Annotated in this window: 49 protein-coding genes and 2 pseudogenes (1 of these 51 only partly in view); 19 read left to right on the top strand and 32 right to left on the bottom strand. The window is 70.9% G+C overall.

What is annotated here, in order from left to right; genetic code table 11:
* Both ACGFRB_RS13310 and ACGFRB_RS13305 read right to left on the bottom strand, forming a co-directional pair.
* A protein-coding gene (locus tag ACGFRB_RS13310) for an isochorismatase family protein (protein WP_393242682.1) crosses the window boundary here: on the bottom strand, positions 1–337 show its 5' portion. 287 nt of this gene lie to the left of the window's left edge; 337 of the gene's 624 nt are visible here — the first part of the coding sequence; its start codon is at positions 335–337; its stop codon lies beyond the left edge, outside the window.
* Complete coding sequence (locus tag ACGFRB_RS13305; protein WP_393242680.1) at positions 325–1533, bottom strand: 3-deoxy-7-phosphoheptulonate synthase; 1209 nt, start codon at positions 1531–1533, stop codon at positions 325–327. Before ACGFRB_RS13305 ends, ACGFRB_RS13310 begins: the two co-directional genes overlap by 13 nt.
* A 1396-nt stretch (positions 1534–2929) precedes the next feature.
* Here ACGFRB_RS13305 and ACGFRB_RS13300 point away from each other — a divergent pair.
* The 3 genes from ACGFRB_RS13300 (at position 2930) to ACGFRB_RS13290 (ending at position 5388) form a co-directional block, all read left to right on the top strand.
* The gene (locus tag ACGFRB_RS13300; protein ID WP_393242678.1) at positions 2930–3664 is read left to right on the top strand and encodes a PDZ domain-containing protein; all 735 of its coding nucleotides are present in this window, start codon (positions 2930–2932) and stop codon (positions 3662–3664) included.
* A 108-nt stretch (positions 3665–3772) separates the two neighbouring features.
* Entirely contained in the window at positions 3773–3964 is a 192-nt protein-coding gene (locus tag ACGFRB_RS13295; protein WP_393242676.1) for a hypothetical protein, read from the top strand.
* Positions 3965–4062: 98 nt separating this feature from the next.
* A complete protein-coding gene (locus ACGFRB_RS13290; RefSeq protein ID WP_393242674.1) occupies positions 4063–5388 on the top strand; it encodes a hypothetical protein in 1326 nt (441 codons plus the stop codon).
* A gap of 801 nt (positions 5389–6189) precedes the next feature.
* Here the strand turns inward: ACGFRB_RS13290 and ACGFRB_RS13285 are convergent.
* The 3 genes and pseudogenes from ACGFRB_RS13285 to ACGFRB_RS13275 form a co-directional block, all read right to left on the bottom strand.
* Positions 6190–6558: a hypothetical protein gene (locus ACGFRB_RS13285; RefSeq protein ID WP_393243111.1), complete on the bottom strand. Its 369-nt coding sequence runs from the start codon at positions 6556–6558 to the stop codon at positions 6190–6192.
* A 205-nt stretch (positions 6559–6763) separates the two neighbouring features.
* A pseudogene (locus ACGFRB_RS13280) lies at positions 6764–8485 on the bottom strand (Orn/Lys/Arg decarboxylase N-terminal domain-containing protein); the annotation flags it as partial.
* Positions 8486–8579: 94 nt separating this feature from the next.
* The gene (locus ACGFRB_RS13275; RefSeq protein WP_393242672.1) at positions 8580–9122 is read right to left on the bottom strand and encodes an EF-hand domain-containing protein; all 543 of its coding nucleotides are present in this window, start codon (positions 9120–9122) and stop codon (positions 8580–8582) included.
* 740 nt (positions 9123–9862) lie between these two features.
* Between ACGFRB_RS13275 and ACGFRB_RS13270 the strand changes: the two genes are divergently transcribed.
* Positions 9863–10372, top strand: coding sequence for a hypothetical protein (locus ACGFRB_RS13270; protein WP_393242671.1), 510 nt, complete (start codon positions 9863–9865; stop codon positions 10370–10372).
* A gap of 128 nt (positions 10373–10500) precedes the next feature.
* On the opposite strand, the gene ACGFRB_RS13265 is transcribed toward ACGFRB_RS13270, so the two are convergent.
* From ACGFRB_RS13265 to ACGFRB_RS13250, 4 genes are all read right to left on the bottom strand, one after another.
* Entirely contained in the window at positions 10501–14763 is a 4263-nt protein-coding gene (locus ACGFRB_RS13265) for a tetratricopeptide repeat protein (protein ID WP_393242669.1), read from the bottom strand.
* Between the two features lie 810 nt (positions 14764–15573).
* Positions 15574–16560, bottom strand: a complete 987-nt coding sequence (locus ACGFRB_RS13260) for a tyrosine-type recombinase/integrase (RefSeq protein ID WP_393242667.1) — start codon at positions 16558–16560, stop codon at positions 15574–15576.
* Between the two features lie 160 nt (positions 16561–16720).
* A complete protein-coding gene (locus ACGFRB_RS13255) occupies positions 16721–16927 on the bottom strand; it encodes a helix-turn-helix domain-containing protein (RefSeq protein ID WP_393242665.1) in 207 nt (68 codons plus the stop codon).
* A 272-nt stretch (positions 16928–17199) separates the two neighbouring features.
* Positions 17200–17514 carry a helix-turn-helix domain-containing protein gene (locus ACGFRB_RS13250; protein WP_393242663.1) on the bottom strand — a complete coding sequence of 105 codons (315 nt, stop codon included), beginning with the start codon at positions 17512–17514 and terminating at the stop codon, positions 17200–17202.
* A 280-nt stretch (positions 17515–17794) separates the two neighbouring features.
* On the opposite strand from ACGFRB_RS13250, the gene ACGFRB_RS13245 reads away from it, so the two are divergent.
* On the top strand, positions 17795–19003 hold the full coding sequence (locus ACGFRB_RS13245) for a DUF3631 domain-containing protein (protein WP_393242661.1): 1209 nt from the start codon (positions 17795–17797) through the stop codon (positions 19001–19003).
* 193 nt (positions 19004–19196) lie between these two features.
* Positions 19197–20024, top strand: a complete 828-nt coding sequence (locus ACGFRB_RS13240; RefSeq protein ID WP_393242659.1) for a DUF2637 domain-containing protein — start codon at positions 19197–19199, stop codon at positions 20022–20024.
* Between the two features lie 232 nt (positions 20025–20256).
* On the opposite strand, the gene ACGFRB_RS13235 is transcribed toward ACGFRB_RS13240, so the two are convergent.
* From ACGFRB_RS13235 to ACGFRB_RS13225, 3 genes are read right to left on the bottom strand one after another with little or no spacing between them, the layout of a single operon-like run.
* Complete coding sequence (locus ACGFRB_RS13235; protein ID WP_393242657.1) at positions 20257–20811, bottom strand: GNAT family N-acetyltransferase; 555 nt, start codon at positions 20809–20811, stop codon at positions 20257–20259.
* Positions 20808–21374, bottom strand: coding sequence for a peptide deformylase (locus tag ACGFRB_RS13230; RefSeq protein ID WP_393242655.1), 567 nt, complete (start codon positions 21372–21374; stop codon positions 20808–20810). The genes ACGFRB_RS13235 and ACGFRB_RS13230 overlap by 4 nt, the downstream gene beginning before the upstream one ends.
* Positions 21371–22321, bottom strand: a complete 951-nt coding sequence (locus tag ACGFRB_RS13225; RefSeq protein ID WP_393242653.1) for a multiprotein-bridging factor 1 family protein — start codon at positions 22319–22321, stop codon at positions 21371–21373. The genes ACGFRB_RS13230 and ACGFRB_RS13225 overlap by 4 nt, the downstream gene beginning before the upstream one ends.
* Positions 22322–22485: 164 nt before the next feature.
* Here ACGFRB_RS13225 and ACGFRB_RS13220 point away from each other — a divergent pair, with 164 nt between their 5' ends.
* The 4 genes from ACGFRB_RS13220 to ACGFRB_RS13205 are packed head-to-tail and all read left to right on the top strand — an operon-like array spanning position 22486 to position 26466.
* Positions 22486–23640 (top strand): glycosyltransferase family 1 protein, encoded by a 1155-nt coding sequence (locus ACGFRB_RS13220; protein WP_393242651.1) that lies wholly within the window; start codon positions 22486–22488, stop codon positions 23638–23640.
* Positions 23637–24338, top strand: a complete 702-nt coding sequence (locus tag ACGFRB_RS13215) for a hypothetical protein (RefSeq protein WP_393242649.1) — start codon at positions 23637–23639, stop codon at positions 24336–24338. The genes ACGFRB_RS13220 and ACGFRB_RS13215 overlap by 4 nt, the downstream gene beginning before the upstream one ends.
* The gene (locus ACGFRB_RS13210) at positions 24335–25576 is read left to right on the top strand and encodes a hypothetical protein (protein ID WP_393242647.1); all 1242 of its coding nucleotides are present in this window, start codon (positions 24335–24337) and stop codon (positions 25574–25576) included. The genes ACGFRB_RS13215 and ACGFRB_RS13210 overlap by 4 nt, the downstream gene beginning before the upstream one ends.
* The gene (locus tag ACGFRB_RS13205) at positions 25576–26466 is read left to right on the top strand and encodes a hypothetical protein (protein ID WP_393242645.1); all 891 of its coding nucleotides are present in this window, start codon (positions 25576–25578) and stop codon (positions 26464–26466) included. The genes ACGFRB_RS13210 and ACGFRB_RS13205 overlap by 1 nt, the downstream gene beginning before the upstream one ends.
* Here the strand turns inward: ACGFRB_RS13205 and ACGFRB_RS13200 are convergent.
* On the bottom strand, positions 26424–26927 hold the full coding sequence (locus ACGFRB_RS13200) for an AAA family ATPase (RefSeq protein WP_393242643.1): 504 nt from the start codon (positions 26925–26927) through the stop codon (positions 26424–26426). The two genes, ACGFRB_RS13205 and ACGFRB_RS13200, sit on opposite strands and share 43 nt — an antisense overlap.
* Before the next feature lie 100 nt (positions 26928–27027).
* On the opposite strand from ACGFRB_RS13200, the gene ACGFRB_RS13195 reads away from it, so the two are divergent.
* A complete protein-coding gene (locus tag ACGFRB_RS13195) occupies positions 27028–27945 on the top strand; it encodes an FkbM family methyltransferase (protein WP_393242641.1) in 918 nt (305 codons plus the stop codon).
* Between the two features lie 11 nt (positions 27946–27956).
* Here ACGFRB_RS13195 and ACGFRB_RS13190 read toward each other — a convergent pair whose 3' ends face one another.
* Complete coding sequence (locus ACGFRB_RS13190; protein WP_393243127.1) at positions 27957–28118, bottom strand: hypothetical protein; 162 nt, start codon at positions 28116–28118, stop codon at positions 27957–27959.
* Here ACGFRB_RS13190 and ACGFRB_RS13185 point away from each other — a divergent pair.
* Positions 28051–28523: pseudogene (locus tag ACGFRB_RS13185) on the top strand (NUDIX domain-containing protein). The gene ACGFRB_RS13190 and the pseudogene ACGFRB_RS13185 overlap by 68 nt on opposite strands.
* A gap of 374 nt (positions 28524–28897) precedes the next feature.
* Complete coding sequence (locus ACGFRB_RS13180; RefSeq protein WP_393242639.1) at positions 28898–31015, top strand: hypothetical protein; 2118 nt, start codon at positions 28898–28900, stop codon at positions 31013–31015.
* Between the two features lie 484 nt (positions 31016–31499).
* Here the strand turns inward: ACGFRB_RS13180 and ACGFRB_RS13175 are convergent, their stop codons facing one another.
* Positions 31500–32828 carry a TRAM domain-containing protein gene (locus tag ACGFRB_RS13175; RefSeq protein WP_363009563.1) on the bottom strand — a complete coding sequence of 443 codons (1329 nt, stop codon included), beginning with the start codon at positions 32826–32828 and terminating at the stop codon, positions 31500–31502.
* A 128-nt stretch (positions 32829–32956) separates the two neighbouring features.
* Complete coding sequence (locus ACGFRB_RS13170; RefSeq protein ID WP_361223868.1) at positions 32957–35008, bottom strand: APC family permease; 2052 nt, start codon at positions 35006–35008, stop codon at positions 32957–32959.
* Between the two features lie 236 nt (positions 35009–35244).
* Between ACGFRB_RS13170 and ACGFRB_RS13165 the strand changes: the two genes are divergently transcribed.
* Both ACGFRB_RS13165 and ACGFRB_RS13160 read left to right on the top strand, forming a co-directional pair.
* Positions 35245–35913: a TrkA family potassium uptake protein gene (locus tag ACGFRB_RS13165; RefSeq protein WP_361223865.1), complete on the top strand. Its 669-nt coding sequence runs from the start codon at positions 35245–35247 to the stop codon at positions 35911–35913.
* On the top strand, positions 35913–36590 hold the full coding sequence (locus ACGFRB_RS13160; RefSeq protein ID WP_361223862.1) for a TrkA family potassium uptake protein: 678 nt from the start codon (positions 35913–35915) through the stop codon (positions 36588–36590). The genes ACGFRB_RS13165 and ACGFRB_RS13160 overlap by 1 nt, the downstream gene beginning before the upstream one ends.
* Before the next feature lie 164 nt (positions 36591–36754).
* On the opposite strand, the gene ACGFRB_RS13155 is transcribed toward ACGFRB_RS13160, so the two are convergent.
* The 8 genes from ACGFRB_RS13155 to ACGFRB_RS13120 form a co-directional block, all read right to left on the bottom strand.
* On the bottom strand, positions 36755–37591 hold the full coding sequence (locus ACGFRB_RS13155; protein ID WP_393242636.1) for a DUF3159 domain-containing protein: 837 nt from the start codon (positions 37589–37591) through the stop codon (positions 36755–36757).
* Positions 37592–37594: 3 nt separating this feature from the next.
* Positions 37595–37993, bottom strand: a complete 399-nt coding sequence (locus ACGFRB_RS13150; RefSeq protein ID WP_363009568.1) for an OB-fold nucleic acid binding domain-containing protein — start codon at positions 37991–37993, stop codon at positions 37595–37597.
* Between the two features lie 46 nt (positions 37994–38039).
* Positions 38040–38726 carry a response regulator gene (locus tag ACGFRB_RS13145; protein ID WP_361223857.1) on the bottom strand — a complete coding sequence of 229 codons (687 nt, stop codon included), beginning with the start codon at positions 38724–38726 and terminating at the stop codon, positions 38040–38042.
* 150 nt (positions 38727–38876) lie between these two features.
* Entirely contained in the window at positions 38877–41651 is a 2775-nt protein-coding gene (locus tag ACGFRB_RS13140) for a DUF4118 domain-containing protein (protein WP_393242633.1), read from the bottom strand.
* 169 nt (positions 41652–41820) lie between these two features.
* Positions 41821–42513 (bottom strand): ABC transporter ATP-binding protein, encoded by a 693-nt coding sequence (locus ACGFRB_RS13135; protein WP_393243109.1) that lies wholly within the window; start codon positions 42511–42513, stop codon positions 41821–41823.
* Between the two features lie 415 nt (positions 42514–42928).
* Positions 42929–43693, bottom strand: coding sequence for a DUF3710 domain-containing protein (locus ACGFRB_RS13130; protein WP_361223852.1), 765 nt, complete (start codon positions 43691–43693; stop codon positions 42929–42931).
* 1 nt (position 43694) lies between these two features.
* Complete coding sequence (gene dut, locus ACGFRB_RS13125; RefSeq protein ID WP_361223849.1) at positions 43695–44207, bottom strand: dUTP diphosphatase; 513 nt, start codon at positions 44205–44207, stop codon at positions 43695–43697.
* Positions 44207–44791, bottom strand: a complete 585-nt coding sequence (locus ACGFRB_RS13120) for a PaaI family thioesterase (RefSeq protein WP_393242630.1) — start codon at positions 44789–44791, stop codon at positions 44207–44209. Before ACGFRB_RS13120 ends, dut begins: the two co-directional genes overlap by 1 nt.
* 58 nt (positions 44792–44849) lie before the next feature.
* Here ACGFRB_RS13120 and ACGFRB_RS13115 point away from each other — a divergent pair, with 58 nt between their 5' ends.
* Positions 44850–45380: a DUF3093 domain-containing protein gene (locus ACGFRB_RS13115; protein ID WP_363009575.1), complete on the top strand. Its 531-nt coding sequence runs from the start codon at positions 44850–44852 to the stop codon at positions 45378–45380.
* Positions 45381–45449: 69 nt separating this feature from the next.
* Here ACGFRB_RS13115 and ACGFRB_RS13110 read toward each other — a convergent pair whose 3' ends face one another.
* From ACGFRB_RS13110 to ACGFRB_RS13090, 5 genes are all read right to left on the bottom strand, one after another.
* On the bottom strand, positions 45450–46253 hold the full coding sequence (locus ACGFRB_RS13110) for a hypothetical protein (protein ID WP_393242628.1): 804 nt from the start codon (positions 46251–46253) through the stop codon (positions 45450–45452).
* Positions 46254–46517: 264 nt separating this feature from the next.
* The gene (locus ACGFRB_RS13105; protein WP_393242626.1) at positions 46518–47774 is read right to left on the bottom strand and encodes a hypothetical protein; all 1257 of its coding nucleotides are present in this window, start codon (positions 47772–47774) and stop codon (positions 46518–46520) included.
* Positions 47775–47785: 11 nt separating this feature from the next.
* Positions 47786–48082: a DUF4193 domain-containing protein gene (locus ACGFRB_RS13100; RefSeq protein ID WP_003955561.1), complete on the bottom strand. Its 297-nt coding sequence runs from the start codon at positions 48080–48082 to the stop codon at positions 47786–47788.
* A gap of 396 nt (positions 48083–48478) precedes the next feature.
* Entirely contained in the window at positions 48479–49714 is a 1236-nt protein-coding gene (locus tag ACGFRB_RS13095) for an ATP-binding protein (protein ID WP_363009579.1), read from the bottom strand.
* A 4-nt stretch (positions 49715–49718) separates the two neighbouring features.
* The gene (locus ACGFRB_RS13090; RefSeq protein WP_363009581.1) at positions 49719–50372 is read right to left on the bottom strand and encodes a response regulator transcription factor; all 654 of its coding nucleotides are present in this window, start codon (positions 50370–50372) and stop codon (positions 49719–49721) included.
* A 510-nt stretch (positions 50373–50882) separates the two neighbouring features.
* Between ACGFRB_RS13090 and ACGFRB_RS13085 the strand changes: the two genes are divergently transcribed.
* Positions 50883–51056 (top strand): hypothetical protein, encoded by a 174-nt coding sequence (locus tag ACGFRB_RS13085; protein ID WP_363009583.1) that lies wholly within the window; start codon positions 50883–50885, stop codon positions 51054–51056.
* A 241-nt stretch (positions 51057–51297) separates the two neighbouring features.
* On the opposite strand, the gene ACGFRB_RS13080 is transcribed toward ACGFRB_RS13085, so the two are convergent.
* The gene (locus tag ACGFRB_RS13080) at positions 51298–52098 is read right to left on the bottom strand and encodes an inositol monophosphatase family protein (protein WP_393242623.1); all 801 of its coding nucleotides are present in this window, start codon (positions 52096–52098) and stop codon (positions 51298–51300) included.
* 124 nt (positions 52099–52222) lie between these two features.
* Positions 52223–53350 carry a ferrochelatase gene (locus ACGFRB_RS13075; protein WP_393242621.1) on the bottom strand — a complete coding sequence of 376 codons (1128 nt, stop codon included), beginning with the start codon at positions 53348–53350 and terminating at the stop codon, positions 52223–52225.
* A gap of 243 nt (positions 53351–53593) precedes the next feature.
* Here ACGFRB_RS13075 and ACGFRB_RS13070 point away from each other — a divergent pair, with 243 nt between their 5' ends.
* Together ACGFRB_RS13070 and ACGFRB_RS13065 are read left to right on the top strand one after the other, a co-directional pair.
* Positions 53594–54952 carry an MFS transporter gene (locus ACGFRB_RS13070; RefSeq protein WP_393242619.1) on the top strand — a complete coding sequence of 453 codons (1359 nt, stop codon included), beginning with the start codon at positions 53594–53596 and terminating at the stop codon, positions 54950–54952.
* Positions 54953–54989: 37 nt separating this feature from the next.
* Positions 54990–56231, top strand: a complete 1242-nt coding sequence (locus tag ACGFRB_RS13065) for a D-arabinono-1,4-lactone oxidase (protein ID WP_393242617.1) — start codon at positions 54990–54992, stop codon at positions 56229–56231.
* 49 nt (positions 56232–56280) lie between these two features.
* On the opposite strand, the gene ACGFRB_RS13060 is transcribed toward ACGFRB_RS13065, so the two are convergent.
* Complete coding sequence (locus ACGFRB_RS13060; RefSeq protein WP_393242615.1) at positions 56281–57324, bottom strand: hypothetical protein; 1044 nt, start codon at positions 57322–57324, stop codon at positions 56281–56283.
* Positions 57325–57671 lie beyond the last annotated feature (347 nt).

The raw sequence follows: 57671 nt of genomic DNA, 5'->3' as shown, positions 1-57671 counted from the left end.
GCGCGAGCTCGGTGACGATCTCGCGATCGGCGGGGTCCACCTTCATGCCCGGGCCCCAGAAGTCCTTGAGCAGGCCGCGGTCCTCGTCCGTCATGCCGCCGGGCTGGGCGGTGTAGAACACCGGAACGCCGAGCGCGGCGCAGCGCTCGCGCAGCAACGCGCCGTGGCGGACCAGCGGGTCGCGCACCGCCGGGGGGAAGGGCGCCAGGAAGTAGCGCTGCATGTCGTGCACGAGCAGTGCGGCGCGACGGGGGTCGGGCTTCCAGCGGGCCGTGTTGACGGGCAGTCCGGCCGCTGTCGGCAGCGGATAGGGCGGGATGGGCGCTAGACCCGGCATGGTTCCCCCTCGGCTTGGTTCGTCGTCGTCCGTGTCCGCCAGGCCGAGACCACGGTCACCGCCTGCCGGGGGTTGAGCCGCGGGTCGCACAGCGTCGTGTACCGCCCGCCGACGCGGTCGGTGAGCCCGGGGACGTCGGCGCACTCGGTGACCGCGTCGGGAGTGGTCTCCAGGTGGATTCCGCCCGGCAGGCCGCCGGCCGCGCGCACCGCCGTCTGGAAGGCCGCGACCTCCCGTACGACCGTCTCCACGACCCGGGTCTTGAGTCCCTGGGCGGTGGTCACGGTGTTGCCGTGCAGGGGGTCGACCAGCCAGATCACCGGGTGCCGCGCGGCGCGTACGGCCCGGACCAGCGGCGGCAGCAGGTCCGCGACCGCGTCGGCGCCCATGCGGGCGATCAGGGTGAGCCGGCCGGGCTCTCTCCCGGGGTCGAGCCGCTCGCACAGCGCGAGCAGTTCGGCCGGGGTCATCCGCGGCCCGACCTTGCAGGCGACCGGGTTCACGATGCCGGCCAGCAGGGCGACATGGGCGCCCTCGACCTCGCGGGTCCGCTCACCGACCCAGGGCCAGTGCGTGGAGGTGAGGGCGGTGCGGCCCTCCCGGTCCCGGCGCAGCAGCGGGATCTCGTAGTCGAGCAGCAGGGCCTCGTGGCTGGTCCAGACGGCCGGGGCGAGTCGCGCCCCCGGCGTCGGACAGAGGTGGGTCATGATCCGGCTCGCCGCCCGGTAACCGTCCAGCAGGCGCCGGGGGTGGGGCCGCCGTGCTTCCGGGTCCGGCTCCGGACTGTTCACCAAGTGCCCCCGGAACACCGGGATTTCGACACCGTCGGCCCACTCGGTGGGCGCCGAGCGGGGCTTGGCGTACTGGCCGCCCAACCGGCCGACCCGTACCACCGGCTGACCGGTGATCGTGCCCATGACGTCGGCGAGGGCGTCGAGCAGCCCCACCTTCCGCCGCACGTCACGCGCGGTGCGTTCCGCGGGGTCCTCCGCGCAGTCCCCGGCCTGCACGACCAGCGCCTGCCCCAGGGCGACGGAGGAGAGCAGGCCCCGGAGCCTTCCCAGCGATGCGGCCTCCACGAGCGGAGGGGCCGCCGCCAGCTCCTCCCGGACCCTCTCGATGTCCGCCGGGTCTCCCCATTCGGGCTGCTGCCGCGCGACCGGGGGTGGTAAAACGTCGAGCGAGGTGACGTTCACTGATGGTCCACACCTCTCTGCATATCGGCACATCGCCATCGACAAAAGGGCACGCCGACGGCCTGAATTTCGGCACACTCAACAGACCGCCGGTCTCGTACGGTCATGGGAGAACACCTCGATGACCAACCGGCGATGGAAAGAGCGAATATTGGCGCCGCGCAGGGCACAAGGCGAGAATGAGCCGCCCTGAAAATACACTCGGAATGGCGCACCGCTTTTCGCGTGCGGCACGAATGAAATTTCCTACGAAGAGACGACGCGGACTCGCACCGTGCGAACTCGCCGCAACTTCCGGCGCGCGTTTCCCGCCCCCTCACCGACGCGGCATGGGGCGTTTCGGTGGTCGGCTCAGCGATCAGCTCCGGATCCGACCGGACCGCTCACCGCAGGACGCCGTGATGCCGGGGCACTGGGGCGACAGGCATCCCCGCCGCGATCCGCCCCACCCGTAAGCCGGGTCGACGGGACATGGGACGCGGGGTACGACTTCCGGGCGCTGACTCTCGACCGGCCTTATAGGCCACCGGACTTCGCAGTGTGTTCGGCGCGCTATCGCCGGTTAAGAGACCCCACGGAACACGCGGGACCGATAATCTCTGGGCCGTCGACACCATGAGTGCGACAGCGACCCATAACGCGCGTCCACTCTCCCTCATGGATTCTCCCCCGAACCAGAGATGGTCAACAGTTAAACGAGATGGGCCTTCGCGAGGGACTCCTCCACCGCCCCACCCGTCACCCTTCTAAGCGAAAACAATACAACCGTATTGTTCTGCACGTGTCAACGCCACCAGGAATCCAGGGGCGCCGGTGCGCCATTCACCCGACGCGAGGATCGAAACGGAATACCGACCGCACCGCGATGACCTGTGATGATCACCGATCGCCATGATCATCTATCGGTCGCCCGCCGGCGCGAACGACCCACCTGCCGACCGCCGGCCGCCTCACACAGACGGCCGCCCCTGCCGGTTTCGCCCGCATCGCACCGAGATCCCACCGACGGAAGACCGCCGGTCGCGCGCGCCACATCGGCGACGTCGGCCGTGACGGCTGATTTACCCCTGTCCACCGTTCGTGAGCGGGGCACCCGTTGCGCACATACGGGCCCCCGAAGCGAACTCCAAGGGGCAGGACCAGCGGCGAAGTCGGCTTCCGGCCGGGGAAGCGCTCCCCGAGACCCGCAGGCGAACGGCCCGCCCATGACGGCGGCACACGGCCCGAAGGCCATCCGCGAACCCCCGTTCGCGCCATGACCCCTGGGTTCAAGCGGCCCTCGTCGGCGACCGAGGCGGTGCCGACGAGCCTGTTCGCGCGCCCGACCGTGTCGGAGGGGGATGGCATTCACCCTGAATGTCACTATTCGCTCATCCTCAACCGAAAGGTGCTGCTCGTGACACTCCGAGGGACCAAGACCGCGATGGCCACCGCCATCGGTGCCGTTCTTCTCGCGGGGACCGTTCCCGCCGCCTTCGCGTCGACCCCCGCCGCGCCGCCGACCGCCGTACGGGCCGTGACGCCCCAGCAGAGCGTGCCGACACTGGACGCCCCCGGCCCGGCCGAGAGCGTCACGTACGGACCGGACAACATCACCCGCAACCACTTCAGCCGGATCACGGTCCAGGCCCCGCCCTACACCCGAATCACCGCCCTCGACCCGAACTGTGTCGGCTGGACCTGCCCGGTCACCATCGCCGCGGACGGGAAGAGCGCCACCGCCGACTTCCCGTCGGCCAGCTGGATCTGGATCTATCCGTTCCACGTCAGCGTCGCAGCCAACGGCGACGCCCCGCTGTCCGGCGGCACCTACTCCGGCACCTTCAGCCTCGACGGCGACACCCAGCCCCTGACCGTCACCATCTCCCCCGGCAAGCAGGGCTCCATCGCGGGATACCTCACCGACACCCCCAACGGCGGCGGCTCCTACGTCAACTTCGTCCTGCCCGGCTCGAACGCGGCCCAGTCCGGCCTCCAGGTCGGAGACATCATCACGGCGGTCCACGGCCAGTCAGTCTCCAGCACGGCGACCGTCAACACCGCCATCACCGGCTGGCGCGCCGGCACCGCCGTTCCGGTCACGGTCTTCCGGGCGGGCCAGACGGTCAACCTACAGCTCACCCTCGACTGAGACCGCACCCGAAAGACATCGAACGCCGCCCCGGCGCCGGCCCGGGTCGATCAGGTCGATCAGGTCGATCAGGGAAAGCGGCCTCAAGAGGCAGTGCTGGAAGAGGCGTTGAGCGACTCCGCTACGGTGGCCGCGATCACGCCCGAGATCTCGGCCGCCCACGGCACGCGGAAGAAGTGGTCGCCGGGGAAGGCCCGCATCCGCAACAGCCCGCGCGCCGCGTCGTTCCACGCCCTGGCCCCGGCCGGCGGGCTCGCCCGGGTCGTACGTCCGGGCACACAGGAACGGCGCCGGGAATGACGTACGGCATGCCGCCGTTCGGGTTGGTTTCTCATCCCCCAGCCCCTCGCGAATGACCGGGAATCGCAGGTTTCGATCATGTCGGTTACTTTGCGATTATGAATCGCAACCGTATGCGACTGGCCGGTGTGTCGATCACCGCCGCCAGCGCGCTTCTTCTCGCCTCCGCGCAGTCACTCGCCGCCTCGGCGCCGGCTGCCCCCGCGATCACGGACGGCTCGCAGACATTCGGCTTCACCGGAGCGCCGCAGACGTTCACCGTGCCGGCCGACGCGTGCTCGCTGCACGTGACGGCCTACGGCGCCGCGGGCGGCGCCGGTCAGTACGGTGTGGCGGGTGGTATGGGCGCCGGGGTGTCCGCGAACCTGGCGGTGACGCCGGGGCAGGTCCTGACGGTCGATGTCGGCGGGGCGGGGCAGAACGGGGCCGACGCCATCCCTCCCGCCCTTCCCCAGGGTGGTTACGGTGGGGGCGGGAACGGCGGGGGCTACGTCGCCGGCGGCGGGCTCAGCGGGATCGCGTCGGGTGGGGGCGGCGGACGTACGGTCGTCAGCTCGGGGACGACGCCCCTGATCGTGGCGGGCGGCGGAGGGGGCGGCGGCAGTTCGTTCTTCGCCTCGACCATGGTCGGCGGTGCCGGGGGCGAGGTCGGCGAGCCGGGGGTCGGCGTGCCCGGCGACGACGAGGGCAAGCCCGGCCGGCCCGGAGGCACGGGCGGCCAGGGCGGCGTCAACGTGCTCGTCCAGATCCCGCCGAACGGCGAGGACGGAGCCGACGCGGTCGGTCCGGTCGGCGGCCGGGGCGGCAACAGCATCCTCGACCCGCATGGCGGCGCGGGCGGCGGCGGAGGCGGCGGTGCGACCGGCGGCGGAGGCGGCGCCGCCTCACCCACCGACTCCAATTCCGGCGCGGGCGGCGGTGGCGGTTCCAGCACCGGCCCCACGGGCGCGGTCTTCACCACAGGGGCCCGCGCCGGGGACGGCGAGGTCGACATCACCTGGGAGTCCTGCCCGCCCGTCGGGACGGGGCTGTCCCTGACCAAGACCACGAACGCCTCGGGTCCGTTCCAGGCCGGTGACACCGTCACGTACACGTACACGGTCACCAACACCGGAGAGACCGCACTCGACAGCGTGACCGTATCGGACGATCGGGTCGACACCGTCACCTGCGAGGCCACCAGCCTGGCGGCCGGTCAGAGCACCACCTGCACGGGCACCTACACCGTCACCGAAGCCGACGCCACGTGCACGCGGGGCGGCTACGACGGGGCGACGTGCACGGTGACCAACACCGCCCGCGCGACCGCGAACGATCCGCAGGGCGAGCCCGTCGCCAGCGAACAGGCCACCGCCACCATCCAGGTGAGCGGCGGCGGCCATGACGGCTATGGCCGGCCGTACGGCAGGTCGAAGACCGCCTGACCCCTTCTCCTCACTCCGATCCGCGCCCCGCCCGGCCCCTCCGGTATTCCTCATCCGGGCGAGGTGCGCGGCGGTCCGGATGAAAGCAGGGGGCGGGCGGGTGGACTTCGCGTCCAGGGGGGCAGTCGGCGCCGCGGCCGGCGGCGACAGCGCTGCCGCTGGTGCCGGCCCTCGCAGTCACGACCCTGGTCAACGCCCCGACCGACCTCGCCCAGGTCGGCTTGATCGCGCAGGACCCGCCGGTCTCCTGGGCGAAGGTCCGGGGACCACGGGCGGATCGCCCACGCCGTGCGGACCGGTTTCCGCGCGGGCGCGCTCGGCCGCCTCGGCGCCGCCGTCATCGACCGGCCACTCGCCCGCTCGATCACACCGTGAAGTCACGCGAGCGGATGCCTCACGCGCCCGGGGCATATGCCGGTCAGAGGCACCGGTGGATGGCTGCGGCGCCCCCGCACGTCCCGCCCGACCCGCACGTCCTGCCCGTCCCGCACGTCTCGCGTCCAGGCAACGGCGAGGCCGGACGGCAGGATGGTGTCGTCGTTGTTCGACCGGCCGCGAGGCCGTCCGGTGACGTGCGGGACGCGCGTCTGTGGCCCGCGAGCGGATCCGCGTGGCGATCGTGGCGGCCGAGGGCGCGGAAGGGGGCATCACCGCATCGCGTGGCCGACCGACCGGCCGGCCACGGCCTTTGCCGGTCCGCGGCGCGTGCGGGACCAGTGGGCGGGTGAAAGCCCTGGCCGGCGTCCGGGCGCTCTTCGTCATGGAAAGGGCCAGGGCCGGTGGACGGGTCGGTGTGTGCGGTCAACGAGGCGGGCGGACGCATTCGATGAGGTAGTCGCCGGTGCCGGGGTCGATGGTGACGCCGTGGGCTTCGCTGTGGAAGCCAGGGAAGGCACGGTCGAATGCTTCCAGGGCGCGCAGGTAGCGCAGGAGGGGGCCGTCGGGGGCGCCGGTTCTTTCGCCGGGCATGAGGACGGGGATGCCGGGTGGGGTGACGGTGACCATTGCGGCGGCGGTCCTGTGGGCAGCGTGGCTGAGGGGGATGCGTTCGGTGCCGCCGCGGATGAGTTGCTGGTAGCAGCGCTGGGGTGGCTCGGCGGGTTCGGGGAGCTGTTGAAAGGCGGTGTCGAGGGCAGTGATGAGTTCGGCGTGGGTGAGGTGTTCGTGCAATCTGCCTGCACAGCTCGGGCAGGGTGAGCCCGGTGTAGCGGGTGGGGTGTCGCGCGATGAGGTCGGGGAGGACCTGTTCGAGGGGGGTGCGGGTGTCGTACAGGGCTTTGAAGTCCATCAGGGCGTCCAGCAGGGTGCCCCATTTGCCTTTGGTGATGCCCATGGAGAACAGGATGAGTGTGGTGTAGCTGTCGGTTTTCTCCACGACGATGCCGCGGGTGGCCAGGTAGGCGGTGAGCACACGGGCGGGGATGCCCCAGGGTGCGGCCTGGCCGGTGGCGGTGACGCCGGGACAGGTGAGGGTGACCTTGACCGGGTCGAGCATGCAGTAGCCGTCGGTCAGACCTGCGAAGCCGTGCCAGGCGGCGCCGGGTTCCAGCTGCCAGCAGCCGGGATTTTCGCGTAGGAGGGCGGTGGGGGCGTCGGCGAGCGCCAGGACCTGGCCGGTTGCGGGGTCGGTGACCTGGTCGGGCTGCCAGACGCCGAAGAACCAGTCGGGCCGGTCGCCGGCCTGGCTGATCCGGCGGCCCGTACGTACGACGGTCTGGCGGAAGCGGATCGCTTCGGTGAGTGCCTCGTCGAGCAGCCACTGTCCCTGGGCGCCGTCCATCATGGCGGTGGCGACGTCGAGGGAGGCGATGGCGGGGTAGAGCGGTGAGGTGGTGCCGTGCATCATGAACGCCTCGTTGAAGCGCTCGTGCGTGACCGGGGAGCGGGGAGAGGTTTTGACGTGCACCATGGAGCTCTGCGACAGGGCTGCCAGCAGCTTGTGGGTGGAGTGGGTGGCGAAGACGGTGGGCCGCTCGGGGCTGTCGAAGGTGTCCGGGCCGACGGCCATGCCGAAGCGGCCGGCGTACAGGGGGTGGAAGCGGGCGTAGGCGAACCACGCCTCGTCGAAGTGCAGACGCGGGGTACTGGGCGCCAGCGCGCGTGCGACGTCGATGGTGTGGGTGCACAGGCCGTCGTAGGTCGAGTTGGTGATGACCGCGTACTGGGCCCGGTCGGATACCGCGCCCGTGGTAAGTGGGTTCGTGGCGATGCGGGCGGCGACGCCGGCAGGGGCGAGTTCGGCAGGCGGCAGGGGGCCGGCGAGTCCGTAGCCGTTGCGGGTCGGCACGAGATAGACGGGGCGGGCACCGGAGATCACCAGGCCGTGCAGGACCGACTTGTGACAGTTGCGATCCACCAAGGCGATCTCGTCGGTGGTGACGCTGTAGTGCCCGACCATGCGGTTCGCGGTGGAGTTGCCGTGCAGCACGAAGTAGGTGCGATCCGCGCCGAACACGCGGGCGGCGTTGCGTTCGGCTTCCCCGATGGGCCCGGAGTGCTCGAACAGCGAACCCAGTTCCTCGACGGAGATGGACAGGTCACTGCGCAGCAGCCGCTCGCCGAAGTAGTCGAAGAACGCCTGTCCTGCCGAGGACTTCAGGAAGGCGACCCCGCCGGAGTGGGCCGGGGTGTGCCAGGAGTACTCGTGCGCGTCGTCGAACCGCTTCAGCGCTTTGAAGAACGGCGGGAGGATGTCACGGCGGTAGGTGCGGGCGGCCGCGGCGATACGGCCCGCGATGAAACTCGCCGTGTCCTCCAGGGGCCAGATGTAGCCGACGACCGTCTCCGCCACCCACAACGGCAGGTGCTCCAAGTCGTGGTCGCTGTCGTCGGCCATGAGCAGGAAGACCGGCAGATCCTTGAACCGGCGCTGGGCCAGCCGCAGAACCTCCGCCCCCGCGCCCCGAGAAGCCGGGTCGTCACCTGGCAGGTCCCAGGAGACCACGGCCGCGGCCAGACCGGATTCCGTCCGCAAAGCAGCGCAAGCCCCCTGTACGCCCCCCGTCCAGCGCGACCTCAGCCCCTCGCTCTCCAGCTCCTCGCCGATCCGGCGTAGCTGGTCACTGCTGTCCCCTCCCAGCCGCGGGTGCTCCCGCACCGCGAACAGAGCGGTCCCGTTCACCACGGCATCCCGCCTCGCATTCTTTGTTCAGGCGCTGCCGGCAGGCCTGCGCGGTCGAGGAGGCGACGGATCAGAAACGGCCGATGACGGCATTGCCGACCGCGGTCTCGTCCGTGCTGGTGTAGTACTCCATCGCCGCGGCCAGCCATTCGTCGACCGTCAAGACGCCGTCGCCGTCGCGGTCCAGGACGCGAAACGCCTCCTCCGCCTCCCGGGCCGGGACTCCCAGCGCCCCTTGGAGTGCCTTGAACTCGTCGACGTCGGCCACGCCGTCACCGTTCGTATCGGCCAGCACCATGTGCGCGGCAACGGCGGGGCGAACGATGTCCGCGACCTTTTCGTCGGCCCTGGCAGCCGTGAGCGCGTCGATGTACTGCTCTGCCGTGATGCGTCCTTCCGGACTCGCACCGGCGAAGTGGCACAGCCCCGCCCAGTAGGTGCGCCAGGCATCGTGCACGACGTAGGCCTTCGGCGAGTCCGCATCCAGTCCGGCCGCGGCGACCAGCCGGTCGGCAAGACCGGTGAAGTCGGACGCTTCAAGGTGTCCGTTGCCGTTCGCGTCGAGAAGCTGGAACCGGTGTTCGTACTTGCGGTGCAGCAGATCGTTGATCACGAGAAACCTCCGAGAACGGGAACGCCGCCATGGAGGCAGTGGAACCGTCCATGAACGAGGCGAGCCGATGTGACCCACCCACGCGACGCCACACCGCGCATCCACGGCGGCACTCTATGTCACCAAGCTCGTGGGGTGGGGACGTCGGCGCTCCGGCTTCGCCGCGCGTCGGCGCGGCCGGGACCGGGGCCCTACCCCTCAGCCCGCAGAGGCCGATCGGCCGCCGCGCCGAGTTCGACTCGGCCTCGACGCGTACCGGCCAGACCCGCGGCGAGGGAGCCGTACGAGCACGCTGCGGCTCCCCCGCCGCAGCGCGTTCGCGAGGCAGTCACCCGACGGCCCCGCCCGGCCCTTCAGCCCGCCCGCAGGTCACGCGTCCTTCTTCACCGGCTCCAGGATCGCCACGCACTCCACATGGTGCGTCATCGGGAACACGTGCGGCTCCAAGCCACTTAAGAAAGTGCAGGTCAGGCGGTTTACCGCGCGCTGGGCGGGTGTCACCTCGGGCCTTGAGCGTCAAATGAGCGTCACGGGCGTCTGTCCGAACCGCCCCAGACCAGAGAGCCGACGTCGCCACAGCGAAGTCATGCAAGACGGCGGCTTGAGCGATGAGCGTCAGCCAGCTATCCCGCTCACCGACGTCGGACTGCACCCTTCTCGTCGTCCTCGATAACTTTGAGCAGGTACACGGATGACTCGTGAGAGGTGTCCTGCGACCTCCGGCCACGAATGGGGCGAACATGCTGTTTGAAGAACTGACGGCACTAGCGGCAGAAGGTGGACAGGCACTGGTCCGATCAGTGGGTACCGGATTCTGGCCCGTGACGCGGCGCCGTACCGCAGAGTTGGTCGGGCGCGGTGACGCCGAGCGTGTGAGGGCGGAGCTCGTGCGGCTCGACCGCACCGCGCAGGCTCTGACGCGCCCACCCTCAGGCAATGCCGCCGCAGAGCGGGCGCGACAGGAAGGTCTGTGGTCCGGACGGTTCGAAGCCCTTCTGGACCGGCTCTACGGGGCCGAACAGTCCTGTGCAGCAGCAGAGCTGTGCGCACTCCTCGAATTCCTCGCTATCTCCGTCGGTGACACAGCCACCAACACCGGTAACGCGACAGCCCACGACGGCGGCAGCGCGATCACCGGAATCCGGAACGCCGGCGGTAACCGTCCCGGCGCATCGAGGGTCGCGCACACTGGAGACGCGGAAGCCTCCGGCCCCGGCTCCAGAGCCGTCACCGGGATCGCCAACGAATAGGCCGATCCCGGAACGGCCAGGCGCCTCGTGGATACGTTGCACACACCGCAGAACCCGACGATCGACACCGCACACTCGCAGCGGTCCCCGACGGCATGGACAGGGCGAATCATGGCTGGGTGGTCACATCACCCTCCAGCGCTCGCCGACACCGTCTTCCCCTCCCGCCCACTGCAGCAGTGCTTGAACTTCCGCCCGCGCCGCATCATGCATGGGCACGGCGCATTCCTCCGTGGCCGCACCACCGTTAACGGCACGGCTGCGCCAACAGCCTGCCCAAGGAGGATGGCCTGATTGAGGTACGTGGGGTCGTCCGCCACCATGCCTGGAAGGTTCCGACCGGCAATGACGATCAGCGAGCCATGGTGGGCACGCTCGTACCAATGAGGAAGGAAGTTGAGTGGCAGCCCCCCCACGAGGTCGCCGTAGGGGCTGCTGAGGGTGATTCTGTTGTCGACCAGGCGAGCCTGAAGATCCCGGTCGGAGACGGACGGCAGGTCGCGGAGGTCGAGGGGCTTGCCACCATTATCGGTGTGCAGGGTGCGCAGGTCAGTGAAGCCCGACTCCAGGAAGAGCCGGAGGGCGACATCCTCGATTCGGCGGCTGTCGTCGAGAGCTCCCCATCCGCCGTGGCAGTCGAGGACGATGCCGGCGCGGTCGCCACCGAAGAGAATACATTCGGCGTCGAAGCGATCCGGGGAGCGATCGGGGGCCGGTCCGGCGAGTTCGATCACGTCGGAGAGGTGGCAGTGGGAGTGCGCAAGCCGGAGCATCGGGTGCTGGACGTCCGGATGGCAGAGGTAGAGGAGTTCGGCCTCGCCGGATTCGTCAATGATCAGATTGCAGACAGTGCAGTACTGCCTGGAGGTGGCGTACCGAAGCATGAGTGACTCTAGGTCGAATGCGGCCAGCGCCTGCTGCACGGTGTCGGAGATCTGCACACGGCGCAACCGGGGCAGGGCAGCGGACGGCACCGCAGCGTCGCCTTCGCGACCATCTCTTAGGGCGCGAGCGCGAAGTGATTCGAGGATGAGCTGGTCGACCGGGCTGCCGCCTACGAGCTCCTCGGGGCTGGGCAAGGTGCCGTCCTGGTCCGTCTCCTGGTGGAGTGCGCCCAAGAAGACCAGGGCCTCGCCCGCCTCGGGCCAGTTGCCGAGCGCCTGGTGAAGCATGAATGCCTGCCGGGCGCAGGAACGCGCGGCCTCCGACGCGTGGAGGGCCTTCTCGGCGCGGGCCAGGTTGAACAGACAAGTGGCTCGCAACGGGCCGTCGCCGAGACGTTCGCTGATCTGCAGGGCCGTGCGAAAGGACGCCGCTGCGGTGAGGTGGTCGCCAACCTCGGCGTGACAGGCGCCGAGGTTGGTATGCAGGGATGTCAGCACGCTGTCCATGCCGAGTTTTTCGGCGAGCGGAATGTTCTTAGTCATCAAGGCAACGGCTTCATCCCGGTTGCCGGTCTCCAGCATGCAGGTCGCAGCCTGCGCGCGGGCTGAGAGGAGGACGTGCAGATCTTTGTGCTCGGCAGCGACTTGCGCAGTCTGTTCGTACTGGTCAGCTGCTTCGTTCCATCGCCCAGCCCGCGCGTGGATGTTGGCCAGTGCCATCCTGCAGTGCAGGACGCCATCGAAGTCGTCGTGCCGCTCGCAGTCGTTGAGTGCCGTGGTGATCGCGGACAGGGCTTCGGCGTGCAGGCCGCGTCGCGAGTGGAGGACAGCCAGCGCGCGCGTCGCCCGGGCCCGGGTGCGAGGGGAAGCGGCGTCGCTGAAGTCGGAGACTACGGACCGCAGCATGCGGGCGCCATCCCGCCACTGCCCTGCGACGACCAGGGCTTCGCCCAGCGCCGCCCGCACCTGGGCGAGCGCCCGACTCTCGTCAGTGGCGGCAAGAGACTGCTCCGCTTCCTTTAGCAGGCGGACGGCGTCTCCGATCCGCCCCCGGTGCCACAGCAACTGGGCTCGTTTCCGCAGGACATCTGCTTGAAGAACCGGGCTGCCGGACTCCTGGGCCATGTCCGACGCGACCTTGAACTGCGACTCCGCCGTGTCGTGGTGCCCAATGCCGCCGCTGTATGAGGCGAGATAGGTCAGGGCGCGCGCCGCATGCTGATGGTCGCCGATTCCGATGGCGAGCTCGGCGCACTGCGTTAGGTAGGTCGCGGCTTGGTCGAGGTCAGCGCGATGCGCGGCATCCTCACCGAGCCGGAACAACACCCGAACCTGGCCCTGTACGTCACCCGTCTCCTGATGGATGGACAGGGCTGCCTCAAGCGGCCCGACCGGAGCAGACGCCGGCCGGGCGCCGGCCGGAACCGCCGCAAGGTCCATCAGCGCCTGCGCCTCCCATTCCCGGCTGCCGATGACTCGTGCTCGCTCGATGTCTCGGACGGACTCCTCCGCCGCCTCTACCTCGCGGCCCGTGCTGCTGAGCAGTTTGGAGATCGACCGCGTAGCAAGCATCTCACCGAAGCCACTGCTCCGACTCAGATCCCGACTGTTGCGCAGGTAGTTCTCGGCCCGACGGATCTGCCCGACTGCAAGGTACGCCTGACCAAGGTTGCCTAGGGCAAGCGCTAGTGCCTGATGATGCCCGGTGGTCCTCCAGTAGTGCAGTCCGTTTCGCAGGTACTCGATGGCGTCACGAGGTCGGCCCAGGTTGATCAGTAGTGTCCCCAGACCGAGCTGTGCCATGAAAAGATGCTCTGCTTCGTTGGCCGCGCGCCCCGTTTCAGCGCAGCGGTGGAATAGATCAGCGGCATCCTGGCTCTCGCCGAGGTGTGCGGCGACGACGGCCCGGTTGTACAGCGCGGTGGCCGTCCAGTCAGGGTGTCCAGTCAGCTCCCCGGCCTCCTGTACGCACTGGTAGACGCGGTCCAGCTCCTTCCAGTGACTGGCAACCCGCAAGTGGTCGGTGAGTGCGAAGGCGAGAAGCAATAGGTGGTCCCAGGCCTCGTACTGCCGGGCCGTCTCAACTAGAGCGACAGCGCCGGGACGGTCCGCGTCCAGCGACCGCAGCGCTGCGGGACTACTCTCAGCAGGGACGGTCGCCTTCTCATCCAGAAAACCGATCGCGTCGGTAGACGACCGCACGCGGACGGCCGTGACAAGACAGGCATGACGAACAACATCCGCCCGTTGCGTCCTCGGCCACGGCGCGGACGTCAGTCGGGCGAAGCGGTGCTGAATCTCGTGCATCACGAATCGTTCGTCGTCGATCTGCTCGATGAGGCTGAGCTCGACCAGCGAGTCGAGGAGCGCGGCTGTGTCCGTGCGGTTGTCGTCGTTGATCTCGTCCAGCGAACGCTGTGCGATGACCGCTGCGACGACATCGACGGTGAGCGACATGTGCGGCAGAACGCCAAGGGCGGAAAAGGCCTGCGCCTGGTCGTGTTCGAGTGCGTCAAAGCTCTGCTGGAACACAGGCTGCAGCGCGGTCTGGCCGGCAACAAGGGCTTTGACGCTACGGTCCGGGTTGGTGATCTCGGACAGATAGCGGTCGACATTCACACGGGGCCGCCGGGCCAGATACGCCGCGGCGATGTGCAGGGCGAGCGGGTGACCTGCACACGCCACAGACAACGCGGTCGTCTGCTCGCCGGTCAGCCGGCCAGGTCCAGCGACCGATCGTACGAGCTCCTCGCTGGGCGCGGCTGGCAGCGGGCCGAGGTCGATGAGGCGGACCAGGCCGCTAAGCCCGCTGAGCTTGAGACGGCTGGTCCCCACCAGCGCGAACGGGCCGTCGATAGAGACGATCTCAAGGAGCGCCTCTTCCGAGAGGACGTCGTCGACGAGCAGTAGGACGCGCTTGTTGGCGAGCGTCGTCCGCAGCAGCGCCAGCTGCTGATCACGGCGGTCCGGCAGGGGAGACTCGGACGGAAAGAGCGCGTGGAGTATCGATGCCACAAGGTCCGTGGAGCCGGTCGACAGCGCGAGATTGATGTGAAACTGGCCGTCCGGATACCGCTCCGCAGCCAGTCGGGACATACGCAGGGCGACGTCGCTCTTCCCAATTCCAGGAGCGCCAGTCACCACGACTGCCGCCCGTCCGCCGACGTCTGCGCGCCGCAGCACCTCAAGACCGGCTGAGATCTCCGACTCACGCCCGAACAGGTGCGGGCGCCGTTCGCCGGGCAACACGGAGTCCTGAACCGAGCGAGTCCGACGGGGCGACAACGTCACACGGACGTCGCCCGCCACATACCCAGAGATTGCCACCCCGCCGTGCGAGGCATACGCCGCTCCCGTTGCCATGACCGAAACGGAGCTGGGCTGGCCGGACGCTGTCGCCGCGTTGGCCCCAGAGATCGCGGTGCCACCGTTCGTCGCACGGGCGTCGCCACTGTCCCGTACCTCAGCGCCCGGCCCGAATTCGCCAGACTTGCTCTTGTCCTCCATCAACCCGCTCCCGGAGACTAGCTGTAGTCGATCCCAGTACCGGCGCTGCTGCCGGCCCCATCTGCTTTGGCAGCACCAGTCCGCTCCACCCGGGTCAATCCTGTACCCACCCCGCCGGGCCTACGGATCCCGGTGTGCGCAGCCCCACCACCAGATGCCTTCGCTTGGCCAGTATCCGTGGCGGAATCCCCATACCCGGACTGCACCCACGCCCACAGCAGCGCTGCAACCCCTGTACCTGCCTGCAATGACGCTCCGACCAGCTCCCCGCTCCCCGGGCCGTTCAGCAACCACACCATCGGCGTCGCCGCAACGCAGGCCACCCCAATCACGATCAGCGTAATCTTCCACGGCCGTGTCACGCCGTCCCACCTACCTTCCTAGCCAGCCTTTCCGCAGGTATAGCAAGGACGCTCACGCCGTTGCTACGGATTCCGACGGTCTGCAGGAAATTGAGCGATCGACGTGCGATGCCGTCCAAACTCAGGTAGGCGCCTGTGGCGAGAACCTCATGTCAGCCATCAGAGCACGGAGGAGGCCCGGCCGAGGTCGGCCAGGGGTCGCGAGCCGGTCAGTCGGAAACGAAGGCCGCCTGCATTGGCCTTCGCTCGCATGCCTCAATGGCAGTGAGGAACCTGCCGTCGATCGTCTACCCATCGAACCATCGAAAGAGCGTTCCGAGGCGTCGGAGTCCGTGGTGCAGCCGCCAGGAACGATCGCAACGAGATGCATCGAGGCGCTGCTGCCCCCGTCTGCCGCCCGTCGAATGCGCCGCCGAGTCGCGGGCTGGGGAAACTCAGCCACGCCGACTCACGCGGCGATGGTCAGCGGGACATCCAGCCGCTCCCAGGCCCCGAGCACGGCCTTGTGGGCGTCCGGCTGCAAGTGCGCGTAGCGCTGGGTGGTCTGGAAGCTCTCGTGGCCGAGGAGGTACTGGACCTCGTAGAGGGAGACTCCTTTCTGGACGAGCCACGAGGCGCAGGTGTGCCGCATGGAGTGCGGCGGGTAGTGCGGGACGGGGAGCTGCTCGCCATCGGTGTCGAAGTAGTGGGCGTTGCCGATGGCCGGCCACCAGGTCTGGCGGCGCCAGTTGCCGTCGTCGAGGCGACGGCCGGACCGGCCCTTGGTGATGGTGGTGAAGACGAGGGCGTCGCGGTCGAGCGGGTGGACGTGCCGGTCGAGGGCGTCCAGGACGTGGGACGGGAGCGGGACCTCCCTACGGCTCTTCGAACTCTTCGGGTACTCCTTGATGCCGCTCTTGGTGTTGACCTCGACCACGAAGAGGCGGGAACGATGCTGGTCGATCCGATGGCGGTGCAGGCCGGCGAGTTCGCCCCAGCGCAGGCCCGTGTAGAAGCCGAGCAGGCACATGGTGCGCCACGGGTCGGGGAGTTCATCGACGATGCTCTGCGCCTGGTCGAGGGTGAACCACTGGGGCGGCTTGACCGCGATGTGTGGCAGATCGATGTTCCGGCAGGGACTGACCGCGATGACGTCGTCGTCAACGGCCGCACGCATGATGGACGACAGCAGGTTGTATGCCCTCTTGATCGCCGAGGCGCCGACGCCCTTCTCGACCAGTCCGCGGATCCAGCTCTGGACGTCCATGCGGGTGACGGCCCGCATCTCCCAGTCGGCCCAGTGGGGCAGCACGTGGTTCTTAATGCTGGAGGCATCACCGCGCAGGGTGTGTGGCTCGACTACACGAGCCTGCCACCAGCGGGCGTGCCACGCGTGGAACGCCATCTCGCCGGCCCGCGGGTCCCGTACGGTTCCGCGGACGAACTGGGTCTCCATATCGGTGCCCCAGGCGCGGGCCTGCGTCTTGAGGGGAAACGATTCGCTATAGCGGTCTCCCGCCCGGTTGCGGACAGTCGCCTGCCATTTGCCGGACTTCAGTTTCCGGAGGTACGTGGTTCACTCCTGACTGTATCGGGGTGGGCGGACTCGGATCTGGTCAGCGGCGGGAGACAGGCGGGGTGACCGCCCTGCTGCTGATGAAGTCGTCCAGTCCGGCGGCCGGGACGCGGACACGGGAGCGTCCGGGCCCCGTGCGCAGGTCGACGACGGGTAGCTCGCCGGCGGCAATGAAGCGGTAGACGGTGCGGCGATCGACATCCAGGGCGGCAGCGACGGCGGGTATGGAAAGCAAGCGCGGGGTCAAGACGGGTCCATTTCATGAGAAGGCGAAAGAGGAGTTGACGATTCGCGCCGGGAGTGAACCCCGGTCAGATCGGAAAGGGCGGCGAGAGAGCTTCCTTCACTGGCTGCTCCAAGCGGAAGCTCCTACGTGAGAGCGCGAGATGTAATCCTTACCTCGCGGGCGCAGTGGAGTTTCTCGGATCGACATGTCGGCGACTCACTCACGGCACCTCTCGTATCTTTTGGGCAGACTTCCGGCATGGGCCGGAACGTCGGGCGTTCCGGGAGCAGTAATCATCCGGAGAATCCCCTGTTTCGGAAACCGGGGATCGTCGGATATATTGCGCCCACTTCCGCCCCTCCTGGGGGAGTAAGGAGTTCGTGGGGAGGGATTCCGAGGGCGGCGGCGATGGCGACGAGGTCGTCGATGTCGCAGCGGCGGACGGTGCGTTCGATGCGGGAGAGCGCGGTGAAGGTCATGGGCCGGCCGAGTGCGGTGACGCGGGCGGCGAGCCGGCGCTGGGAGTAGCCGCGGGCGGTACGGGTGCGTTCGATGGCATGGGCGGTGGCTTGTCCGGCGGGTCCGATTTCGAGTGGGCGTGGCGGCATGGGTGGTGTTGTAGCTTGCGCGCCGGCTGCTGCGGAAGGGTTTTCCTGTCTGCTGTGAGCGATGTGCCGAGGGGACGTCGAATTTCCGGATGATTTCGGTGACCGGGATTCCGGGTCTACTGTTTCGGGACCTGCCCCAGACGACTTGTGAAGGTGTTCAGAGCTAACGCTGGACTTCGTGCGACGGGTGTGGCTGTGTTGTCCACGCAGCCCGGTCTCGCCGGAATTCTCTGCCCCCGTGATGGTCGACGGATTCGACCGCCAGTAAAGGAGCCGCCCCTTGGAATCCCTCACCTCGATAACTGGCCACGACGGCGCGCAGCAGTCGCCGTGGCCGCCGGTCGCCACCCCTGGTCAGCCGGCCACCGCGCCCGTCGCGGACCCCGAGGGCGAGGAGGTCCTCGACCTGCTCCGGCACGCCATCCGGCGTTACGTCGTGATGCCGAGCGAAGAGGCCCTGACCGCGACCACGCTGTGGGCGGCGGCGACCCATCTGCAGACGGTGTGGCAGCACGCGCCGCGTCTGGCGGTGGTCGGACCGGCGAAGCGGTGCGGGAAGTCTCGGCTCCTGGAGGTCCTGATCGAGGCCGTCCACGAACCGCTGATCACGGTCAACGCGTCCGCCGCGGCGATCTTCCGGTCGATCGGCGAGGCCGACCCGCCCACGCTCCTCGTCGACGAGGTCGACACCATCTTCGGCAGTGCGAAGGTCGCGGAGAAGAACGAGGAGATGCGCGGCCTGCTCAACGCCGGCCACCAGCGCAACCGGCCCACCCTGCGCGTCACCGGCCCCAACCACGAGGTGGTCAAGTTCCCCACCTTCGCCATGGCCGCCCTCGCCGGCATCGGCGACCTGCCCGACACGATCATGGACCGGTCGGTCGTCATCCGGATGCGCCGCCGAGCCGAGACCGAGAAGGTCAGCGCCTGGCGCTACGGACGCGACGACCTGGCGGTACGCGAACTCCGCACCCGGCTGGCGGCCTGGCTGGCCTCCGTCCGCGAGAAGGCCCTCGCCCTGGAACCGAAGCTGCCGGTCGAGGACCGCGCCACCGACACCTGGGCACCGCTGATCAGCGTCGCCGACCTCGCGGGCGGACACTGGCCCGTCCTGGCCCGCGCCGCGTGCACCGCCATGACCAACTACGAATCCGGGCGCGACGAGGACGGCGGACTGAAGATCCGCATCCTCGCCTACATCCGACGCGCCTTCGCCTCCGAAGGCGACCCGCTGATGATCCGCACCGGCCGCCTCCTGGAGACCCTCAACGCCGATCCCGAGGCGCCCTGGGCCGAGCACAGCCCCAACGGACTCACCCCGCGCGGCCTGCAGATTCTGCTCCAGGTCTACGGCATCAAGTCGGCCAACCGCCGCTTCCCCGGCAACCACCAGGCCAAGGGCTTCACCCGCGCCCAGTTCACCGACGCCTGGACCCGCTACTGCCCGCCCGAGGCAGCCGCCACGCTCCCCGTCGAGCCCGGCGCCTGACCCTCCACGACTCGTCCCACTCGTCCCCGCGCAGGTCAGCACGGGACGAGTCACCGGCCCGCAACGAGTCGACTCGACATCACCGCCCCACCCGTACCTGCCCTGACCAGCGGCGGGACGAGTGGGACGAGTCGACGCAGCCCATAGCCGCCCACACCAAATGGCGCCCTACCCCATTCATGGAGCACCCCGTTTGACCGCGCCCACACCCGCCCACCGCACCGCCGACCGGTACACCCTCCTCGCCGCCAGCGCGGTGATCCTCGCCCTGACCACCGCCGGATTCTGGCTGTCCTACGCCCACCTCGCCGAGATCGCCGGACAGCACGGCCTCGGCAACTCCCCTGCCCGCCAGTGGGCCTGGCCCGCCACCCTCGACGCCTTCATCGTCGCCGGTGAACTCCTCACACTGCGCGCGAGCCTGCGCCACGAGCCGGACGGCTGGGCAGTCGCCCTCACCGCCGACGGATCCCTCGGCTCCATCGCCCTCAACATTGCCGGCGTCACCGGCACGCGTGATCCGGCCGACGTCCCCCTCCTCGACTATGTCGTCGCCGCCGTCCCTCCGGCCGCCGCTCTCCTCGCCTTCGGTGTCCTCATGCGCCAGATCCACCAGCACCTCGCCCGACCCGACCGAGGAAACGAGCCGGCGCAGCGGCGCGATGCGGCGGGTCCCTCGCCCTCCAACGGCGGGCATCCGCTGGACAGCGATGCGCCTCGTTCCCACCCGGCCCCCGTCGAGACCGGTCCGGAACGGCCCTCCGCCCGAAAGCCCCCTCGTGTCGACGGGCCGCCCGCGCAAGAAGGCCCACGGCCGTCGCCCACGCGCAAGATCGGTCGTCCGGCGACCGGAGACCTGACCGCGTTCCTCCCGATCGTCGAGCGGATAGAGGGACCAACGACCCGGTCGACCATCCGAAACGTCCTCCGCGAGGCCGGTCACACCATCAGCAACGAGCGGTTGACCGAACTCAAGGTGCTCCTCACAGACCAAGCGGCCAGCGCCCCGTCCGCACCCTGACCTGGCGCATCCACCGCCTCGGTCAACGCCGCGCACCCAGCCCCCGTGCCCAGGCTGCCATGGCTCGCAGCACCACGCGCCGCCCCGCCGCCCCGGCCGACCTCACGGCAAGCGCGCCGGACCTCGCCCCGCAGTCGGCCAGATCCCGGCGAAGGTGATCTTCCCTGCACCGGGATGCCGGGAGAACGCGTACCGCACAGGTCGCGTTCTCCCGGGCCGGGCTCGGCTGCGCTCACGAACCGATGCCGTCAAGCGGCTCCCACTCGTGCTCCAAGATCGAGTAGATGATCGAATCACGCCACGCTCCATGGACGAAGACGTGGTCGCGGATCCGGCCGTCCTCGGTCATGCCCGCCCGCAGCAGGGTTCGTGCGGACGCTTCATTGAGTGGTGAGCGGGCCGCCCATATGCGGTGAAGGCCAAGCGTCCGGAAGCCCAGCGCACACAGCAGGTGGACGGTCTCCGTGCCCAGGCCCTTGCCCCACGCGGCGGGGTGCAGGGCGAAGCCGATGGTGGCCGCCTGCTGCGGCTCGGTGGCCAGACGGGCGTAGCCGATCAGCCGGGGGTCGCCGAGCCGGGTGACGGCGAGGCCGTACTCGGTCCTGGGGTCGTCCGTGGCCGAGGCGAGGGACCGGTCGACGATCGCCTGGACCTGTTCACGGGTACGGGGCTCGAAGCTGAGGTGCCGGGTGGCCTCGGGGTCGCCGTAGATGGCCAGGAGGTCGGCGGTGTCCCCCGGCTCGATTTCACGCAGGGCCAGACCGGGGCCGGCCAGATGGACTGTCACTGCTCGTAGGCCCACGCGCTGCCGGTCTGGCGGTACTGCTCGACGGGGATGGGGGCGACCCCGACGCGCATCCGCGCGGTGTAGAGCAGGCCGTCCAGATGGTCGATCTCGTGGTGGATCAGGCGGGCGAGTCCGCGTTCGTAGGTGGTGGTCACCACTTGTCCGTCCAGGGTCGTGGTCTCCACCGTGATCCGAAGGGGCCGGGGGACCAGGCCGCGGACGTCGAAGAACGACAGGCAGCCCTCGTACTGCTCGTCCGCTTCGCTGGAGCGGTCGGTGATGCGAGGGTTCAGCAGGACGATGGCAGGGGCGTCGCCGGGGGGCTGGACCACTGCGGCGGCCCTGCCGATCCCGATCTGAGGTGCCGCGAGGCCCATGCCCTTGGCGAATGGGTGGACCTGCCCGATCCGCTCCATGGCGGTGAACATCTGCTCGACAGTCTGCTCGGCCGCCTCGCGCTCGGCCGGCAGGTCGAAGGCGCGGGCGGGTTCGGCGAGGACCGGAGCCCCGTCCTGCACGACGCCGAGGTCCCGCATCTGCTCGCTGGGCCGCGCCTGGTTCACGTGAACTCCCCTTGATTCATGTCCCGTTCGGTTCGGCCTCGGAACCGCCATTCCAGACGGTACCGGGCGTGGAGTGCGGGTGTGGAGGTGCTCCAGGAGAAGATCCGCATCCCGTCCTCCTCGCGCTGTATTGGGGCCGTCCGCAGCGGTACGGCCTCGGCGGTCATGGAGGTCTCGGTGCCCCACACGGCCGGGTCGAGGGCGACCGGGAAGGCAAGTTCGACCGCCAGGTGCTCGGTGGGCAGGCGGACGGCGCGCTGGAACCAGCGGCCCCACTTCTCGTGGCCCACCGAGTAGGCGTACTCGATCCAGACCGACTCGCCGGGATAGAGGGGGAAGCGGCCCTCGCTGTTCTCGAACGCCAGCCACACCTCCTTGAAGGCGTCGCGGTCGTGCTTGGTCTGCCAGTTCATCGCCTCGCCGCGGCAGGTCGCGGTCAGGGCGAGTTCGTCCCAGGTCAACGGGTGTTCGCGGTAGTGGGCGTTGGAGCGTTCGGGCTCGCCGGGGTAGCGGTCGACGCTGATACGGATCAGGTAGCGGCTGATCGGTTCGCTGCCGGTGTTCCGCAGCAGGCGGCGCATCGTCAGCCGGTAGTGGCTGCCGTCGTAGTCCAGGCGGGCCGCGTCGTGCTCGACGACGATCGCCGAGCCGGTCGCGTACGGCTGCTCGGCCCTGCGGGGAGCCGGCGTCGGCGGCGCCGGGGCGGTGCGGGCCTTGGCCGCCTCGTAGTCCAGCCACCGCTTCCAGATGGCCTTGCCCGCGTTCAGGGCCTCCTCCGCGCGCAGCGCGAAGTCCTCCGTCGGCTTGTGCCGGCCCGACTCGACATGGCTGACGTACGACGGGTCGAAGCCCATCCGTCTGGCTAACTCCCGCTTGGCGAGGCCGCGTACCTCGCGCCAGTGGGCCACATCCGCCGCGAACGCCTCGGCCGCTTGCTCGACCGTCAAGGCATCGTCCCGCGCGTCCATCAAAGCCCCAGCCCTGGCTGCCGGATGAGATGAATGAACCGTGAGTGATCTCGATTCACCATTCTGTCACGGTCGCGGTCGCCGGTTTCCTTCCTTCACCGGGCCGGGTCGATTCCCGGCCCCGAAGAAGGAGGGTCACAGCGATGCGCGTGCTGTATCTGCTCAACGTCTCCAACTCCAGTCAGCTGGCCGCTGATTCCGGCTTCACGTTCGCCGACCTGCTCGCCCCGGCCCTGACCGACGCCGGGGCGGAGGTGACCGTGGCCTCCCCCGCCCCGGTCGGCGACCCCCGCGTGCACTTCGCGCTCACCACCTCGCCGTCCACCAAGTACCGGGCCCGCTTCGAGCCCGGCATGGACGCTCTGGTCGCCCTGTTCCGCGAGCGGCGGCCCGAGGTGGTGGTGGCCAACCAGATCGAGGCCGCTCCCGCGATCCGGGCCGCGCTTCTGGAAGCCGGGGTGGACGCGCTGGTCGCGGGCTACTGCCACTACCTGCCGTTCTCCTTCGCCGACACCGGCGCCCTGGAGCTGGACCCGGCGATGAACGACGGCGACCTCGGCCGGAGCGTGCTACTGGCGTTCGCCGCCGGCCTCGCGGCCTGTGACCGCGTCCTGGTCCACTCCGCCACCGCCGCCTCCTGGACCACGGCGGCAGCCGCCCGCAGCGGCGTCGACCTCGGCGACAAGCTGCACATCGTCCCCGCCCCCAGGGACATCCGGCTGATGCGCGACCCGGCCGACATCACCCCGCCCGAGGGCCGGGCCACCGGCATCTACAACCACCGCCTGTACGCGCACTACGGCACCGCCCGCTTCACCGGGCTCGCCCGCCGCCTCGTCGCCGACGCCCCGGTACGGCTCACGGTGATGGACCTGTTCGGCACCCGCAGCCCCGAACGCGTCCGCCTCGACCCCAGCCCCGAACAGCACCTGGAAGAGCTCGCGACCACCGACGGCGTCGCCATCGCCTCCGACCGGGGCGACCGCGTCCGCTACCGCGATCTGCTGGCCGGCGCCCACTTCGGCATCGCCCCCTTCCGGCCCGGCTGCCCCTGGTCCATGTCGGTGATCGACTGCCAGGCCATGGGCCTGCCCGTGATCGGCCCGCGCACCGGCTGGCTGGCCGAACACATCGACAACGAGCTGCTGTTCGACACCGACGAGCAGGCCGTCCGGATCGCCACCCGCCTCGCCACCGACCCCGAGTTCTACCTCTTGCACGCCAAACGCGCGCACGCCTCCACCACCGACCTCGCGCCCGCCACGGTGGCCGCCCACTACCTGGAGGCGATCCGGTGACCGGCTTCGACGCAGTCCAGCTGTCGTACGACGAACCTCGGGCGGCGACCCTGCACACCCGGCTCGAACGCGCGCTGGACCGGCGGGTCAAACGGCTGCACGGGGTCCATGGGATGCGCCGGGCCTACCGGCTCACCGCCGAACTCGTGGACACCGAGATGTTCTTCCTCGCCGACGGCGACTTCGAGATCGACCTGCGGTTCGCCGCCGGCGTGGAGCCGCTCGCCGACGGGGTGGCGATGCGGGTGTGGCAGGCGGTCAACCCGGTCAACGGCCTGACCTACGGCTACGGCGGACTCAAGCTGATCCGCCGTACGGCCCTACGGGAGATGGGCGAGGCCGTCGACGTCCTCGCCGCCCTGCCCGGCCGCGTGGAGTTCTGCCCCCGCCCGGCCGGGGTGACCCGGTTCAACCAGAGCCCGTACCTGGCGTGGAAGGCCGGCTTTCGCGAGTGCGCGATGCTCGCGCGCGGCAGCGAGTACGGCATGAACGAACAGAGCGCGCAGGCCCGGATCAACGCGTGGACGGCGAGCAGCAGCGGCGAGTTCGCCGCGCAGGCCGCAGCCGGCGCCCGCGACGGCATCGCCTTCGCCCGCGAGGCCGCCCGCAGTCCGGAAGAGTTCGAACTGCTCAACGACCCGGTCCGGCTGCGCGCCCACCACTCCCGCCTGTACCCGTTCGAAGCGGTCACCTCGTGACCGGCTCCCCGCTCGTCCTGATCGAGCCGTACGCGCACCAGGGCGGCGGACACCACCAGCGCACGCTGACCGCGCTCGCCGCCACGCGGCCGAAGAGCCTGGTCGTAGCCCCTGAGGGGCTGGGCGAGGACCTGGGCCCGCTGGCGCGGTCCGGGGCCCGGATCGCCGCCGGGCCGGCCGGGTCGGCGGCGAGCCTCCTGCTGGCTGCCGCGCGGGCGGCGGAGCGCGTCTCGACCGCCGGCCAGCGGGCGTTCGCCTCCCGGAGCTGGCCGCGGGGAGTGCGCAGGTTCCCGCACCAGGTCACGCTCCTCGCCCGGTGTCTGACCGAGGCCGCGTGCCTTCGTACCGCGCGCCGTCTCGCCCCGCGGGCGTCGACCGTGGTGATCCTCAGCGCGAGCGAGGCTCTACACGGTGCCGCTGCCCTGCTCGGCGGGGTGCCGCATCTGCGGTTCGTCCACGAGGTCGTGACCACCGAGGACCGTCCGGTGCGGTGGCTGGGCCGGCGCGCCCGCCGGGGCGAGAAGCGGGTGATCGCGCTGTGCCCGACCGCCGACGTCCGCGACCAGGTCGCAGCGCGCTTCCCGCACCTGCGCGGTGAGGTGCGGCCGTTCGCGGTCGACGACGGACGCCGGCTGACCGACGCCGCGCGTGACGGCGCCCGCGCCGCCTTCACCATCCCGACCGACGCGAAGGCGGTGTGCCTGGTCGGCGGCTGGTGGCCGTACAAGGACATCGCCACCGTCGACGCGGCCCTCGCCCGCCTCACCGCCCCGCTGCACGTCCTGGTGTGCGGCACCCCGCTGGACAACGCCGTCCTCGACAGCTGGCACCGGCTGCCCCACGTCCGCCTCCACACGGTGCCCGGCCCGGTCGCCGACGAGGTCCTGCGGCTCGTCTACGCCGCCGCCGACGCGGCCCTCGTCGCCCGCAAGCCCGGGGTGGGCAAGGAGTCGGGGCTGGTCATGGACGCCGTACGACTCGGGGTCCCGCTGATCGTCTCCGCGCACGACCGCGAGCTGTCCGCCCGGTTGACCGGTCAACCGTGGGTGAGGCTCTTCCCCGCCGAAGACCCGAACGCCCTCGCCCAGACGCTGGACAAGCTCGCGGCCGATGCACCCGCCCGACCGGGACCGACGGCGCCCGCCGCGCTGGACATGCACCCGGCGGCCGAGCAGGCCGCCTTCCTCACCGACACCTACACCCGCCTCTGCCTCCACCTGGCCAAGGAGCGCTGCTGATGTTCGTCCCTCCCGCCCTGATCGCGGTCATCGGCCCGGTCGAGCCGGCCCTGCTGGCCGCCTGGACCGCCCACTACCGCCGGCTCGGCATCGAGCGGTTCCACCTCGCCTTCCACTTCCCCGACCACGTACCGGACGCCTGGCGGCACCAGCTGACCGCGGCCTGCCGCGACCTCGGCATCACCCCCGCCCAGATCAGCACCGGCCCCTGGCACGAGCACACCAACACCCAGCTCCGCGACTCCCTGCGCGGGCAGGCCGGGACCGGCTGGCACCTGCTCGCCGACTCCGACGAGTTCCAGACCTACCCCGCTCCGCTCACCGACGTGCTCGCTCAGGCCGAGGACACCGGGAAGAAGGTGGTCGGTGGGCTGATGCTCGACCGCGTCACGAACGACGGCCGCCTGGCCATGTGGCGCCCGGAAACCGGCCTTGACCGGGCCTTCCCGCTCGGCGGACACCTCACCCGCCGGCTCCTCCAGGGCGACCCGCGCAAGATCGTCCTCGCCCACTCCTCGGTGACCGTCGCGTCCGGCAACCACCGGGCACCGGGCCACAAGCCCGACCCGAACGCGCTCGCGTGCGTACACCACTTCAAGTGGCGCGCCGGTGTCCTGGACGACCTGCGGCGCCGGGTCGAGCGGTTCACCTCCGGCGAGTGGGCCGAGCACACCCCGGCCGTCCGCAGCGAGGCATCCCGCCTGCTGCAGCACATCGACCGCCACCACGGCCGGATCGACGTCTCCGACCCCCGCCTGGCCTTCCGCCGCGTCACCCTCGACCGTCTGCCGGACGGCTGGGCCGCCGAAGCCGCCCAGCTCGCCACCACCTGGCGGCCTCCGGCGCCTCAGAACCAGCCGGGTTCCACGATCTCCTCGCCCTCGCCCTGAGGTGCCTCGAAGCGGGCGAAGAAGTCGTCCAGGGCCTCCGGGGTCACGAGCAGCGCGTTCGCGTCTCCCCGCGCGTTGCGCTCCGCCAGCCTGCGCAACAGCTCGTCGCGCTCCACCGGGAAGTACAGCAGCCGCCACCGGCCGCCGGCGGCCTGGACCAGTTCCTTCATCTCCTCGCGGTCCTTGCGCGGCCACAGCCCGTGGTCCCAGACCACGTCCCGGCCCTCCGCGACCAGCTCGGCCAGCCGCCGGTGCAGCTCGGCGATGACCGGAGTCTCCTTCTCGAAGTACGTGTTCTCCGGGTAGTCGACGCCGTACCGGCCGTGCCGCTCGTAGACGACCTCGTCCACCGAAAGGCGTACCGCTCCCTGGGGCTCCAGCACCCGCTGGGCGTAGGTCGTCTTTCCCGAGCCGGTGAGCCCGACCAGCAGGTACACCACCGCAGCGTCGCTCACAGCCACGACCAACTCCCTTCAGTACCAGCAGCGTTCTCTCGCCAGTCTGTCACCACCGGCCGGCCCGGGGGCCCCGTTCCCGGGCCAGCATACGAAGGAGTCGCCCATGTCCGCCTCCGCCCTCGCCCGCGCACTGCGGGCCTACGTCCGCCACGCCCCCGGCACCCTCGGTAAGGCCCGGCTCGTCGGCCACTTCCTCGACGAGCACCTGCGCACCCACCCCCTCCACACCACCGCCCGGCTGCGTACCGGCGGCACGGTCACCGTCACCACCAGCGACGTCATCCAGCGCTACCAGTACCTGTTCGGCGAGTGGGAGCCGAACCTGAGCGCCTTCCTCCGCGACCGGCTCCGCCCCGGGGACACCTTCGTCGACGTCGGAGCCCACCGAGGCGCGTTCACCCTCCTGGCCTCCCACGCCGTCGGCCCCCACGGCCGCGTCGTCGCCATCGAGCCCCACCCCCGCTTCCACGACGACCTGACCACCGCGGCCACCACCAACCGCCGCACCAACATCCGGGCCGTCCGCTCCGCCGCCTCCGACACCCACGGCACCCTGACCCTCTACCTGGAGGACCCCGCCAACCTCGGCCACACCACCGCCATCCGCCCCCGCCGCGTCCACGAGACCGTGGAGGTGCCCACCGCGCCCCTGGCCGACCTGATCAGCCGGGCCGAACTCGCCGCCGCCCGGGTCATCAAGATCGACGTCGAAGGCGCCGAAGCAGCCGCGATCCGCGGGCTCCTGCCCGCGCTCCCGCACCTGCGTGCCGACGCGGAACTCGTCCTGGAAGTCACCCCGAGGCTCCTGGCCAAGCAGGGCGAGAGTGCCGCCGGCATCCTCGACACCCTGCGCGCACACGGCTTCCACGCGTACACGCTCGCCAACGACTACGACCCGGCCACCTACCCCCAGGCCATGCGCCGGCCGCAGCCGCCCGTCCGGTGCACCGAGCCCCCGAGGGAGATGACCGATCTGGTCTTCTCCCGCACCGACGCCGACCACCTCACGACCGGGCACTGAACACCGTCCCCTCATTCCGGGCGGCGGGCCAGGTCGAACCCCGAGTCGGCCGCCCGGACCACCGACACCACCTTCCTGCGCGACATCCACGGATTGGGCACCGCAATGAACACCAGCGTGATGAACAGCCGCAACGCCGTCTGCGTGATCGTCCACGACAAGGACACCGACACGATCGCCGCCGTGCACTACGCCGCCCGCAACTGGTCCCCACGGCCGGCCTGGACCCTCCCCGGCGGCAAGGCCGAACCCGGCGAAACCCTCGACGAGGCCGCGCCCGCGAACTCAAGGAGGAGACCGGCCTGCTCGTCGACCCGGCCGACCTCACCCTCGTCCACGTCGTCCACGTCGAACAGGGCTGGGACCAGGCCGGCCAGCTCATCGTCTTCGTCTTCGCCACCGACACCTGGACCGGCGAACTGACCAACACCGAGCCGGACAAGCACCTGGCGGCCCGATGGGTCGCCGCGAGCCGCCTGCCCGAGCCGGCGTTCCCGACCACCGTGCAGGCCCTGACCGCGTACCGGGGCGGTGGGCTCTCCTTCCCCCGCTACGGCGGGCCGGTCACTGCTGGGTGACGAGCAAGCACCACGGCGACGGTGCGCACGGACCTGCACCTCGGCAAAGCCGAGACGATCCGGCTCAGGCCAGCGTTCCGGCAAGGCCATCTACGCGCGGCGCCTGGCCGCCATCCCGTGGGCGAGCCACCGGTATACCTGCGCCCGCGTCTCACTCACGGGAACAGCGGCGCGATCACCCGTCGTCGGCCTCCGGAAACAGCAGCCGCCGGCAGGGCATCAACATCCCACCGGCGGCAAAGCCTCATGAGCGCACACGCACACTCCGGCGGCCCCGTCACGCCGCCCCGGCAAGACCGCCCGGGCACAACTCGTTGTCAGCGGTCGGGTACAGACTGTTCCAAGAGCTGTCGGCTGACCGAGAGGACGATTCATTGTCCAAGAGCAAGAAGCGCAACGCCGCCCGCTGGCGCGTGGGTTATCTCTTCGTGCACGGCATCGGCAACCAGAAGCCGGGCACCACCCTGAAGTGGGGCAGGAGCACTTTCGATGCACTGCATGCCGTGCACGGTGAGCAGCTTGTCTCCTGGCAGGAGCAGCCCTTGGCGGCCTCGCCCGAGGATGCTGCAATCCGGCACGCCGAGGCCGTTGTCTCCCTCGGCGGTACTAGCCACCGCGCGCTGTTCGCCGAAGCGCTCTGGGCCGACAGGTTCGCCGAACTGGGTCGGCCCTCCGCCAGACGGACTCTGACGTTTCTCGTGGCAAGCCTTCCTCTCCTGTTCTGGGTGGTCGGTCCGGACCGGCGCGACCTGCGGGTACTTACCCTTCCCGCTCACGGCCTCCGGGGCCATGCGGATGCTGGACTCGCCCAGATGAGACTGCTGTGGCGACTTCTCACCTTGGCGGTCATCTCGACCGGGCTCGTCTACGGCATCGTCCTGGCGAGCCACAACCTGCTCGCTTCGATGCTCCTGCTGGGCCTGCTGGCCTGGTTCGTCCGTTCCCGCCGCAATCTCCTGTGGCACGTCCGGGTCGCCGCCGTCGATGAGGAGCGCACGCGGCTGCTGCTAGCTCACCTCCACCGGAAGGTGCAGTGGATGGAACGCCACTGCGACGAGGTGGTCATCGTCGCCCACTCGCAGGGTGGCTATCTCATGCACCGAGTCCTGTCCCCCACCGCCGACCGACGTCACCCGAAGGTCCGGAGATTCATCGGCGTCGGCTCCGGCCTGAAACCGATCAGCCTGCTCAAGACCTTCGACCGCAGCGGCATCGGGCCCGGTCTGTGGGGCCTTGCGGGCCTGATCCCGGCATATCTGTGGGGCCTCGGCCCCTGGACGTGGCAGCTCTTCGCTTGGTTCACGCAGGCCATCTTGCGGCAGCTGTATCTGGCCCTACAGATGACGGTGACACCGTCATCCGCCCTTGGTGACACCCAGCTCGCGGAGCTTCAACGCGAGGCCGCCGCCGCAGAGCTGCATCGGGCCTTCACCGGCATGCCCAGTCTGCGACTCGACCTCGCTCACGGGGTCGCCATCGTCGTGGCCATCGCCACGGCCCTCCTGTTGAGTCGGTTGATCCATACGGCCCTCAAGGCCCGGCCGCCGTGCCCCCTCAGCCTCGACCATTACCGTCGCCACATCGAGTGGCGCGAGTACAGCAGCCCACACGACATGGTCGGCCGGATGCTGGGTCCCACCCTCCCCGACAATGTCGAGCAGCCTTGGATCGCCCCTGTGGGCCAGCCCCTCAGCGACCACACCTTGTACTTCCACCACACGGGTGTCCTCCCCCGTCGCCTGGCGGCGGATCTGCTCGGGGATCTCGGCCTGAAGCGCGAGGCAGCCGACTGGGAGCAGGCCGTCACCCGTCTCGACGAGGTCCGGCGTCAGCAAGGAACACGCCGGCGCACCCTGCACGGGCTGCTGCTCGGGACGTTCGCCGCCTTGCTTGTGGCACCCCAGCTCTTCCGCAGACCGTCCATCCTGCTCGCCTACCTGCACGCCTGGCTGCCGCTCGCGCTCCTGCTGTTGGTGCTCACCGTTCTCTTCAGCCTTCTCGCCCACCGAGCGGCGGGCAAGGCGGCCCGCCGCTTCACCGTTTCCCTGTCAGGAGCCGCGCTCCCCCGGCGCTCGCGGTGGCACGTGCGGATCGTGCCACCCGGCCCCCGCCTCCTGCCTACGGCCACCACAGCGACCGGGGGGCTCGTCGCCGTGTACGGCGCGGTCCGGTTCTTCCTGGCCGCCCAGGAGTACGGGGAGACTCACGTCTGGCAGGGCTACCCGTTCCTCTTGCCCATGGGCATCGGGCTGCTGCTCGTTGCCTGCGCCTCGGCGGCCGGATATCCCGTTCGAGCGCGCTGGTACGCGGTGATCGCCGTCCCGGGGGGCATGGCCCTGTACTCGGCTCCGGCGCTCGCCTTCATGAGCTCACCTTGGGAGCTGCGCCCCGAAGGGACGCTGCTCGGCACCCTTGGTATATGCCTCGCCCTGGGTCTCGCCGGCTCCCTCCACGCCCGGCTGAGAGCAGTCGATCTCACCGCGCAGGTGTGAGGCAGAATCGATGCGGGTCTATAGGTAAATCCGCCGCGCCAACCCCGACGGCATGGGCACCGGGACCCACGAACCCACGTCTTGACGGGGCAGAGATGATCCGGCCCAGCCAGCGCTCTGGCAAGGCCGTCTGCCTGCGGCGCCTCTGACCGACACCCCGTGGGTGAGCCGCCGGTACACCTGTACCCGCGTCTCACCCACGGGCACGCCGACGCGATCACGCGCCGCCGGCCTCCGGAAACAACAGCCGCCGGCAGGGCATCAACACCCCGCCGGCGGCAAAGCCTCATGAGCACGCACGAATCCTCGGCGGCCCCGTAACGCCGACCTGGCATCGACATCGGCGGCACACAACGACCCCCTGACACTCCATCAGAACGAGCGTCAAATGAGCGTCAAGATACCCCTGCGAGCGTCATCTCAGCGTCAAGACATCGCCCATAACGCCCGCACCGCCCCTCAAGCGCACCCACAAAACCGCAGGTCACGCCTCCTTCTTCACCGGCTCCAGGATCGCCACGCACTCCACGTGGTGCGTCATCGGGAACAGGTCGAAGGCTCGCAGCGTCCGGACCCGGTAGCCGTTGTCGCGGAAGTAGCCGAGGTCGCGGGCCAGGGCGGCCGGGTCGCAGGCGACGTAGGCGATGCGGCGGGCGCCGAGGGTGGCCAGGTGGTGGACGGTCTGCTTGCCGGCGCCGGCGCGCGGCGGGTCGAGGACGATCAGGTCGACGTCCGTGATGCCGGTGCGCGGGAGGACGGACTCGACCTTGCCCTGCTCGATGCGGACGCGCGGGTAGTCGGCCAGGTTGTGGCGGGCGTCCTCCACCGCGCGCTTGCCGGACTCGATGCCGAGGACGGCGCCCTCGTCGCCGAGGCGGTCCGCGAGGGCGCCCGCGAAGAGGCCGACGCCGCAGTAGAGGTCCAGGGCCATCTCGCCCTTGCGCGGCAGGAGGCCCTGCATGACGGCGCGGACGAGGGTGTCGGCGGCCTTCGGGTGGACCTGCCAGAAGCCGCCGCTGCCGACGCGGTAGGTGCGGTCGTCGGCGCGCTCGCGGACGAAGGGACGGCCGTGGACGCGGTGGACGCCGCCGTCCTTCTCGTCGACGCGCATGACCGAGACGGGCTTGTCGAGCTCCACGATCGGCAGCCGGGCGCCGGGCCGCGGGGTCAGGATGACCTGGCGGTCCTGCGAGCCGGTCGCGGCGATGGCCTCGATCGACGCCATGCCTTCCCAGGTGCGGCTCTCGATGCCCAGCTCGGAGACTCCCGGGGCGGCGATCATGCAGTGGTCGACCGCCTCGACCTCGTGCGAGCGGTGCTTGCGCAGACCCGCGTGGCCTTCGGCGTCGACCGCGTACTGGACACGGGTGCGCCACTGCGGGACCTCGCCGGCCGGCAGCTTGTCGCCCTCGGCCGGTACGACGGTGCCGTCCCAGCCCGCCTCCTCCGGGGTGAGGCCCGCGAGCCGCTGCAGCTGCTCGGCGATGACCTCGCCCTTGAGGCGGCGCTGGGCGCCCGGCTTCGCGTGCTGCCAGTCGCAGCCGCCGCACTTGCCGGGGCCGGCGAACGGGCACGGCGCAGCGATGCGGTCCTTCGACGCGTCCAGGATCTCGACGGCGTCGGCCCGCAGGAAGCGGGAGGTCTCCTCGCCCTCTGTCACCCGGGCCCGGACCCGCTCGCCCGGCAGGGCGTGGCGGACGAAGAGGACCCGGCCCTCCTCCGTACGGGCGATGCAGTGACCGCCGTGGGCCACGGGGCCGACCTCGACCTCGTACTCCTCCCCGACCAACGACGCAACAGGGGTGTTTTGCATGATCAGGAGCTCCAGAAAGGAAAGAGGGGGAAGAGGAAGGGAAGAGGGGGAGGAAAGAGAGGGAGAGGTGCGGGGGAAGCCGCGGGAAGGAAGAAAAGCAGGCGCCGTTTGCACGGCAGCCCACCAGTCTAGTTGCTCTTCCCGGCCGTTTCCCGCTGGCCCTTCTCCACCGGGCCGCGGCGCACCGAGCCCGGCGCGTTCCACTCCTGGCGCCTGCGGAACCGTTTGCGCGCGGCTTCCGAGGAGCGGAGCTGGTACGGCACGGACGTCACCATGACACCCGGCGTGAACAGCAGCCGCCCCTTGAGGCGCAGCGCGCTCTGGTTGTGCAGCAGGTGCTCGTACCAGTGGCCGACCACGTACTCCGGGATGTAGACGGACACGGCGTCGCGCGGGCTCTCCTGGCGCAGGTTCTTCACGTACTCCACGACCGGCCGGGTGATCTCGCGGTACGGCGAGTCGAGGATCTTGAGCGGGACGTTGATGCCGCGCCGCTCCCACTCCGCCTTCAGTTCCTTGGTGTCGGCCGGGTCGACGTTGACGGTGAGCGCCTCCAGCTCGCTGGCGTGCATGAGCTTGGCGTACGCGAGGGCCCGCAGGGTGGGCTTGTGGAGCTTGGAGACGAGGACGATGGAACGGACCCGGGAGGGGCGTACGTACTCGTCAGGACGTTCCTCGGCCGCGGCGATCTCTCGTCCGACCGAGTCGTAGTGGCGGCGGATCGCGGTCATCGTCACGTAGAAGATCACCATGCCGAGCAGCGCGACCCAGGCGCCGTGGGTGAACTTCGTGGCGAGGACAACGACCAGGACGAGACCGGTGAAGAAGGCGCCGAAGGCGTTGATCGCGCGGGAGCGGATCATGTGGCGGCGCTTGGCCGGGTCCCGCTCGGCGGCCAGGTGGCGGTTCCAGTGCCGGACCATGCCGATCTGGCTCAGGGTGAAGGAGACGAACACGCCGACGATGTAGAGCTGGATCAGGCGGGTGGAGTCCGCGCCGTAGATCCAGACGAGGAGCGCGGCGGCGCCGGCGAGCAGCACGATGCCGTTGGAGAAGGCGAGCCGGTCGCCGCGGGTGTGCAGCTGGCGCGGCAGGTAGCGGTCCTGGGCGAGGATCGAGCCGAGGAGCGGGAAGCCGTTGTACGCCGTGTTGGCGGCCAGGAAGAGGACGAGCGCGGTGGCGGCGGCCAGCAGGATGAAGAAGAACGTGCCCTGGCCGAAGACGGCCGCGGCGACCTGCGAGATGACCGGGTCCTGGACATAGCCGGGACCGACCGGGACACCGTCGCGCACGAGGTCGTGGGCGGGGTTCTCGGCCATCCGGACGTTGGTGGCCGTGGCCAGGAAGATGATGCCGCAGAACATGGTGACGGCGAGCCCGCCCATGAGGGCGAGCGTGCTGGCGGCGTTCTTCGACTTCGGCTTGCGGAAGGCGGGCACGCCGTTGGAGATGGCCTCGACGCCGGTGAGCGCCGCACAGCCCGAGGAGAAGGCCCGCAGCAGCAGGAAGATCAGCGCGAAGCCGGCGAGTCCGCCGTGCTCGGGCTTGATCTCGAAGTCGGCGGTCGGCGCGCGCATGGTGTCGCCGAGGACGAGACCGCGGAAGGCACCCCAGAGGATCATCGCGAAGACGCCGAAGACGAAGACGTACGTCGGGATGGCGAAGAGGCTGCCGGACTCCTTGACTCCGCGCAGGTTCATCAGGGTCAGCAGCACGATCACGGCGATCGCCGAGATCGTCTTGTGCTCGATGATGAACGGGACGGCGGAGCCGAGGTTCTCGATGCCGGAGGAGATCGACACGGCGACGGTCAGGACGTAGTCGACGAGCAGGGCGCTCGCGACGGTGAGGCCGGCCTTCGGGCCGAGGTTGGTGGTGGCGACCTCGTAGTCGCCACCGCCGCTCGGGTACGCGTGCACGTTCTGCCGGTACGAGGCGACGACCGTGAACATCAGGACCACGACCGCCAGCGCGATCCACGGGCTGAAGTGGTAGGCCGACAGGCCCGCGACGGACAGGACGAGGAGCACCTCGCCGGGCGCGTAAGCCACCGAGGACAGCGGGTCGGAGGCGAAGACGGGGAGGGCGATCCGCTTGGGGAGCAGGGTCTCCCCGAGCTTGTCGCTGCGTAGGGCCCGCCCGATCAGGATCCGTTTGGGCACGTCGGTCAGTTTGGACACAACAGAGGATCGTAAGCGTTCGAAATAGGCCGTGACGACCATCTTCCCCGATCCGCACCGAATCTCCGTGGCCCGCCACCGCGGATGATGTCCCGCCCGGTGGCCACGCTTAAGCTCAGACCGGACAGCACGCGCGTGCGTGGTCCGCCGCAGCCCGGGCGACTCGGGACGAGAAAGTTGTGAGCAGGGTGTTTTCGCAGGTCAGCAGGACGATCAGGAGTGCGGGGTAAGGGGACGTGCACATCGTCATCATGGGCTGCGGGCGAGTGGGAGCCGCTCTCGCGCAGACTCTGGAGCAGCAGGGGCACACGGTCGCGGTCGTCGACCAAGACCCGACGGCTTTCCGCCGTCTCGGCTCGGGATTCGGCGGCCGCCGGGTCACGGGGGTGGGCTTCGACCAGGACACCCTCCGCGAGGCGGGCATCGAGGAGGCCGGCGCCTTCGCCGCCGTGAGCAGCGGTGACAACTCGAACATCATCGCGGCCCGGGTCGCGCGCGAGATGTTCGGCATCGAACACGTCGCCGCCCGGATCTACGACCCGCGCCGTGCCGAGGTCTACCAGCGTCTGGGCATCCCCACCGTGGCGACGGTGCGCTGGACCGCCGACCAGATGCTGCGGCGGCTGCTGCCGTCGGGTGCCGAGCCGCTGTGGCGGGACCCGAGCGGTGGCGTGCAGCTCGCCGAGGTGCACACCTCTCCGGCGTGGATCGGCCACAAGATCAGCCGGATCCAGGAGGAGACCGGGGTGCGCGTGGCCTTTCTCACCCGGCTGGGGGAGGCGGTTCTCCCCACCTCCCAGACGGTGTTGCAGGAGGGCGACCTCGTGCACGTGATGATGCGGACGGACGAGATCGACACGGTCGAGGCGGCCTTCGCCGAGGGTCCCGAGGAGGGTGGTCACTGATGCGTGTCGCCATTGCCGGCGCGGGCGCGGTGGGCCGTTCCATCGCGGGCGAGCTGCTGGAGAACGGGCACGAGGTCCTGCTCATCGACAAGGCGCCGACCGCCATCTCGGTGGAGCGGGTGCCGCAGGCGGAGTGGCTGCTGGCCGACGCCTGTGAGATCACCTCGCTGGACGAGGCGGCGCTGCAGCGCTGCAACGTCGTGATCGCGGCGACCGGTGACGACAAGGTGAACCTGGTCGTCTCGCTGCTCGCCAAGACCGAGTACGGGGTGCCCCGGGTGGTCGCCCGGGTCAACAACCCGAAGAACGAGTGGCTGTTCAACGAGGCGTGGGGCGTGGACGTCGCCGTCTCGACGCCTCGCCTGATGTCGGCCCTGGTCGAGGAGGCGGTGAGCGTCGGCGACCTGGTCCGGCTGCTGCGCTTCAGCCACGGCGACGCCAACCTGGTGGAGCTGACGCTGCCGCCGGAGTCGGCGGTCACGGGGACGCAGGTCGGCGACGTGGACTGGCCGCAGGACACCTCCCTGGTCACCATCATCCGCGGCTCGCGCGTCCTCACGCCGAGCCCGGAGGAGACCCTGGAGGCGGGCGACGAGCTGCTGTTCGTGGCCGCGCAGGCGCGCGAGGAGCAGCTGGAGGAGCTGCTGTCGGTCCGCCGTCCGGCGGCGGACGCGTAGCTCCGGCCGGCTCCCGGCCCGATCGATCCGGTACGAGAAGGGGCCGGGGACCTGTGACAGGTCCCCGGCCCCTTCTCTTGTGTCCTGCGGCGGTACGCCCTTGGGGCCTCGGCCGCGCCGGCGCGCGTGCGCCTGGTTGCCTTGCCTCGGCCCTCCCGCAGGACCTACGCCTCGGTGGCCTCGGCCTTCCCGCGCGCCTCCGCCTCCGCCTTCGCCTTCTCCTGGGCCTTCTCCTCGGCCTCCATCTCGGCGAACACGTCGATCGGCGGCGGCGCCTTCGCCAGGAAGACCCACGTCAGATAGACCGCGAGCAGGAACGGCGGGATCTTCAGAGCGACCAGGACCCAGCCGAGCTGGGCGGTGTCGGCCCACCAGTACAGCGGGAAGAGGATCGCGCACTTGGCGAGCAGGATCAGGCCCCACGCCCAGCTGGCCTTCGCGTACGCCTTCTTGCGCCCCGGGTTGCGGGTGCGCCAGGAGAGGTTCTCCTTGAACACCGGCCCCAGGATCAGGCCGATGAGCGGTACGCCGGCGATGGTCGTGACGATGTACGCGACGGCGAGGCCGAGCGTGTAGAGCATGCCCGGCAGGTAGAAGTCCTTGGCGTTGCCGGTCATCATCGCGAAGACGACACCGAAGGCGACGCCGAAGACGCCGCTGAAGGCGTGCTTGACGGTGTCGCGGCGGATCAGCCGGACCAGCACCAGGACCAGGGAGACCGCGGCGGCGGCGATGGCCGAGGAGTGCAGGTCCTTGTTGATCGTGTAGATGGTGACGAAGAGCAGGCCCGGCAGGACCGTCTCCACCATTCCGCGCACTCCGCCGAACGCCTCGAACAGGGCGGCCTCGGTCACCGCCTTGTCGGTGGTGCCCTCCGGCCCCGGCCCCGGCTCCCCGGCCCGGCCGCCGGCCGTGTTCCGGGCGTGCCGGCCCGTGCCCGCCAAGGGCGCTGCGGGGGCGGGGGACGGCTGGTCGGCGGTCGGCTTGTCGACTGACGTCACCGGCTACTCCTGTCCGAGCGGTCGCAGCTCGTATTTGGGGTTGAAGAGGACCCGCCGGCCGTGGCTCATGGAGATCCGGCCGGAGGCGATCAGCTTGCGGCCCGGCTCGATGCCCACGATGGAGCGGCGTCCCAGCCAGACGACGTCCAGCGGTGCCGTGCCGTCGAACAGCTCGGCCTCGAGCGCGGGCACCCCCGCCCGGGGCCGCAGGGTGACCGTGCGCAACGTACCAGTCACCTTGACGATCGCGCGGTCGGAACAGTCGGAGATGCGTGTGCACCCCGACGCGGCCGTGTCCTCCTGGAGCTCCTCGGACTCCAGCTCCTCCTGCGAGGTGGACAGGCGGTCGAGCATACGGCGGAGGCGCCCGGTGGGCTTCTCGGTACGCGGTGCGGCACTCATACAGAAAGCCTACCGGCCGCCGCCGGGCCGGGGCCCGGGGCCGGTCTCAGTGTTCGAAGCGGTAGCCCATGCCCGGTTCGGTGACGAAATGCCGCGGGTGGGAGGGGTCGCGCTCCAGCTTCCGCCGCAGCTGCGCCATGTACACGCGCAGGTAGTTGGTCTCGGTGCCGTACGAGGGCCCCCATACTTCCTGGAGCAGCTGTTTCTGGCTGACCAGCCGGCCGCTGTTGCGGACGAGGACTTCGAGCAGGTGCCACTCGGTGGGCGTAAGCCGGACGTCCTTGCCGTCGCGGTGGACCTTCTTGGCGGCCAGGTCGACCGTGAAGCCGCTGGTCTCGACGACCACGACCCCGTCCTCGGCACCGCCGACCGGCTCGGCCCGGCGGACCGCCGCACGCAGCCGGGCCAGCAGTTCGTCCATGCCGAACGGCTTGGTGACGTAGTCGTCGGCGCCCGCGTCCAGGGCCTCGACCTTCTCGTCGGAGGTCTGCCGGGCGGACAGGACGAGGATCGGCACCCGGGTCCAGCCGCGCAGCCCCTTGATGACCTCGACGCCGTCCATGTCGGGCAGCCCGAGGTCGAGGACGACGACGTCGGGATGGCGCTCGGCTGCCAGCCGCAGGGCGGTGGCGCCGTCGGGTGCCGCGTCGACCTCGTACTTCCGTGCCTTGAGGTTGATCACCAGGGCACGGACGATCTGTGGCTCGTCGTCGACCACGAGGACCCGGGTCATGGAGGCGGCCTTCCTGTTCGGAGGGGGCGAAGTGGGTGGGGCGGGGCGTGCGGGATGCGGGGTGCGGTGCGTACGAAGACGCGGGAGGTACGGGGGTACGGGGGGGGTATGGAGAGTCCCAGGCGTCCCACGCGGGCCGCGCGGGCGGGGCTACGTGCCGGTACGCGTGGACGGCGCCGGGGGCTCGGTCCCCGAGGATCCGGCATCCACCGGCCCTGTGGGCCCTGCGGGCCCGGTGTCCACAGGGTCGGTGTCCAGGGGTCCGGTGTCCACGGACCCGGCATCCACAGGCCTGACGTCCAGCGGCCCGGCATCCTCAGGCCCGGCCCCCGCAGCCCCGGCCCCCGCCCGCTCGGTCCCGGCCGTACCCGCCGCCGTACCCGGCACGGGCGGCGGGGCGCTCTGGGGCGCGGTCCGCAGGGTGAGGACCATCGTGAGGCCACCACCCGGGGTGTCCTCGGCGGTCAGGGTGCCGCCCATGGCCTCGACGAAACCGCGGGCGACGGGCAGCCCGAGACCGACGCCGGAGCCGCGCGGGGCGTCGCCGAAGCGCTGGAAGGGCTCGAAGATGCCGTCCTTGCCCTCCTCCGGGACGCCCGGGCCGCGGTCGGTCACCCGCAGTTCGAGACGTTCGCCGAGGACACTGGCGGCGACGAGGACGGGAACGCCCTCGGGGCTGTACTTGACGGCGTTCTCGACGATGTTGGCCACGGACCGCTCCAGGAGTCCCCGGTCGACGGCGACCATGGGCAGGGTCTCGGGGATGTCGAGTTCGACGCTGCCGTCGGGGACGCCGAGCAGCGCCATCGGCACCACCTCGTCGAGGTCGGTGGGGCGGATCAGCGGGGTGACGGTGCCGGTCTGGAGCCGGGACATGTCCAGGAGGTTGCCCACCAGGTGGTCGAGCCGGTCCGCGCCCTCCTCGATGCCTTCGAGGAGGACGGCCTTGTCCTCCTCGGACCACTCGACGTCGTCGGAGCGGAGCGAGGTGACCGACGCCTTGATGCCGGCGAGCGGGGTGCGCAGGTCGTGGCTGACGGCGGCGAGCAGCGAGGTGCGGATCTTGTTGCCCTCGGCGAGCTTGCGAGCCTTCTCTGCCTCGTCGACGAGCCGCTGGCGGTCGAGGAAGACGGCGGCCTGGGCGGCGAACGCGCCAAGGACACGACGGTCCTCGGCGGGCAGCACCCGGCCGCTCAGGGCGAGCGCGAGATGGTCGCCGACGGGCATGTCCACGTCGGCCTCCTCGGGGCGTCCCACGGGATGGGCGCCGACGCTGGCCGCGCGGGTCCAGGGTTCGAGGTCGCCGGAGCGTTCCAGGAGGGCGACGGACTCCATCGAGAAGGTCTCCCGGACCCGTTCGAGCAGCGCCTCCAGGCCGGTCTCCTCCCCCTGCTGCCCCGGCACCCCGAGCCGCAGCACGCTGCCCGCCAGATAGGACAGCACCTCGGCCTCGGCGCGCAGCCGGGCGGCCTGGTGGGTGCGGCGGGCGGCCAGATCGACGACCGAGGCCACCGACATGCCGACCCCGAAGAAGACGGCGATGGCCACGATGTTCTTGGGGTCGGCGACGGTCAGCCGATGCAGCGGCGGGGTGAAGAACCAGTTGAGCAGGACGGAACCGAAGGCCGCGGCCGCGAGGGCCGGCAGGAATCCGCCGAGGAGGGCGGAGGCGACGGTCAGCGCGAGGAAGAGCAGCATGTCGTTGGCGAGACCGAGGTCCGCCTCGACATGGGTGAGCAGCAGGCTGAGCAGGATGGGACCGGCGACACCGACCACCCAGCCCCAAAGGATCCGGGCGCGCCCGAGCCGCCCGCCGCGCGCGACGGGCAGGCCGCGGCCCTTGGCGACCTCCTCGTGGGTGACGATGTGGACGTCGAGGTCGGGGCCGGAGTCTCGGGCCACGGTCTGGCCGACGCCGGGGCCGAGGATGTACTGCCAGGAACGGCGGCGGCTGGAGCCGAGGACGATCTGGGTGGCGTTGACCCCGCGGGCGAACTCCAGGAGCGCCGAGGGCACGTCGTCGCCTATGACGTGGTGGAACGTTCCGCCGAGGTCCTCGACCAGGGTCCGCTGGTCGGCCAGCTCCTTGGGGGACGCGGAGGTCAGGCCGTCGCTGCGGGAGATGTAGACGGCGAGCACCTCGCCGCCCGCGCCCTTCTCGGCCAGCCGGGTGGCCCGTCGTATCAGGGTGCGGCCCTCGGGTCCGCCGGTGAGGCCGACGACGATCCGCTCCCGGGCCTGCCAGGTGGAGCGGATATTGTGCTCGCCGCGGTACTGGCGCAGGTATTCGTCGACCCGGTCCGCGGTCCAGAGCAGCGCCAGCTCGCGCAGCGCGGTCAGGTTGCCCGGGCGGAAGTAGTTGGACAGGGCCGCGTCGACCTTGTCGGGTTTGTAGATGTTGCCGTGCGCCATGCGCCGCCGCAGGGCCTGCGGCGACATGTCGACCAGCTCTATCTGGTCGGCCCGGCGGACGATCTCGTCCGGGACGGTCTCGCGCTGCCGTACGCCGGTGATCGCCTCGACGACGTCGCCCAGCGACTCCAGGTGCTGGATGTTGACCGTCGCGATGACGTCGACACCGGCCGCGAGCAGCTCCTCCACGTCCTGCCAGCGCTTGGGGTTGCGCGAGCCGGGCACATTGGTGTGCGCCAGCTCGTCGACCAGCGCGACGACGGGACGGCGCGCCAGGACGGCGTCGATGTCCATCTCGGGGAAGGTCGTCCCCCGGTACTCGATCTCCCTGCGCGGCACCGCTTCCAGACCGTGCAGCATCACCTCGGTACGCGGCCGGTCGTGGTGCTCGACGAACGCGACCACGCAGTCCGTACCGCGCTCCACCCGCCGGTGGCCCTCGGAGAGCATGGCGTAGGTCTTGCCGACGCCGGGTGCCGCCCCCAGGTAGATCCGTAGCTTGCCGCGTCCCATGGGCCCGACCTTACGTCCAGCCAAACGGACATACCGCACGGGTGGGCGCGGCCGGGGGCCGTCTTGACGTGATCCTGATGCACGGGTGGCACCGGCCCCGGGCGACGGCCGGTCCCCCGCGCGCGGCGGACAAGCCCCTGAGCCGCCCCGTTGCCCGCCGGAGGGTGGATCAGTGTTCGATGATCTCCCCGTCGCTCAGTTCGAGCACGCGGTCGGCGAGGCCGAGGAGCTGGTTGTCGTGGGTGGCGACCAGGGCCGTACACCCCTCGCTGCGGACCACGGCCCGCAGCAGCTCCATGACGGCGAGGCCGGTCTCGGCGTCGAGCTGGCCGGTCGGCTCGTCGGCTATCAGCAGCGCGGGCCGGTTCGCGAGGGCGCGGGCGATGGCGACCCGCTGCTGCTGGCCGCCGGACAGCTCTCCGGGGCGCTGGGCCGCGTGGTCGGCGAGGCCGACCAGGGCGAGCAGCAGCGCGACCCGCTCCTCCCGCTCCTTGGAGTCAAAGCGGCGCAGCCGCATCGGTACGCCGACGTTCTCGGCGGCGGACAGGATCGGGATCAGGCCGAAGGACTGGAAGATGAACCCGATCCGGTCGCGGCGCAGCGCGAGCAGTCCGTCCTCGCCGAGCCCCGCGAGGTCGACGCCGTCGATGACGATGCTGCCCTGGTCGGCGGTGTCGAGCCCGCCGACGAGGTTGAGCAGGGTGGTCTTGCCGGAGCCGGATCGGCCTTTGAGCGCGACCAGCTCGCCGCGCGGGATGTCGAAGGAGACCCCGCGCAGGGCGTGCACGGCGGCCTCCCCCGTCCCGTACGAGCGGCGCAGATTCTCCACCCGGACCATCGGCGACGCGGCCGGGTCCTCCATGACGGCCGCTCCCGTGCGGGCGTTGCTCTCGCTCACCGTGTTACCCCCCTGGTTCGAACGTGTGCGCCGCCAGTATGGGCCGAGGTCGGGGGCCGGTGCCAGGTCTGTGGATAACCCGGATCGGATCTTTCCGTGGCACTCGCCTCGGGCTGTGGAAAACCCGATGGGCCGCTCCCGTCATCCCCACACCGAACATACGGGCGGGGCGGAAGCGGCCCATCGGGCCTGTTCACATGGCGCGCGTGGTGCCCCACGCGGCGGTCGGCCAATGATCCGCTCGCTGATCCGGTGACCCGGTGACCTGTCCGTCGGCCGGACGGATCCACGCGGGCCGGCAGAACACGGCGGACCTCAGCGCGTCAGCAGATCAGCGCATCGGGGGATCAGCGCATCGGGGGATCAGCGGATCGGGGGATCAGCGGATCTCGGAGATCTCCGGGCCGCGCTGGAGCTGACCCATGCCGCCGGAGAACCGGGAGCCGGCCTGCTCTTCCTGCTGTACGCCGTCCGGCACCATCTGGGCGTCGTTCGGCAGCTTGAGGACGATCGGGTCGCGCGGGGCCATCGGGCCGTCGCCGCGGACGACGACGGTGTCCCGGACGATCTGCTCCAGCAGACCGGCGGCCTCCGGCTGCACTGCGCCCTGGCCGGAGATCACTCCGCGCAGGAACCAGCGGGGGCCGTCCACGCCGACGAAGCGCACCAGCTGGACGCCCCGGTTGCCGTCGGGCAGCTGTACGGGGACCTGCGCGCGCAGCTCCCAGCCCAGCGGGCCCTCGATCTCCTCGATGGCGCCACCCTGCTGGGTGATGCCCTCCGCGATCTCGTCGCGGACCTCGCCCCAGATGCCTTCCTTCTTGGGCGCGGCGAAGGCCTGGAGCTGTACGGCGCTGTCGCGCAGCACGACGGTGGCCGCGACGATCGCGTCGCCCGCCACCTCCACGCGCAGCTCCATGCCCTCCACACCGGGGACGAAGATGCCGCCGAGATCGACACGGCCTTCCTCCGGCTTGCCGACCTCGGAGATGTCCCACGGGCCGTCCGGCCGGGGTGCCGGCGGAAGGTTCACCCGGCGCGGCGCGGCCGCGTCGTCCGCGTGCTCACCGGCGGCCTCGCCGGCCTGTCCGGCCTCGCCCGCCGCGTCCTCGGCGGCACCGTTCTTCTTGCGACGTCCGAACACGTCACTGTCCTTCCCGGTCGGATACGACCGAAGCGTATCGATTCCCACCCGTTGTGCCGTCCACGGCGGCATGGCCGCCGGTGGACCCGAAGCCCCCTTCGGCCCGCGCGGAACCGGGAAGCTCCGCCACCTCGTGGAAGCGCACCTTCTCGACCTGCTGGACGACAAGCTGGGCAATCCGGTCGAACCTGTCGAACCGCACGCTCTCGCGCGGATCCAGATTGACCACGATCACCTTGATCTCTCCACGGTACCCGGCATCGACCGTCCCTGGGGCATTCACGAGTGCCACACCGCAGCGTGCGGCCAGGCCGGAGCGCGGGTGCACGAAGGCGGCGTAGCCGTCGGGCAGGGCGAGGGAGATCCCGGTGGGCAGGACGGCGCGCTCCCCGGGGGCGAGGACGGCGGCCTCGGTGGTCACCAGGTCGGCACCGGCGTCGCCCGGGTGCCCGTAGGCCGGAATCGGCACCTCCGGGTCCAGGCGGCGGAGGAGTACGTCGACGGGAGGGCGCATCAGGGGTTCACCTCGAAGGCACGGGCACGCCGGACCTGGTCGGGATCGGACATGGCGGCCCGGATCTCCTCCGGGCGTCCGTTGTCGATGAAGTGGTCGACCTTGACCTCGATGAAGAGGCCGTCCGCGCGGACGGCGACGGGGCCGTCGGGCCCGCCGATCCGGCCGACGGCGGTCGAGTAGATCTTGCGGCCGTGCACGGCGGTCACCTCGGCCGCGAGGTGGAGCACCGTGTCGACCGGAACGGGCCGCACGTAGTCGGTCTCCAGGCGCCCGGTCACGGCGATGACCCGCAGCAGCCAGTTCAGGGAGCCGAGGGTCTCGTCGAGCGCGGTGGCGAGCACGCCGCCGTGCGCGAGACCCGGGGCGCCCTGGTGACCGGGCTTGACGGTGAACTCGGCGGTGACGGTCACGCCCTCGCCCGCGCGCGCCTCAAGGTGCAGCCCGTGGGACTGCCCGCCGCCGCACCCGAAGCAGTGCTCGTAGTGCGAGCCGATGATCTCGCCGGGGGCGGGCGCGTCGGGGTGGCGAACCGGCGGTATGGCCTCGGCCGGCGGCGTCAGGGCGGGGGAAGTTCCAGTCACAGCCGCAGACCTTACCCGCGAGGTGGGGCGCGGGTCGCGCCGTGCCAAGCTTGGACGCATGCAGCAGTCTTCCGCACCGTCCCCCGGACAGTCCTCCGCACAGCCCGCGGCGCAGCCCGCTGCGCCCAGCTTCGACGAGCGGCTCACCGCTCCGGGTACGTGGTGGGTGATCGTGTTCCTGTTCGGCCTGTCCGGTGGGCTGATCATGCTCCCGCTCGGTGCGATCCCGATGATCGGCGGTCTGATCGTCGCGGCGGCCCTCGCGGCGGTGATGGTCTCCTCGTACGGTTCGGCCCGCATCCGGGTCGTGGCGGGGTCCCTGGTGGCCGGGGACGCCCGGATCCCGGTGACGGCCCTCGGGGAACCCGAGGTGCTGGACGCCGAGGAGGCGCGCGCCTGGCGTACGCACCGGGCCGACATGCGCGCCTTCATGCTGATGCGCAGCTATGTGCCGAGGGCCGTACGCGTCGAGGTGACGGACCCGGCGGACCCCACGCCGTACGTCTACCTGTCCAGCCGGGACCCGGAGGCCCTGGCGGCGGCGCTGACGGCGGCGCGCGGGAACGCTCTTCCCGCCCAGGACGCCTGACCCGGCTCCAGGGCCGGCCCGCGGGTCTGCGGGCCTGCGGAGCTACGGGTCCGCGAGCCTGCGGAGCTTCTACGCGAATCGTCCGGCGCGACGGGCCCGGTCGGATCGCCACCACCGGCCGGTGATCCACCAGACCGGCACCAGCAGAACCAGCCAGACGAGCAGCATGACCGGCACGTTCTTGCCGGCGGCGGCTGCCACGGCCCCCGCCGCCGCCGCACACAGGGCGATCGCGCCCGCGGTCTTGCCCCAGCCCAGGAACTCGGGGGGCAGCCCCCGTCCCCGAGCGGAGTGGCGGCGCGCCGACCACACCGCGCTCCCGCCCGCGTACAGGCCGAAGGCGCCGACGGGAATCAGGCCCAGGCCGATCACGCAGGTGAGCAGCGGCTCCCCGACGGGCGTATCGGAGGACGTCTGCGCGACGTCTCCCCGCCGGACCTCGACGGCGTAGTCCCGCCACACGGTGACCGTCACCTTGTCACCGGGGCGCAGCCTCTTGAGCAGCGGTCCCGCCCCGCCCATGTCGATCTCGGACGGCACCGGGCCGAGGCCGTCCAGGTACAGCGTGTACTCCGCCGTCTTCGGCTGATCGCGGATCACGGTGCGCTTCACGGTCGCGTCGAGGTCACGCAGACAGTCGGCGTGGGACGGGGACCCGGTGGCGCACGGCGTCGCGGCGGCGAACGCCCTCTCATCTTTGATCAGGCTGGGCACCGCGGCCAGCGCCAGCGCCCCGACGAGCAGGGCGAAGCCGCCGAGCAGGGCGACGCACAGGCCCCCGACGCGGTACCCGAGGGCCCGCGCCCGGACGGCGAACTCCGAGGACGGCAGCCGGGGGCGGCGTCCGCCGGCCGGATCGGCGGGTCCTGGCATGTGGGCTTCCCTCCCCGGGGTTGATCATTCCCCCCGGAAACCTACTGTTCAGGGCGGTCCGGGCCAAAGCGGAGCCGGGCGCGGGGCTCCGCCGTCATAAGGCGCGGGCGCCGAGAAGGAAGAGTTCCGGGGGATCGGGATCCCGGGGAAGCGCGTCACGGAGGACGGCTCCGGACGGGCCGGAACCGGACGAAGACCCAGGCGCCCGGGCGAGCGGGGGCACCGGACGGTCAGGACCGCCCTCCCCCGGTGTTCCGCAGGGGCTCAGAAGCCCTTGGGGCCGACGCCGGGCGCCCCGGGCAGTTCCGGGTTCTCCGGCTGCTCCAGGGGCGGCAGGGCCGCCAGGCGGTCCCAGGAGACCTGGCGCTCGCGCAGGTCTCCCCGGATGCGGGCGGCGAGCTTCTTGGTGTCACGCCGGTTCATCACGGCGCCGACGGCCGCGCCCACCAGGAACGGGGTCAGGTTCGGCACGTTGCGCACCATGCGCCGCATGATCTGCTGGCGCAGCTCGCGCTTGAGCTGGCCGCCGAAGGCCACATTGGCGGTGGCCAGAGTGGTGGCCAGATGGCCGGGGTCGAGCCCGCGCTCCTCGGTCCAGGAGGTCAGATACGCGGTCGAGCGCTGGGTGAGCGTGCCGGGCGGCCGTACACCGTAGAGCTCGTGCAGCTCGGCGATGAGTTTCAGCTCGATCGCGGCGACCCCGGTGATCTCGGTGGCGAGTTCGGCGGGCACCGCCGGCGGTACGGGCAGCATGGCGGCGGCACCGACACCGGCGCCCACGGTGGCGCTGGCGCGCGCCGCACCGGCGACCAGCTTGTCGGCGATCTCCTCGGGCCCGAGGCCGGGGAACTGCCGGCGCAGGGTCGCCAGGTCCCGTACGGGGACGCGCGGGGCCAGGTCGATGACGCGGTCGGCGAGATAGCCGAGACCGGCCTTGGCGCCTTGGCCGCCGCGCCTGACTCCGCGCCGTACGGCGTCGATGCGGGCGCTGTCGATCCGTACGCGGTCGAGCCGGACGCGCACGGGGTTGGCCACCCGCCGCAGAACGCCCCGCTTGCGGGCGTCGCCGGGCCCATGGACCTCGGAGCCGTCGGCCTCGGAGCCGCTACGGCCCGCGGGGCCACCGGCGCTGCCGCCGGGGCCGTCACGGTCGGCGCCGGGTGCGTCACCCTCGGGGCTCTCGCCCTGAGGTGCGCCGGCCCGGGGACCGTCTCCGCCGGCGTCGTGGGTGCCCCGGAAGAGATTCCGGGGAAGCTTGCGGAGGGCGTTCCGGGCGGCATTGCCGCGCCGGTCCTCCTCCGGGACGGGCCGTCGTGCGGCCCGGTGTGACGCGTCCGATGCTTCGAGCGAGGCCGTGGGGCCCCGCCCGTCGTCACGTGCGCCAGGTGTGGGCAGGTGGACGGAGTGCTCGGCCGAGGAATCGTCATGGACGTCCTTGGCCGGGCCCGAGCCGTCCTGGTACGCCTCCGGTCTCCCGGGGAGCCGGAGCCGTCGCTTCCGAGACGGTGTGTCGCCTGCCACGGCGGTCTGCCTCAGTCGCAGTCGCGGCAGATCGGCTGACCGTTCTTCTCCCGAGCCAGCTGGCTGCGGTGGTGCACGAGGAAGCAGCTCATGCAGGTGAACTCGTCGGCCTGCTTGGGCAGGACCCGGACGGCCAGCTCCTCATTCGAGAGGTCGGCGCCCGGGAGCTCCAGGCCCTCGGCGGCCTCGAACTCGTCGACGTCGACGGTCGAGGTCGACTTGTCGTTCCGGCGGGCCTTCAGTTCTTCAAGGCTGTCCGAGTCGACGTCGTCGTCGGTCTTGCGTGGGGTGTCGTAATCCGTTGCCATGTCGCTCTCCCCCTCTGGGTGGTTGCGGTGTCTCCAGCGCACGTAACGCGTGAGAGGCCGGACTTGTGCCCGACCCGAGGCGGAGATTTTGCCTCACATCAAGGTCTGTTACTCAATCGACACCCAATCCGCCCCCTCAAGAGTGAGCGGGTTTGGGTGGCGAACCGGACCGTACACGGTCCATCGGACCTCCCTCACGGGTGCCACCCCGTGTACTTCCCGCCATTCAGGCCCCTGAAAACCCGGACTTTTCCGGGCTTTACGGGAGAATTCTCGATCACGGAGAGTGGAGGACCGGATACTCATTCCTGTGATCGATCACACAGGAGCGCTCCGGGAATGAGAATCGGAAATTCCGCGCAAGGCGAACAAATCCGTTCGGCTTGCACAGTGTAGTCAGATCGGAAGTGTGACGCGCATCACGAGTCCGCCCCCTTCCCTGGGCTCGGCGATGATACGACCACCGTGGGCGCGCGCGACGGAGCGCACGATCGACAGCCCCAGGCCCACACCCTTGTCGCTGCCGGTGCGCTCCTGGCGGAGGCGCCGGAATGGCTCGAAAATGTTGTCGATCTCGTACGCCGGGACCACGGGCCCCGTATTGGACACCACCAGCTCCGCCAGGCCGCCCCGGGTGGCGGTGGAGACCTCCACCCAGCCGTCCTCGGGGACGTTGTACCGGATGGCGTTCTGCACCAGGTTCAGGGCGATCCGCTCCAGCAGGACGCCGTTGCCCTGGACCACCGCCGGGGCCCGCTCGCCCCGGAGCCGTACGCCCTTGGCCTCCGCCTCGGCGTGCGACTGGTCCACCGCGCGCGAGGCGACCTCGGCGAGGTCGACCGGTTTGCGCTCGACGATCTCGTTGTCGCTGCGGGCCAGCAGGAGCAGGCCCTCGACCAGCTGCTCGCTGCGCTCGTTGGTGGCCAGCAGGGTCTTGCCGAGCTGCTGGAGCTCGATGGGCGCCGCCGGGTCCGAGAGCTGCACCTCCAAAAGCGTGCGGTTGATCGCGAGCGGGGTGCGCAGCTCGTGCGAGGCGTTGGCGACGAAGCGCTGCTGGGCCGTGAAGGCGCGTTCCAGGCGCTCCAGCATCTCGTCGAAGGTGTCGGCCAGCTCCTTGAGCTCGTCGTCCGGGCCGTCCAGCTCGATCCGCCGGGACAGGTCCGAGCCGGCCACCCGGCGGGCGGTACGGGTGATCCGGCCCAGCGGGGAGAGCACCCGGCCGGCCATCGCGTACCCGAAGGCGAAGGCGATGATGCTGAGGCCGAGCAGCGCGAACAGGGAGCGGCGCAGCAGGTCGTCCAGGGCCAGGTCGTTCTGGTGCCGCAGACACAGGCTCACGGCGTTGTTGAGCTGCTCGCCGGTGGTGTTCTCGGGGAGCAGGCACCAGTTGGTGGTGGCCCGGACGGTGCCGTTGACCACCTTGAACGGCAGCTCGGCGTTGCTCCCTCGCAGGACCTGCGCGGCGAACAGGTAGATGATCGCCAGCAGCAGGATGCCCGCGATCAGGAACATCCCGCCGTAGAGCAGGGTGAGCCTTATCCGGATCGTCGGGCGCAGCAGCGGGCGGACCGGATCGCGCGGGTCCCAGGTCGGCTTCGGAGGGGCGTTCAGGGGCGGCGGGGACTGGGCCATCGAGTCAGATCCGGTATCCCGAGCCGGGGACCGTGACGATGACCGGCGGCTCGCCCAGTTTGCGGCGCAGGGTCATCACGGTGACGCGGACGACGTTGGTGAACGGGTCCGTGTTCTCGTCCCAGGCCTTCTCCAGGAGCTGCTCGGCCGAGACGACCGCGCCCTCGCTGCGCATCAGCACCTCCAGGACCGCGAATTCCTTGGGCGCCAGCTGGACCTCCTTGCCGTCGCGGAAGACCTCGCGCCGGTTGGGGTCGAGCCGGATGCCCGCGCGCTCCAGGACGGGCGGGAGCGGGACGGAGGTACGCCGGCCCAGCGCGCGTACGCGCGCGATGAGCTCGCTGAAGGCGAAGGGCTTGGGCAGATAGTCGTCGGCGCCCAGCTCCAGGCCCTCGACGCGGTCGCTGACGTCGCCGGAGGCGGTGAGCATCAGGACGCGGGTCGGCATGCCGATCTCGACGATCCTGCGGCACACGTCGTCGCCGTGGACCAGGGGAAGGTCACGGTCGAGGACGACCACGTCGTAGTCGTTGACCCCGACGCGCTCCAGAGCGGCGGCGCCGTCGTACACGACGTCGACCGCCATGGCCTCCCGCCGCAGTCCGGTGGCCACGGCATCCGCGAGCAGCTGCTCGTCCTCGACGACGAGTACGCGCACGTCTGTCAATCCTTTCCTGGGCCCTGGTCCTGGTCCTGGGGACGGACGGGCGGGCGGTCTCACGCACGGACTGTGCGGTGTCCATCCTGCCCCGAACGCGCGTAAACCGGCTGTAAGGCGGTTCTCCGGGCGGCCGGGGCTCCGGAGGGGGACGGGGGCACTCCGGGGGATCCAGAGGGCTCCGCAGGGGTACGGAGAGGTGCTGAGGGGCAGCGAGCGGCGGTACGGGGCGGGTGCGACGGGCGGCGGGAGCGAGGGGCCCGTGACCGGGGTGGCGCGTGCGGTGGCGTGGCGGGTGGCCGGACCCTGGCGAACGGCTTCGGAGAATTCATCTGATTCTCGGCCCGGTTGAGGTTTCTCTGAGGAAACGGTTGGGGAGGACGACTGCAACCCCGCGATCACGCCGTAGACGGTACCCAGTCGCCACTCTCTGTCCCCCAGAGGCTGCGGTGCGTGATCCGCCCACCCGAGGCACTCCCGTGCCAACGACCCACGACGAGGGGGCGCACGATGGACGCTTTCACCGCAGGACTGCTGCACCGCATCAGGACCACCCAGTCCGACCTCACGCACGCTCGTGAGACGGGCGACGACTTCCTCGCGGACGTCGAGCAGGCCGAGCTGGACGACCTGCATCGCCTCGCCGCCGAACACGGCGTGGAGGTCGGCGCACCCCGCGCCTGACCCGACGACCCGACCGAGGCCCCCCGAGCCACCGGCTCCAGGGGGGCCTCGGTCATGCCCGGCCGGACTCCGGAAGGGGCCTCCCCCGTCCCGCGCTCGTGCGAGTGGCGGGTGGCGGGGTACGGCGGGCAGCGGGTGTACGGCGAGGGGGACGCACCAGGGCCCGGCCCCGGCGGCACACGCCCGCTCCACCCACCCGCGCCACCCGCCTGTCCCGGCCGGACACGCGTGGCGCGGCGGCTCAGTCGTGCCAGGCGCCGGCCTCTTCCAGCAGCTCCTGGAGCACGCCGAAGATCCCCTCCGGCGCCGCCAGGGTCAGCTCGCCCGACGGCCGGTCGCCCGGCCGGCCGCCCGTCAGGGCACCGGCCTCGCGCGCGATCAGGTCGCCCGCCGCGTAGTCCCAGGGGTTCAGTCCGCGCTCGTAGTAGGCGTCAAGCCGCCCGGCGGCGACATCGCAGAGGTCGATGGCGGCGGAGCCGGCCCGCCGTATGTCGCGGACGAGCGGGATGAGGCGCTGGGCGACGTCCGCCTGGTGGGCACGGCGTTCCTGGAGGTAGCCGAAGCCGGTGGCGACGAGGGCCTGGCCGAGTTCCGGCGAGGGCCGGACGACCAGGCGCCGCTCGCCGAGCCAGGCGCCGCCGCCGCGCACCGCGTGGAAGGTCTCGCGGCGCAGGGGGACCTCGACGACGCCGACGAGCGTCTCGCCGTCCCGTTCGGCGGCGATGGAGACGGCCCAGGTCGGCAGGCCGTAGAGATAGTTCACGGTGCCGTCGAGCGGGTCGACGATCCAGCGGATCCCGCTGGTGCCGGGGGTGGACGCGCCTTCCTCCCCGAGCACCCCGTCCTCGGGGCGGTGCTCGGCGAGGAAGCCGGTGATCAGCTTCTCGGCGGCGATGTCCATCTCGGTGACCACGTCGATGGCGCTCGTCTTGGTCCTGGCCACCGTCAGGTCGTCCGGCCGTCCGTCGCGCAGCAGCGCTCCGGCCCGGCGCCCGGCCTCCAGGGCCAGGTCGAGGAGTTCGGACAGCAGGGGGTCGGTCACGGGATGGCTCCTTGGGGCCGAGGGTCTGTCTTCTCGGATCGTGCCGTGCTCGGGGCTCGCGGGGTCCGGCCCGATCCGCGGGACGGCCCCTGGGGGCGTCCGGCGGATCGAAGCCGGACGGTCCCTACGCGTACGGGCTGTCGGCGCCGGCGGCGGCGGCCCGTTCCGTCCGGGCCGGGCAGCAGCCGATGGGGCACAGGTCGTGGGACGGCCCGAGCGTCCCGAGGGCGCAGGGGGTCACCCGCCGCCCGCGTTCGGTCGCGGCCCGGTCCAGGACGATCTCGCGCACGGCGGCGGCGAACCGGGGGTCGGCCCCGACGGTGGCCGAGCGCCGTACCGGCAGCCCCAGCTCGTCGGCCTTGGCGGTGGCCTCGGTGTCGAGGTCGTACAGGACCTCCATGTGGTCCGAGACGAAGCCGATCGGCACCATGACGGCGGCCGGGACTCCGGCGCCGTGGAGTTCCTCCAGGTGGTCGCAGATGTCGGGCTCCAGCCACGGGATGTGGGGGGCGCCGCTGCGGGACTGGTAGACGAGCTTCCAGGGGTGGTCGACGCCGGTCTCCTCGCGGACCGTGTCGGCGATCAGCCGGGCGATGTCGAGGTGCTGCTTCACATAGGCGCCGCCGTCGCCGTGGTCGCCGACCGGGCCGGAGGTGTCGGCGGCGGACTCGGGGATGGAGTGCGTGGTGAAGGCGAGGTGAGCCCCGTCCCGCACGGCCGGGTCGAGGGCGTCGAGCGCGGCGAGGACCCCGTCGATCATGGGGCGGACGAAGCCGGGGTGGTTGAAGTAGTGCCGCAGCTTGTCGACGCGGGGCAGCGGCAGGCCTTCCGCTTCCAGCGTAGCGAGCGCGTCGGCGAGGTTCTCGCGGTACTGCCGGCAGCCGGAGTAGGAGGCGTACGCGCTGGTGGCGAGGACCGCGATGTGGCGCCGTCCGTCGGTGATCATCTCGCGCAGGGTGTCGGTGAGGTACGGCGCCCAGTTCCGGTTGCCCCAGTAGACCGGCAGATCGAGGCCGGACGCGGCGAAGTCGGCGCGCAGCGCGTCGAGCAGGGCGCGGTTCTGGGCGTTGATGGGGCTGACGCCGTCGAAGAGGAAGTAGTGCCGGCCCACCTCCTTCAGCCGTTCCTTGGGGATGCCGCGGCCGCGGGTCACGTTCTCCAGGAACGGGACCACGTCGTCCGGGCCCTCGGGGCCACCGAAGGAGAGCAGCAGCAGGGCGTCGTACGGGGCGGGATCGAGCTCGTCGGACATGCCACCGATCCTGCCACTCGCCTCCGACGGCCCGGGTCGCGGCCCGGCCGGAAAAAGCGAGTGACCGTATGACTTCAAGACCGTAAGCTTTAGCAGTTAACTACAGGTGCCGGGCCGCACTCGCCCGCCCGTGTCCCGGCCATGCCCCCGCGCGCCCCTGGCGTGCCCCCGGCCCGCTCGGGCAGCGTGGCGACCGGTCCGGCACTTGCGTACGCGGCTGGCCGCCCGAGCCCGGAGTCCACCTTGCCCAGTCCCTATCGCGCGATCTTCGCGGCCCCCGGCACCGCGTCGTTCTCCGCCGCCGGCTTCCTCGGGCGTATGCCGCTGTCCATGATGGGCATCGGCATCGTGACCATGATCTCCCAGGTCACCGGGCGGTACGGGCTGGCCGGCGCGCTCTCCGCCACGCTCGCCATGTCCGCCGCCGCGCTCGGCCCGTGGGTCTCCCGGCTCGTCGACCGGCACGGGCAGCGGCGCGTCCTGCGCCCGGCGGCGCTGATCGCGCTCGCCGCCGCCGCGGGGCTGCTGCTCTGCGTTCAGTACGAGGCGCCGGACTGGACGCTGTTCGTGTTCACGGCGTGCGTCGGCTGTGTGCCGAGCCTCGGCTCGATGGTCCGGGCCCGCTGGGCGGACGTCTACCAGGGCGACGCCCGGCGGCTGCACACCGCGTACTCGTGGGAGTCGATCGTCGACGAGGTGTGCTTCATCTTCGGCCCGATCATCTCCATCGGTCTGTCCACCACCTGGTTCCCCGAGGCCGGCCCGCTGCTCGCGGGCGCCTTCCTCGCCGTCGGCGTCTTCTGGCTGACCGCGCAGGCCGCCACCGAACCGGTGCCCCACCCGCGCGGCACGACCACCGGCGGCTCCGCGCTGCGCTCGCCGGGACTGCAGATCCTGACCCTCGCCTTCGTGGCCACGGGCGCGGTCTTCGGCGCCGTGGACGTGGTGACCGTCGCCTTCGCCGAGGAGCGGGGCAGCAAGGCCGCGGCCAGCCTGGTCCTCGCCGTCTACGCGCTGGGTTCGTGCGCCGCCGGCGTGGTCTTCGGCCTGCTCCATCTCAAGGGCGAGCCGTCGGTGCGCTGGCTCGTCGGGGTCGTCGCGATGGCCGTGAGTATGATCCCCCTCCTACTGGCCGGGAGCCTGCCGTTGCTGGCCGTGGCGCTCTTTGTCGCGGGTCTGTCCATCGCACCGACGATGGTGACCACGATGGCCCTCGTCGAAGCGCACGTACCGCGTTCCAAGCTGACCGAGGGCATGACCTGGACGGGCACCGGCCTCGCGGTCGGTGTGGCGCTCGGCTCGTCGGCCGCCGGCTGGGTGGTCGACGCGTCCGGCGCGAAGTCGGGGTACGTGGTGCCCGTGGTGTCGGGCGCGCTCGCGGTCGTGGTGGCGCTTCTGGGCCACCACCGGCTGCGCAGGCCGGTGACGCCGACGCGGGAGGGGCAACCGGGTGAGCGGGACGGACAGGACGGACAGGACGGACAGGACGGACAGGACGGACAGAGCGGACAGGCCGTACGGAGCGAGCGGTCCGGGCGGGACGAGCGGGCCGGGCACGCGGGGGCCGGGGAGCGCCGGGACGGCGGGCGGCCCGTGGCGTAACTGGGCGGGCAACGTCACCTCCCGGCCCGTCCGGGAGGTGAGCCCCGCCTGCGCCGAGGAGGTCGCCGACGCCGTGCGGCGGGCGGCCGAGGACGGACTGCGGGTCAAGACGGTCGGCACCGGCCACTCCTTCACGTCGATAGCGCAGACCGACGGCGTCCTGATCCGGCCCGGACTGCTCACCGGCATCCGCCGGATCGACCGCGAGTCGATGACCGTGACCGTGGAGTCCGGCACCCCGCTCAAGCGGCTCAACGTGGCGCTGGCCCGGGAGGGTCTGTCGCTCGCGAACATGGGCGACATCATGGAGCAGACGGTGGCCGGGGCCACCGCCACCGGCACCCACGGCACCGGCCGCGACTCGGCCTCTCTCGCCGCGCAGATACGCGCGCTCGAACTGGTCACCGCCGACGGACGCCTGACGACCTGCTCGAAGAGCGAGAACCCCGAGATCTTCGCCGCCGCCCGGGTCGGTCTCGGCGCCCTCGGCGTGGTCACGGCCCTCACCTTCGCCGTCGAGCCGGTCTTCCTGCTCACCGCCCGCGAGGAACCCATGTCCTTCGATCGGGTGAGCGCGGAGTTCGACGCGCTGCACGCGGAGAACGAGCACTTCGAGTTCTACTGGTTCCCCCACACAGACAACTGCAACACCAAGCGCAACAACCGCAGCGCGGGCCCCGCCGCTCCGGTCGGGCGCTTCGCCGGCTGGTTCGAGGACGAGTTCCTGTCCAACGGGGTCTTCCAGGCCGCCTGTTCCCTGGGCCGTGCCGTGCCGCCGGTGATCCCGTCGCTGGCCCGCCTGTCCAGCCGGGCCCTCTCGGCCCGTACGTACACCGACATCCCCTACAAGGTGTTCACCTCGCCCCGCCGGGTGCGCTTCCTGGAGATGGAGTACGCGCTGCCGCTCGCGGTGGTGGTGCCGGCGCTGCGCGAGCTGAAGGCGATGATCGAACGCTCGCCGCTGAAGGTGAGCTTCCCGGTGGAGGTGCGGACGGCGCCCGCCGACGACATCACCCTGTCCACGGCCTCGGGCCGGGACACCGCCTACATCGCGGTGCATCTGTATCAGGGGACGCCGCACCACGCGTACTTCACGGCGGTGGAGCGGCTCATGACCGCGTACGGCGGCCGGCCGCACTGGGGGAAGGTGCACACCCGGGACGCGGCCGCCTTCGCGGAGCTGTATCCGCGCTTCGCCGAGTTCACGGCGCTGCGGGACCGTCTCGACCCGGACCGCCTCTTCGGCAACGACTATCTGCGGCGGGTCCTGGGCGACTGACGCCCCCGCGATCCCTGTCCCCTGCCCCCTGTCCCCTACGGCTTCTCCCTTACTCTCCGTTCGGCACCTCGGGGTTCACGGATGCCGGGGCCGGCGGCGTGGATGGGGGCGTGAGGCCACCCGTCTCCGCCGGTGCGGTGGGCGCGGGGTCGGAGCCGGAGCCGGGGGTGGTGCCGCCGCCCGGGGCGGGCGAGGGAGTGCCGGTGCCCGTGCCGGTGCCGGTGTCGGTGCCGGTGGTGTCGCCCGGGGCGGGCGTACCGGTATTCCGGTCCGGGGCGGGCGTGGGGGTGCCGGTGCCCGCGGTGCCGCTCGGGGACGGCCGGTCCTGCCCGGCGCCGCCCTGACCGCCCTGGTCCTGCGGGCCGGTGCCGTCGCCCTGGCCACTCCCGCCGGGCTCCCCGTTTTCGCCGCTTCCGCCGTTTCCGCCGTTTCCGCCGTTCTCGCTTCCGTGACCGTCCCGGGCTCCGCCGTCGCCCCGGACCACGGAGCCGAAGGTCGTACGGCCCTTGGTGCCGCCGAGGTCCTGACCGGAGGTCAGCTCGTACGTGGTGATGCCGCCCATCGCGAGGGCGAAGACGGCGGCGGCGCCGAGCGCGGGACGCTTCCAGCCGCGCATCCGGGTGCCGTGCGTGGTGGGGGTCCCGAACTCCTCGTCGGGCATATGCCCGTACGGGGCGGTGGCCACCGGGTCCGGAAGTGAGGGCGGAACCAGGACCGCCGTCGGGGTCGGAGTCGGGGTGGCGGTCGGGGTCAGGGTCGGGGTTGCCGCCGGGCCCGGGGCCGGAAGCGGGGTGGCAGCCGGCCGGGGCCTGCGCATCTGCTCGCCGGTGCGCTTGAAGACGTGCTGGAGGACCGGGCCTCCGCAGGTGGCGACGACGCTGATCACGCCCGCGCCGATGATGGTCCCGTAGACCCCGAGAGTGGAGGCGAGCTTGGCGGCGAGCACGGCGGCGAAAGCGCTGCCCGCGACCTGAGGGACGCTCAGGTCGAACCTCTTCTTCTGTTCCCGCCCCTCCCCCTGGTCCTTCTCCGTACTCTCGGGCTCCGTGCCGGTGTTCGGCGTGTCACGCATCTCCGACCCCTGCTTGTTCATCCGTTCGACCATGCACCCAGAAGGGACAAATAGGAGGAGGGAATAGTTCCGCTTCTGCCGGTTCTGTGAAGAGCGACACGCAGGGCCCCAAACCCCCGAAACTCGACTCCCGTGACACCCGAGAACTCGGGCGGCGCGCCGGTCCACCCCGGTGGTCCGAATGGAGTACTGTGACGAGCCCTGGGTCCGGACCCCTCGCGGGTGTCCGGAAACGACGGAAAGGGGGCCGAAGGTGGCACTCGAACCGGTGGCGCCGCGGGCACCGCACGAACACCCGTGACTCGGCGTGGCATCCTGTCACCCTGGGTCGCGAAACGGGTAACCGTGTCATACGGCGTTCCAGGGTC

This window comes from Streptomyces sp. NPDC048718, assembly GCF_043198875.1.
In the GTDB taxonomy this organism is placed as follows: domain Bacteria; phylum Actinomycetota; class Actinomycetes; order Streptomycetales; family Streptomycetaceae; genus Streptomyces.
The sequence above is the reverse complement of the archived record's forward strand: the minus strand, read 5'-3'. Positions and strand labels throughout refer to the sequence as shown.

Excerpts from the sequence above, each read along its gene's own strand:
- ACGFRB_RS13095 (WP_363009579.1), bottom strand. The coding sequence starts at position 49,714 with ATGGCCCAGTCCCCGCCGCCCCTGAACGCCCCTCCGAAGCCGACCTGG.
- ACGFRB_RS13060 (WP_393242615.1), bottom strand. The coding sequence starts at position 57,324 with ATGAACAAGCAGGGGTCGGAGATGCGTGACACGCCGAACACCGGCACG.
- ACGFRB_RS13250 (WP_393242663.1), bottom strand. The coding sequence starts at position 17,514 with ATGCCGCCACGCCCACTCGAAATCGGACCCGCCGGACAAGCCACCGCC.
- ACGFRB_RS13175 (WP_363009563.1), bottom strand. The coding sequence starts at position 32,828 with ATGCAAAACACCCCTGTTGCGTCGTTGGTCGGGGAGGAGTACGAGGTC.
- ACGFRB_RS13205 (WP_393242645.1), top strand. The coding sequence starts at position 25,576 with ATGTTCGTCCCTCCCGCCCTGATCGCGGTCATCGGCCCGGTCGAGCCG.
- ACGFRB_RS13140 (WP_393242633.1), bottom strand. The coding sequence starts at position 41,651 with ATGGGACGCGGCAAGCTACGGATCTACCTGGGGGCGGCACCCGGCGTC.
- ACGFRB_RS13135 (WP_393243109.1), bottom strand. The coding sequence starts at position 42,513 with ATGGAGGACCCGGCCGCGTCGCCGATGGTCCGGGTGGAGAATCTGCGC.
- ACGFRB_RS13160 (WP_361223862.1), top strand. The coding sequence starts at position 35,913 with ATGCGTGTCGCCATTGCCGGCGCGGGCGCGGTGGGCCGTTCCATCGCG.
- ACGFRB_RS13195 (WP_393242641.1), top strand. The coding sequence starts at position 27,028 with ATGTCCGCCTCCGCCCTCGCCCGCGCACTGCGGGCCTACGTCCGCCAC.
- ACGFRB_RS13075 (WP_393242621.1), bottom strand. The coding sequence starts at position 53,350 with ATGTCCGACGAGCTCGATCCCGCCCCGTACGACGCCCTGCTGCTGCTC.
- dut (WP_361223849.1), bottom strand. The coding sequence starts at position 44,207 with ATGCGCCCTCCCGTCGACGTACTCCTCCGCCGCCTGGACCCGGAGGTG.
- ACGFRB_RS13085 (WP_363009583.1), top strand. The coding sequence starts at position 50,883 with ATGGACGCTTTCACCGCAGGACTGCTGCACCGCATCAGGACCACCCAG.
- ACGFRB_RS13115 (WP_363009575.1), top strand. The coding sequence starts at position 44,850 with ATGCAGCAGTCTTCCGCACCGTCCCCCGGACAGTCCTCCGCACAGCCC.
- ACGFRB_RS13110 (WP_393242628.1), bottom strand. The coding sequence starts at position 46,253 with ATGCCAGGACCCGCCGATCCGGCCGGCGGACGCCGCCCCCGGCTGCCG.
- ACGFRB_RS13100 (WP_003955561.1), bottom strand. The coding sequence starts at position 48,082 with ATGGCAACGGATTACGACACCCCACGCAAGACCGACGACGACGTCGAC.
- ACGFRB_RS13265 (WP_393242669.1), bottom strand. The coding sequence starts at position 14,763 with ATGGAGGACAAGAGCAAGTCTGGCGAATTCGGGCCGGGCGCTGAGGTA.
- ACGFRB_RS13270 (WP_393242671.1), top strand. The coding sequence starts at position 9,863 with ATGCTGTTTGAAGAACTGACGGCACTAGCGGCAGAAGGTGGACAGGCA.
- ACGFRB_RS13145 (WP_361223857.1), bottom strand. The coding sequence starts at position 38,726 with ATGACCCGGGTCCTCGTGGTCGACGACGAGCCACAGATCGTCCGTGCC.
- ACGFRB_RS13220 (WP_393242651.1), top strand. The coding sequence starts at position 22,486 with ATGCGCGTGCTGTATCTGCTCAACGTCTCCAACTCCAGTCAGCTGGCC.
- ACGFRB_RS13290 (WP_393242674.1), top strand. The coding sequence starts at position 4,063 with ATGAATCGCAACCGTATGCGACTGGCCGGTGTGTCGATCACCGCCGCC.
- ACGFRB_RS13150 (WP_363009568.1), bottom strand. The coding sequence starts at position 37,993 with ATGAGTGCCGCACCGCGTACCGAGAAGCCCACCGGGCGCCTCCGCCGT.
- ACGFRB_RS13260 (WP_393242667.1), bottom strand. The coding sequence starts at position 16,560 with ATGGAGACCCAGTTCGTCCGCGGAACCGTACGGGACCCGCGGGCCGGC.